This is a genomic window from Coprococcus sp. AF38-1 (genome assembly GCF_003603945.1).
Lineage (GTDB): Bacteria > Bacillota > Clostridia > Lachnospirales > Lachnospiraceae > Coprococcus > Coprococcus aceti.
In genome coordinates, this window is record NZ_QVGO01000009.1 from 1 (window position 1) to 57671 (window position 57671).

A 57671-nucleotide genomic window follows, 5' to 3' on the forward strand; every position below is an offset into this window, starting at 1 on the left:
TGATAGGAGTCTCCAAAACTTTTGGTGGGAGTTCGATTCTCTCATCCCCTGCTAGACAGGCGTCAGAAACCTTGTAAAACCAAGGCTTCTGGCGTTTTTTGTTTGTGGAAAAACGAAATCCGTAATAATTACGGAACGAAAATCAAGGAGCAATATACTTCATGTATGAACTTAAGAGACAGTTTTCTACTGTTGAATACAGGGAGAAAACACATGTGTATCAGACAGGAGGTATATGATATGAAATTTTGGACAGTACAGAGGAGAGAATTGGTTGATAAGGCATTAAGGGAGGGAGAGTACCAGCCGGAATTGGAATTGAGCTATTATGTAGGTATAAAAGAGGAGCTGGGCGAACTGTACGAAACAATAAGAAATGCATTCTGTAATGTGAATGGAGTTGAGGTTCCAGGGCTTGTGTTTGCATTTACCAAGATGAAGGGAGATAAAGTCTCAGAGTTTTCGGACATTGATGATTTCCGTGCTTATATGAAAGAACATAAGGAGTCGATATTGTCGCTGTGGAAGTATTTCAAGACAAAGGACAGGGTGATAGTTGAGCTGGATGTTCCGGAGGATTTTAATCCTATATATGTAGATATAAATGATTTCCAGTTTCTCATGCCACCGTTGGTATTCCCTGCTCCATATACCCCTTGGAGTTATTGGGAGATTCTGGGAAATATCAATGATGGTGTGATAGGGGCTTCAATATACCCAAGTGGATTAGGTCAGGCCCATCTGCCATCCATCAAAAAAGAACATATAGTCGAGGTTTATGAGATGTTCGACATATAAGAAAATATGATGTAGACAGGGTCCGCGGCATATGCCGTGGACTTTATTCTTTATGAGCAAATTTTAACGTAATATGTTAATATAGAAAAAGAATAGAGATGACTGAGGTTGAGGAACTATGAGAATAATACACTGTGCGGATATCCATCTTGATTCAGCCCTGAGTGCACATCTTGGAAGAGAAAGAGCCAGAGGCAGAAGAAATGAGATACTTAACACATTCAGGAAAATATTCGGGTATGCTGCAGAGAATGACGTGCAGGCGGTAATAATAGCGGGGGATCTCTTTGATTCAGAGACAGTGTCTGCCACGACGATAAATGTTGTTCTGGGGGAGATAGCGAAGTATGCTGACATAGATGTGTTCTATCTGAGGGGAAATCATGACCCGGATGAAAGCTTATTTGCGGGGCGGAGACTCCCAGAGAATCTGTATTTATTCGGAGATGAGTGGACGCAGTATCAGCTTAAGGGATCACATATAGTGATCGCGGGCGCTGTGCTGAATGACGAAAACTGCAACAGCATATATGATGAACTCGAATTGGATGAGAACGATATAAATATTGTCACACTCCACGGACAGGAGCAGGAATATGGCAGGGCTCGCAACATGAATGATGTATGCCTGAAGAAACTCAGGGGAAGAGGCATAGATTATCTGGCACTGGGACATGTGCACGGAAGAAAGCTGGAAAGCCTTGATCACAGGGGATTCTACTGCTATCCGGGATGTCTGGAGGGCAGGGGCTTTGACGAGTGTGGTGAGCACGGCTTTATGGTGCTTGATGTGGATGAGAGGAGGCATACGGTTGAGACCGAATTTGTGTCATTTGCCTATAGAAGGCTGTTCGATGTGGAAGTGGACGTGACAGGGGCAGAGTCAAGCTCTGATGCGGCGGACATGATCGCAGACAGACTGTATCAGGAACTGCCGGGGACAATGGAAGATGAGTCCAGGGACATGGTGAGGGTATCCCTCACAGGCGCGGTAAATGTTGAGAGCGAGATAAACACGGATTATCTGACTAAGCAGTTTCAGGATTCGTTCTACTATATGGAGATCTTGGATCACACGGATTTTCAGGTGGATTACACGAGGTATATGAATGATGCGTCCCTCAAGGGCGAATTCGTGAGGAAGGTCATGGGGCAGGATATGAGTGAAAATGACAAGGCATATGTGATCCAGACAGGACTCAGGGCTCTTGCGGGCGAGGAGATATTTTAAGTATGAGATTGATATCTTGTTATATAGATGGATTTGGCAAATTGAATAACATGGAAGTCCAGTTCGAGGATGGGATAAATACATTTGTCCAGGATAATGGCTGGGGTAAGTCGACTCTTGCTGCTTTTATCCGGGTCATGCTGTATGGCTTCGACGGTGAGACGAAGAGAAATGACATTGAGAATGAAAGAAAAAGATATCGCCCGTGGTCGGGGGCTGCCTATGGCGGAGAACTGGTATTTGAGAGCAGGGGCAGAAACTACAGGGTTCAGAGGACATTTGGCGCGAAGAAGAGCGATGACAAATGCGTGATATACGACGAGGCGACTCATGCTGTAACAGGAATGTTCACGGATAAGCTTGGGGAGGAGCTGTTTCATGTGGATTCTGCGTCATTTGTGAGAAGTATGTACATAGGGCAGGATGACTGCCGGACCTGGGCGACGGATGGGATAAGTGCTAAGCTTGGTAATATCGCTGACAGCACGGATGATATAAGCAATTATGAGAATGCCAGACAGATACTGAAGAATGTTATAAACAGGCAGTCGCCAACCAAGCGGACGGGGGAACTGTACAGGAGAAAATATGAGCTTGATGGGATGCGTGAGCAGGTCAGGGAGCTTGATGGAATAGACAGAAGTATAAATGAGCTGAATAAAAATATCCGTGAGATAGAAATGCAGAATCAGAACCGGATGGGACGACAGCGTGACAGTAAATATATCATGACAGGATTTTGTGCGTTGATCGCAGCACTTCTATCTCTGGGAATGTGGAAATTTATGCTTGGAATAGAAGAACCTGACGATATGGCTATGATTATATTTGTTGTATGTGCAGGTATGTTTTGGGTACTCGGAATCTACTACATTATACGCGGGATAAATGAAAAGATCAGGCACAGGAAGAATAAGGTGGAAGAGCCGGGGGATGCCGCTGATGATACCAGATCGGACGGATCAGATGATATATATACAGCCGATGACGAATCCGATATGGATGAGGAGATGTCGGTCTATATGGCAGAAAACATGAGACTTGGCGAGTATGCCAGGGAACTGGCGGAGCTCAAGCTTCGAAGACAGGAGATATCTGCTGTGAAGGCATCGTTGGCGGATAAGAAAAAGGCTTTGGAAGACGATCTGCACAGATACGAGCTCAACGTAAAGGCGTACGAGCTGCTGGGGGAGGCCAGGGATACATTTGCAGTGGGACATTCGGTGCCAGTCATGGAGGCATTTGACAGGTATTATGAGTGCGTTACAGGAGAGCATGCAGGAAATGTACAGGCGGCCCCGGATATGACAATCAGGTACAGAGAGCAGGGAATGTACAGGGATTCTCAGACCTTGAGCTCGGGACTGGCGGATATCCTCGGAGTGTGTGTAAGAGTTGCAATAGTGGACAGCATGTATCAGGATGAAAAGCCGATGCTCATAATGGATGATCCATTTGTCAATCTTGATGACAGAAATATGGCGGGGGCGAAGAAATTTGTGGAGAAGATATCGGAAAAATATCAGATATTGTATTTCACATGCAGCCAAAATCGTGTACTATAGATACATAATAAATACTCAGGAGGAAGTATGTTGAGGACAATAAGGAAGGGATTGTATAAGTCGAATAACGTAAGATTTCTTGCTCTGCTCATCGCTGTGGCATTTGTTCTGCTGACGGAGATGGCGTGTGTGGGGAACATGACGGCCAAAGCGGAGACTGCAGGGGATGTGGCTGCATCTGTATATGCGGATACGGAGGCTCCGGGGGTGGCGACGCCTACCAGCGTGGTGGAGAAAACAGCACTTAAGATGAACAGCAGTACATATGTGTTTACGAACTCCACCGATGGCATGTTCAGACTCAGCTTTGCGGAGGGCGAGAGTTACTTCATTGGTTCAGGTGAGGACAGTGATACACTTATCACATATGCACTGATAAGATATAACTCCAAGTTTTATCTTGTCGCAGCGGATGACAGCGATGCAAATGTGGAGTATAACGGAAGCTACACAGACACCAGCTTTGAGATGCTGAAGTCAGCGAATTATAATTCTTCAAGCAGATATGTCAACATGAGCGTTAAGAGCGGCAATACCATAGAGCTCAAAAAGTTTACATTTGCCAGGGACTATTCTGTAGCTCTGACAGGATATTACAATGGAGTGTATTATAGCGAGGGCAGTCCGGCGACAGGACTGTTCACAAGATCTGGGTACTGTGATTACTTTGTGAGTGGCAAGGCTGTTGTGGGAGATGGCTGGTACAAATATGGCAGCAGTTCACCGGCAGGGGAGCTTGTCGACGCGGATATATCCGGAAGCATGTCTGGAAATGATGTGAAGTATATCCAGCTTTTTGATGGGCATGTTGTGAGCGCTTATCACGGCAATTATTTCTACAGCTATAATGGAACAGTCAGGATCACCGTCAAGAATAAGGCTGTCATGGTAAATAATATAAAAGTCCTGTTTGACAAGAATGGAAATGCGTACAAGGGACTCAGAACAGAAAATTCCAGAGTGTACTACTACGAAGCGGGTATTCCGGTCAAGAACGTGGTGAAGCAGTTTGGAGAAGACTATTATTACTTTGGAAGTGACGGCGCTGCGGTGAGATCGACCTGGATCACATCAGGAAACTGCGTGTATTATTTTGCGGTGGACGGCAAGGCAGTAAGGCGGATGCAGTCGGGAAGACTGTACCAGTATTCGTCGGGGAAATGGACCAGTACGGCAACCGGAGTATACGAGGTAAACAGAAGATATTATTACTTTGTGAACGGTGCGAAGAGCAACGTCACGAAGTGGTATGAGATCTCAAGGGATAAGAAGTATTACATAAGAAACGGAGAGGCAACCTATTTTGTACAGGTGGACGGCATAAGATACAGATGTCAGAAGGTGGCGAGCGAGGGCGGCTGGACGGCTGCGGTGAATGCGTGGATACCTTCATTTGGACATGTTGTGCTCCACACGGACAGCACGGGAATGTCTGATGCGATATATTACAGATCGACACATACTGTATCGGGATATGCAGACACGTACAGAGTATTCTCGAATAACAGATGGATAGTAAAGAAGAATTCTGTGGTGAGACTGCAGGGCAACTGCAGTTACTTTGGTAAAACAGGTAAGGCTGTCAGAACAAAGGGCTGGCAGACGATTAGTGATTACAGTGCGGCTTATGTAGGCGATGAGGGAACTGTAACTGAATATGTGTATTATGACGAGAGTACAGGATATTCCGAGTACAGAAGTGGCAAGCTGCTCAACGACAAGTCTGAGGGTCTTAAGAACGCCAAGATCAACAACAAGAAGGTGTATTATTTCAGCGATGCAAATGGACGCTGCAGTAAACTCACGAAGATAGTAGTGGGTGATGTGGAGTATGAATTTGACAGTTGGGGAAGATGCTTCAAGACAGATTCGATAAGCTGGGATTTTGATGAATGGATGAAGAGGGTTGTCAATGAATATCTGGGCAAGACAGGAATCTACTGCAATGTATTTGTGGCAAATGCGCTTAGATACGCAGGCAGCAGCACTCCGGGAAGTGATATGTCAGTCAAGTACACTGACTTTGCAAATGGCGGATTCGTGATCAGTTCATCAAATATATGCTCAGACTGGGCACTCCGCAAGGTCATCGCCAAGGCGATTCTGGCGCAGAATGGAAGCTGGGGTGAGGCGACGTATTACGAGCTCACAGCGGACAGGGAGGACTTCTCATACGATGCGCTCCTGCCTGGTGATATAGTTGTCTACTATACGAATGGAGAGCCGACCCATGTCGGAATCTATTTTGGAAAGTTCTCTTCAGCGACTGCACTTAAGCAGTATCTGAGAAAGCTTGGAGTTCCGGCTTCGGCATGTGAGGCATATGTGCATGACTGGGGTTCTAACAGCGGAAATATGCCTGAATACTGGATCATTCAGGGTGGAATGGGCAGCAGCGATCAGGTCTATATAAGCAATTCTGCATATGATCTGTCGGGACAGTATGCCATGAAGATAATTCATGTGAGACATTAGAATGTAGAGAGATTGACATAAATTTACAGGGAACTGTGCATGAGACATGTATGAACAATAGATGTACAGGAGACTGTGCATGATAACAAAGAAAACACCATATATGAATACGGTGAGTGGATACCTTATATGGATCCTCTTTGCTGTAGTCGTATATGGTGTTTTTTGTATTTGTTGATATAGTTAAGCCTGCAGGTTTGACATGAGCGATCCCGCCATCAGTCCTCCTCGGACAGTTCCTCCCATTTTGTGTAGAGCTCGTTGAGTTCTGTGTCGGCTTCGTTCCTCTGCTTTGTGAGGTCGTTCAGCAGACCGACATTTGTGGCGTTCTCAGGAAGAAGAAACTGTTCATCGATCTCAGCGATCCTGTTCTCAAGTTCCTCGATGGATGCCTCAAGCTTCTTCAGGTCATTTGCCTTCTTGCGCTGCCTTGCCGCTTCAGCTTTGCTTTCCTGCCATGAGAGCTTGGCCTGTGAGACAGCGGGAGCGGTCTGGGCCGGTGCGTCAGAGACTCCGCTTATTGGAGTGAATGGACTTCCTGAATCTGTGGAATACGTTCTGTGGGTCTCGTAGTAATCGTAATTGCCTATATAGCTTGTGAGCTGTTTGTCCCTTAACTCGATGATCCTTGTGGCCGTCTGGTTGATGAAGTATCTGTCGTGAGATACATACAGGACAGTGCCGGTGTAGTTCCTTATGGCATTCTCCAGGATCTCTTTTGATGTGATATCCAAGTGGTTCGTCGGCTCATCCAGAATAAGAAAGTTGGCGGAAGAGAGCATCAGTTTGGCAAGGGACACACGTCCACGCTCGCCACCTGACAGATCCTGTATCCTCTTGAACACGTCCTCACCTGTGAAGAGGAATGCCGCAAGGACATTACGGATTCTGGTGTTGGACAGATCAGGGTAGGCGTCGCTTATCTCGTCGAATATGGTGTTGGACATCGTGAGTACCTGATGTTCCTGATCGTAGTAACCGATCTTGACGCGTGATCCAAGTATGATAGCTCCGGCATCTTTGGATACAAGCCTGTTGATCATCTTCAGTATGGTTGTCTTTCCGGTTCCATTTCCACCTATCAGGGCGACGTGTTCGCCACGTTTGATATCCATATCTATTCCTGAGAACAGATTATTGTCGCCAAATGATTTGGAGAGTCCTTCGATCGTAAGAACATCCTCGCCGCTTAAGACATTTGGCTCAAGAGTGATCCTCATCTCGGATGCAACCTCGGTTGGCTTGTCGAGACGTTCTATACGTGAGAGCATCTTCTCACGGCTCTCTGCACGTTTGATGGACTTCTCTCGGTTGAACTGCTTGAGCTTCGTGATGACCTCTTCCTGATGCTTGATCTCCTGTTGCTGGTTGAGATATGCCTTCATCATGTTCTCACGGATCTCTGCACGCTTTTGTGCGAAGTAGGTGTAGTTGCCATTGTATACCTGGCTGTGGCCATTGTCGAGCTCGACTATCTTGGTCACGATCTTGTCGAGGAAATAACGGTCGTGGGAGACGATGATGACGCTTCCCTGGTAGGATGACAGGAAGCCCTCAAGCCATGAGATGGATTCCATGTCCAGATGGTTTGTCGGCTCATCGAGGATGATGATATCCGGCTTCACCATGAGGAGTCTGCCGAGTGCAAGTCTTGTCCTCTGGCCACCGGACAGAGAGTCCGTGTGGCGGTCATAATCCTCCTTGGAGAAACCTAGTCCTTTGAGAACTCCATTTGCCTCGCTCTCACAGCTATAGCCGTTCTTATATTCGAATTCGTGGGTGTAGCGGTTGTAGAGCTCCAGAGATCTCTCGAGCTCCTCACCGGACTGCTCAGCCATAGTGTGTTCAAGTTCGCGCATCCTGTCCTGAAGCTCAAGGATAGGCTTGAGTGCATCCATCATGACTCCGCGGACAGTGGTGTTGTAATTGCTCTCCTGATACTGGGACAGATAACCGATTGTCCTGTCCTTTGACACTATGACCTGACCGGAGTCAGCACTTTCCTCACCCATTATTATCTTGAGAAGAGTGGTCTTGCCGGCGCCGTTTATGCCGACTATAGCCATTTTCTCCTTTTCCTCAAGATGAAAAGAAATATTGTCCAATATAACATCTGTGCCAAATGCTTTGCAGATGTTCTGGCAGTCTAAAATCATAATTTAACCTCTCATTTGTGTTCTAGCCTTTTAATTATATATACAAGCCTTTACTTTCGCAAGAAAATGGAGTGGATTTTATACTATAAGGGTGGAATTGCACTGTTTTTTATAAAATGTTCATATTATTTTAAGCAAAATACACAATTATTGTGATATACTAGATAAAGATATGCGTGGATATAGGAAAGACGCCGCAGGGCGGATTGATATATAATTACAGAAAAGGAATGATGGAATGGATTATAGCATCTATGACTATAATAGTGACGAGAAGCTTCTTCAGGAACAGGAGATAGAGGAGATCAACAATGTGAAGATGAGTCTGCTCAACACTCTTGTCACGAAGCTGAACAATGCGGGAATATATTTTAACAGTACATCGAGAATCAAGTCAGAATCGTCACTTCTGCACAAGCTGGAGACTGGTAAATACTCCATGCAGGAAGGTGGAAGAAAGATTCAGGATATCATAGGTATACGAATCAACCTGTTCTATCTGGAGGACATGGATATATGTGAGAAGATACTTGAGGAGACGTTTCTTCTGGACAATTGGTCCAAGACGAAGAATGAGGAGAACAAATTTGAGGCACAGAAATGTAACGGTGTGTTCAGGATACCGAGCAAATATCTGCGAAACATACCTGCAAGTGTGTGGAACAAGCCATTTGACCAGACATTTGAGGTACAGCTCAGGACGGTGCTCTTCGAGGGTTGGCATGAGATAGAGCATGAGATGAGATATAAGTATAAGCTGGGTTCTGATTCCAAGGAGACCGATCTGTGGACTGGACATGAGGATCTGTCCAGAGTCATGAACAGTATCATAGCCAATCTGGAGCTGTGCGACTGGTCTATCATGCAGATTTTCAACAGTATTCACGACTCACAGTACAAGGAGAAGAACTGGGAGAATGCCATAAGAAGCAAATACAGGCTCAGGATCACGCAGGATCCGCTTAAGCCTGAGCTCAGGGAATATCTGGACAACAATCCGGACATCGTGGCGCAGTTCCACACTGTGAGCAAGCGCGAACTGGTTGAGATACTGCTCAACAAGAAGTATCACAAGGAGCTGACTCCTGACAGAGTTATTTATCTGATCAACAAGGAGATAGTCCACAACGAGTATATATCAAGGCTGCTTGACAAGGAGCAGTTCGTTCCAGCGGTCAGACCAGAGGTGAAGACTGAGATAAAGCCTATGGTTCCGAATGTTGTGTACAGCCACAGGGTAGGAATACCTGCGGCGGGTTATGACAAGGCGTGTGAGATCATATACAAATGGGTCAGAGAGCACATCAGTATGGTGTTCCCACAGATGCCCGAGGAACTCACGAGTGTGGATTATTCCACCATAGGATATAAGGTATATATAACATATGAGGCCGGTGAGTTTCATATGGATTTCCAGCACATAAGCAATTCAGAGGCTGGTGCTATATGGCATGTGACAGTGGATATGGTGAGTGCCGGGGATATATATGATGTGAATGTGGAGAACATATGTGAGACCATCAACGTCAAGGAGAGAAGATACAGCAGGCCAAAGTTCATGAAGGATATGTTCAATCAGGTTGGCTTTGTAGACGCCGGGATAGTCATGGAGGAGGGATCAAGCCCTGAGGAGATCAGCTATGACAAGCTGAATGCGATTGTTGAGAGCCCTGATAGATATATGCCGATCATAGTCATAGTGAAGCCGGATGAGATACCAGACTGGGCGATAGACTGTGATGGATATATACTCAGAACGGATATGCTGAAGAAGACCCTCAACGGTTTGTGTCATGTATATCTGTGCAGTGGAGACTGCAAGAAGCGCTACGAGGAGGAGTACGGTAAGGAATCCGTGGATGGTGGAGTTATGATGTGGGAGAAGAACAGTAACTACCCGATATTCTACTCCATGGATATCATCAACCAGAGCTTCTTCGAGGAGGTAAACCACAGCATCAATGAGAATGTGGAGTACGAGAAATCCTTCAGATATTCGCTGAGAGAACAGGTTCACGATGAATATCTGAAATAACACAGAGGTAGGCAGACCATGAAGAAATGGTACAGGATAGCAGCCGTAGTGGTTGTCATGGTGGCTGTGATTGCTATGGTCATCATATCAGGCGTGAGACGGTCAGGTGAAAGTGAATATACAAGGAACACGATCACCATGGGAACGGCTGCGTCATTTACAGTGTATGGAAGCCATGGCAGTGAGAATATAGACGGGATGCTGAAGCTCATAGACAGCCTGGACAAGGATGTGCTGTCATGGCGCTCAGCGGACTCTGAGATATACAGGGTGAACAACACATATAAGCCTGATGAGGATATCACTGTGAGCAGCGAGCTTGCGGGTGTGCTGAAGCAGACGCTTGACATATCGAGGGCTCATGACGATCTGTTGGATATCACCATACGGCCTTTGGCGGATGTGTGGGGGATAGAAGATGGCAGGACAGAGATTCCATCACAGGCGGATATAGACAGTGCACTGAGGCTGGTGGATGTGTCAAAGGTAAGCGTGGATGGCGATACGTTAAGGATATCAAAGCCTGGTATGATGCTTGATCTGGGAGCAGTCGGCAAGGGATATGGCTGCGACATGGCAGCAGAGTATCTCAAGGGTACTGATGCGGCCGGTGCATGTGTGGCCCTGGGCGGAAGTATAGTTGTGTACGGAAGCAAGCCTGATGGTACAGCCTGGAAGGTCGGTGTCAAGGATCCGAGAGCCGGAGAGGGAACGATCATGGGTGTCATAAGCTTTGGCGATGGGGAGACGGCATTTGTATCCACATCGGGAGATTATGAAAAGTATTTTGAGCAGGATGGCAGGAGATACCACCACATACTTGATCCCCGGACAGGATATCCGGCATGGAATGGCACTATAGCGGCCACGGTAGTTTGTGATAACGGACTGACCAGTGACGCCTTGTCCACACTGTGTATGCTGATGGATAAGGATAAGGCTATGAAGACCATTCAGGAGTATGGTGCGGAGGCCGTCATCATAGATGAGGATAAGAATGTGTATGTCAGTGAAGGCCTGAAGGACCGATTCACCATAACGGCAGAAGACTATAAATTGGCAGAGTGATGTGAAGATATGGCAGGATGGTTTAGAAAAAAAGATCTGATATTGTGTGGAGTCCTTTTAGTAGCGGGAATTATATGCTGGCTTGTCATGCGGCTTGTGCTTCCGACGGGCAATACCGCGGATGTGTATATAGATGACAAACTGGTGCAGACCATAGACATGACAGTCGACGATACCTATGAGTTCAACACGGACAGGGGCAGCAACACTGTTGTGGTTAAATCTGGGAAGATCAGTGTCGGTGATGCGGACTGCCCGGATAATGTGTGCGTGAATATGGGCTGGAAGAGCAGGAGAGGAGAGACTATAACCTGTCTTCCGCACAAGCTTGTCATAGAGATACAATGTGGCAGGGAAAGAGATATAGATGTGCAGTAGAGATAAAAATGATCAGAAAAGTTCAGAGACGGCGGTGGATAGAATGCATGGCTGGAGTACAAAAAGGATCACATACACAGGTATGTTCGTGGCCATAGCCATGGTATTTTCCTATCTTGAATCCATGATCCCGGTGAATATAGCTGTTCCGGGAATCAAGCTGGGACTTGCAAATATGGTCACCATAGTTGTCATGTACAGGCTGAGGATATCAGATGCGTGGATAGTGTCACTGGTGAGAGTGGTGCTGTCGTCGCTGTTGTTTGGCAATATGACGGTTATGGTATACAGCATGGCGGGAGCGGTGTTGTCACTTCTGGTCATGACGCTTTGCAGGAAAAAGGATCTGTTTGGTCTCCTTGGAACGAGCATACTAGGCGGAGTGAGCCACAACGCAGGGCAAATAGCAATGGCAGCACTTCTCATGAAGAGTGGCAATATCATGTTGTATATGCCGGTGCTGTGCATATCGGGAACTATAGCCGGTGTGTGCATAGGCCTGGCGGGGGCTGTGCTTGTCAGAAAGCTTCCGTCCATAGAATATTAGAATGATATCCGAATGAATTTATAAATGATCACATGTAAGATACAGAAAAGACATAAGTGTCTATATCTTATATGTGATCGTTTTTTATGCGGATAAGCAGAAGAATTTCCATATTTTAAAATGATAATATATCCCCATTTAGGTTGTTTTTGAGGGCTTAAAGCGTTATTATATAGGGAGATTTTTTTAATAAAAATATATAAGGAAAAGAGGTAGAACATGGGTTTGTTAACATTTCTGGGCGGAATTCATCCATATGAAGGCAAAGAATTGTCAATGGAAAAGCCTGTCAGAGAATACCTTCCAAAAGGTGACTGCGTGTACCCGCTGAGTCAGCATATAGGGGCACCGGCCACACCTATAGTGAAGAAGGGCGACAGAGTCCTGGTTGGTCAGAAGATTGCGGAGACCAGTGGCTTCGTGTCAGCGAATATACATTCATCCATATCGGGAAAGGTCAAGGCGATCGAGCCGAGATATGTGCCTGGTGGATCAAAGGTTGAATCAATAGTTGTAGAGAATGATGGCCTGTTTGAGGAGATCGACTTTGCAGCAAATGTAAAAGATCTGTCCACTCTGTATAGAGAGGATGTGAAGGAGATCATAAAGGAGGCCGGAATAGTAGGAATGGGCGGCGCCGGTTTCCCTGCAAATGTCAAGCTGTCCCCGAAGAACGAGGATGCGATCGACTACATAATAGTAAATGGTGCAGAGTGTGAGCCATATCTTACTTCGGATTACAGAAGGATGATGGAGGAACCGGACAAGCTGATACTGGGACTTGAGATATGTATCAATCTGTTTGATCATGCAAAGGGAATCATCGCCATAGAGGATAATAAGCCTGAGGCAATAGAACTTCTCAGGGATAAGGTAAAGGACAATGACAAGATTGAAGTCCATGTGATGAAGACCAAGTACCCTCAGGGTGCCGAGCGTCAGCTCATATATGCTAACACTGGAAGATATGTCAACTCCAAGATGCTTCCAGCGGATGCTGGATGTATAGTTCACAATGTTGATACCATCGTGTCCATATATGAGGCAGTTATAGAGGGAAGACCACTCTACACAAGGATAGTCACCATAACAGGTGATGCCATAGAGAATCCATGCAATCTTATGGTGAGGATAGGAACAAACTGTCAGGAGCTTATAGAGGCTGCGGGTGGATTTAAGGATGGTGTGGTTCCTGAGAAGGTGATCTCAGGCGGTCCTATGATGGGAAAGGCACTTTTCTCATTGGATGTTCCTGCAACCAAGGGAGTGTCGGCACTGCTGTGTATGACACATGACGAGGTGGCAGACCTTGAACCGAGCAACTGTATCAGATGCGGACGCTGTGTTGATGTGTGTCCGGGACGTATTGTTCCTTCGATGCTTGCTTCACTGGCTGAGCATGGGGATACAGAGGGATTCCTGGCTCACAACGGAATGGAGTGTTGTGAGTGTGGATGCTGTTCGTATGTGTGTCCGGCGAAGAGACATCTGACACAGACCATTGCGGGAACAAGAAAATCCATCATTGCGAATAAAAAGAAGTAGGAGGTGTACACATTGGATAATACATTTAAGATTTCGTCATCTCCACATGTCAGAGATAAACGAAGTACACAGAGCATTATGCTGGATGTGATCATTGCTTTGCTTCCGGCAACCGTATTTGGAATCATCAACTTCGAGCTGAACGCTATGATACTTATACTCACATGCGTGGTCTCATGCGTGCTGTTTGAGTGGCTGTACCAGAAGATGATGAACAGAAAAGTAACCATAAGCGATCTCAGTGCAGTTGTAACAGGACTTCTTCTTGCACTGAACCTCTCACCGGATGTACCGGTGTGGATGGCGATACTCGGAAGTGCATTTGCCATTATAATAGTTAAACAGCTCTTTGGAGGACTGGGATTCAACTTCATGAATCCAGCGCTGGGCGCAAGATGTTTCCTTCTCATATCATTTGCAGGAAGAATGACATCATTCTCGTATGATGGTGTGACAACTGCTACACCTCTTGCAGTGCTCAAGAACACAGGGGATCTGGCAAATGTCAATGTACTCAATATGTTTCTTGGAAATATACCGGGAACCATAGGTGAGACATCAGTTGTATGTTTACTTGTTGGTGCGGCTTATCTTCTGATCAGAAGAGTTATAAAGCCGGTTATTCCATTTACATATATAGGAACATTTGCGGTGCTCATTATGATATATGCGGTTGCATCGGGTAGAGGTTTTGATCTTACATTCCTCGCAGCACACCTGTGCGGTGGTGGTCTGATGCTTGGAGCATTCTTTATGGCAACTGACTATGTTACATCACCAATCACACCTGCGGGTAAGGCCTTGTTCGGTGTGATACTTGGTATACTCACATTCTGTTTCAGAATATACGGAGGATCAGCAGAGGGCGTATCATATGCGATCATATTCTCCAACCTGCTTGTGCCACTCATTGAGAGATGGACACAGCCGAAGAGCTTCGGAGAGGGCGCAGAGCTTGCAGCCCAGGGTGACACAGCCGGAACAAAGTCCAAGATGGATACAAAGTCGATTGTTATAGCAACTATAGCAATCATGATAATCACAGTCATAGCAGGATTTGCACTGGCTTATGTATATAAGATCACAAAGGATCCTATAGCAGTTACAGAGCAGAAAGCAAAGGAAGAGGCATATAAGGCGGTATTCGATGATGCGGATTCGTTTGACAGCTATGCTGACTTTGATGCCGATGCGGCTGCAAAGATCCTGTCAGATGCCGGATATAACGCAGATATAGATGAGATCGTGGAAGCAAAGGGCAGCGATGGTTCAGCACTTGGATATGTTGTGACTGTCACATCACATGAGGCGTATAGTGGAGACCTTCAGCTTGCCATGGGAGTCAGAGCGGATGGAACGACAAATGGAATTTCATTCCTGTCACTCTCAGAGACTGCAGGACTTGGTATGGAGGCTGACACAGACAGCTTCAAGGCACAGTTCGCAGGCAAGAAGGTCGATAAGTTCCAGTACACCAAGTCAGGTGCCACAGTGGACGAGGAGATAGATGCCCTGTCAGGAGCTACCATCACAACAAATGCGGTTACCAATGCGGTGAATGCGGGACTTGAGTATGTGAAGTCCATAAATGGCGATGCTGCTGATTCATCTGCAGCGTCGAACGGAGGTGACAAGTAATGGGAAAATGTACAGAGCGTTTATATAATGGTATTGTGAAAGAGAACCCGACCTTCGTACAGATGCTTGGAATGTGTCCGACACTTGCGGTTACATCATCAGCCATCAATGGCGCAGGAATGGGACTTACGACCACATGTATCCTGGTGCTCAGCAACTTCATGATCTCAGCACTCAGAAAGGTTATACCTGATAAGGTCAGAATACCATCATTTATAGTTATCATAGCTTCGTTTGTTACTATCATACAGTTTCTGCTGCAGGCGTACCTGCCATCACTCAACAGCAGCCTTGGACTGTATATACCACTTATAGTTGTAAACTGTATCATCCTTGGTCGTGCCGAGGCATATGCTTCCAAGAACAAGGTACTTCCATCTATATTTGATGGACTTGGAATGGGCCTTGGATTTACAGTTGGCCTTACACTTATAGGAATGTTCAGAGAGCTTGTCGGAAAGGGCTGTGTATTTGGATTCCAGATACTTGGAGATGGCAACTTACTTCAGAACTCATCGGGAATTATAAAGGGTATAGGCAATGCACTCAGCCTGTACACACCTATAACAATATTCGTACTTGCACCTGGTGCATTCTTTGTGCTTGCATTCATCATAGCATTTATCAACAAGAGAAATGCAAAGAAGGCAGCTGAGGCACTGGCAAATGGAGAGGAGATCCCGGCAGCATGCAGACCGGACTCATGTGCAGGCTGTATCAATGCAGCATGTTGTGGCAAGCTGGTTTCAGAGACTCCGGCTCCTGTAAAGGCAGCAGAGGCTCCGGCGAAACCTTCAGCGGATGCAAAACAGGTTAAGAAGCAGGAAGAGACACCTGCAGCGGCAGATAAGGATGCAGCAAAGAATACAGCGCCAGAGGCTGACAAGCCAGATGAGGCGAAGAAGGATGAGCCAAGACTCAGCCCATATGCACCGACCAGAGAGTCAGTCCTCGCCGACATAAAGCTTGTTCCGAATGCGACAGGAAAGATGCTTAAGGAGCATGCTGAGGAAGTTCAGCAGGAAAAGACGCCAGATGAGGAGCAGCAGACTGTTACAGAGACTCAGTCAGACAGTCAGGACAATCTCCAGAATGAGAAGTCAACAGAGCAGCCAGCAGCAGAACAGGAAGTAGCAGATAAAGTGGCAGCAGAGCAGCCATCAACGGATCAGCCGACGGAAGCAGAGCAGCCAGAACACTCTGCAGAGAACGAGCCAGCAGATTCCGACATAAAGCTCAAGGAGACAATGGCTCATATAAAGAAGAAAAAAGGAAAGGGAGGTAAGAGATAATGAATATTTTATTGTTAGCCATCGGAGCGGCACTTGTAAATAATGTTATCCTCAGCCAGTTCCTCGGGCTGTGTCCTTTCCTTGGAGTGTCCAAGAGTGTCAACACAGCAACCGGAATGGGAGCAGCGGTTGTGTTCGTCATGACCATAGCTTCATTTGTCACCAGCGTTGTGTATTACGGCATACTGAGAAGATTCGGACTTGAGTATCTCAACACCATAGTGTTCATCCTTGTGATCGCAGCACTTGTACAGTTTGTTGAGATGTTCCTCAAGAAGAAGGTCAAGTCATTGTATGAATCACTTGGAGTTTACCTTCCACTGATCACGACCAACTGTGCCGTGCTTGGTATCGCTCTCTCAAATGTACAGAGCGGTTACGGTATACTTGAGAGTACCATCAACGGATGTGGCTCTGCAGTCGGATTTACTATAGCCATAGTGATACTTGCAGGAATCAGAGAGAGACTTGAGCACAGCCCTATACCTGAGGCGTTCAAGGGAACCCCTATAGTTCTCATCACATCAGGTCTTATGGCAATCGCGTTCTTCGGTTTCTCAGGATTGATATAAGGAGGGTGCGGATATGACAGGAATATTGATAGCTGTGGCAGTCGTCGCAGGCGTAGGTATTGTGATAGGTATCCTTCTGGGTGTCGCAGGAGAGAAATTTAAGGTAGAAGTAGATGAGAAAGAAATAGCAGTAAGAGAGCTCCTTCCGGGAAATAACTGCGGTGGATGTGGTTATCCGGGATGTGACGGACTGGCAGCGGCCATCGCCAAAGGTGAGATGCCGCCATCAGCGTGTCCTGTTGGAGGCGAGGCAGTGGCAGCGAAGATCAGTGAGGTCATGGGCGTGGAAAACGCTGAAAATACAAGGTATGTGGCATTTGTCAAGTGTGCAGGAGACTGCGAGAAGGCGAAGGATGTATACGAGTATGTTGGACCAAGGGACTGTAAGCTGGCACAGAACAATCCAAACAGCGGTCCTAAGGCATGTACATATGGATGTACAGGTTATGGCTCATGTAAGGCAGTATGTGAGTTCGGGGCTATTGACATTATAGATGGAATTGCGGTAATTAATAAGGAGAAGTGTAAGGCATGCGGCAAATGTGTCACAGAGTGCCCGAGACACTTGATAGAGCTGGTTCCATATGATGCAGAGAGACTTGTCAGATGTAATTCCCATGACAAGGGTCTTCAGGTCAAGGCAGCCTGCAGCGCAGGATGTATCGGATGTACACTGTGTGCAAGGAACTGTGAGGCTGGAGCCATCACGATAGACAGAAACCTTGCTCACATAGATCCGGAGAAGTGTACAAATTGTGGTGCATGTAAGGCCAAGTGCCCAGTAAAGATAATATCGTAAGAAGGTCCCTCCGAAGGTGGGAGATTTCTTGCGATGACGCGGACGCCGCGCGGAGCGCCTCTAATGCGTCTGCACTATAATATCGTAAGGAGAAAATTATATGAGATGCCCATTTTGCTCAGCAGATGATACAAAGGTTATCGATTCCAGACCAGCGGAGGATGGAAGTGCGATCAGAAGAAGAAGACAGTGTGACGCCTGTGGTAAGAGATTTACCACATATGAGAAGGTGGAGACCATACCTCTCATAGTCATCAAGAAGGACAAGAACAGAGAGACTTATGACCGTTCCAAGATAGAGTCAGGTGTCATAAAGTCATGCCATAAGCGTCCGGTTTCAGCGGAAGCAGTCACAAAGTGCATAGATGACATAGAGAACACCATCTTCAACATGGAAGTGAGAGAGATAGAGAGCACGACCATAGGTGAGATAGTCATGGATAAGATCAAGGATCTTGATCAGGTAGCCTATGTAAGATTTGCATCAGTGTACAGAGAGTTCAAGGATGTGAATACATTTATGGATGAGCTGGGCAAGCTGCTCACCAGCAATTCGGAGAAGCGATGATAGAGACATACAACACGATATTACAGGAGGGGCAGGACGAGATAGTCGAGAAGAAATCACGATTCATCGGCTATGCAGTCCCTGTGTCCTCGGAGGAAGAGGCATATGCCTTTGTCGAGAAGATCAGGAAGCAGCACTATGATGCACGGCACAACTGCTATGCATTTGCCATAGGCAGCGAGAATACATTGCTAAGATTCTCTGATGACGGAGAACCGCAGGGAACGGCTGGAAAACCCATCCTGGAGGTTATCACGGGGAATGCGGTGGTTAATATATGTATAGTGGTCACAAGGTATTTTGGTGGAACACTGCTCGGAACAGGTGGTCTTGTGAGAGCATACACCGAGGCAGCCAAGCTTGCACTGTCTGATGCGGGTATACATAAGATGCAGCTTATGAAGCTGGTGAAGATAACCACGAACTACAACGATTCGGGTAAGGTACAATATCTTCTCAGCAACAGTGATGCACTGATAGACAGTACGGATTACACTGCAGATGTGTGCTTCAATGTGGCGGTGCCGGCTGACAGCTATGGATGTCTGGTAAAGCAGATCACAGAGTCTACATCTGCGAGAGCATTGATAGAAGACTCAGGAGAAGAGTACAGATGATGATGAATGGCAGAGCTATAGTAAATATCTTATAGCGCCTGAATATCACTCTGAATATGAGTGCAGCAGCAAGGCTGATGACTGACACTGCGGCGATATGCAGCAGGACATTGAGACAGCCATTGGTGCCGGAATATATGATCAAGGATATAAAGCTGATAATGGCAGCGGGAATAATTCCCGCTGCTATATTTTTTACACAGAATCCGGCTTTTTTTCTGGAGGAGAGGATAGAGTAAGCCCCACAGTCCAGATCCCGGAGATAGTTCTGAAGTCCCAGGAGAGAACATACGAACAAAGTTATGTAAACCAATATTTCCACAGGAAAATTGTTTGGCGCAATATCTGTTGATGCCGTGTATTTTCCGGTGAGTCCGCTCTCGATGGTGAAAATGTCCTCATTTTCGATATATCCCTTAAATCTATCACTGATGTATTCTGACATCTGGGTCTCGTTGTATGGGACATTTGACAGATAACGATCCTGGAGCATACATACAGACATGTCTGCCGCATATGCATACAGGAGGGCGGCATACACGGATTCTTCGGACACAGACTGGAATGAGCTTCCATCGGTTGTATACACGGTTATGTGGCGCTTCCCGTCAGAGTGGAGCATTGATTCACTGAAACCATCAGGAACCATGTACGCGGAGTCGATCCTGCCGGATGCTACATCATCCTTCATGTCTTTCAGGGATTCATAGTGCCTGAAGGTAAATCCCGTGGATGTCGATGTGAGATACGACAGGAAAGCATCCGTGTGTTCGTCAGAACTTTCAATATACACGCCGGACACGATCTCGGTGCTTTGCTTTCTGGCTGGCAGAAGGCTCACAGCGATCAGCACAGCGGGGATGACCAGCAGAACGACGATCGTGGCGGGACGGCACAGTATTCTTTTTATAAGTAAGTTTATCTGTCTTATATGGTTCATAGATGTATCTCCGTAAATTTATGATAAATATATGCACAGTGTCTGCACAAGCTTATTGAGCAGCGATCCATGGCATATATACTTTGCAAAGTTTGGAAGCATGGCTTCCGGTATGAATAAGCCGCTCACATAGGCCAGTATGACAGTGACCACAGTGAGAAGCAGTGTGCAGCCGTGTATCCCTGCGGGAACCAGACTTATGAGCAGCGTATATACCGCGACACATGTAGCTATGACGATTCCGAACAGTATCCCGCTCATGTGGATATTTACATGCAGTTCATCGATAAACAGTGATGCCAGGGCGAGAGCCATGTATACAGTTATATAAAGGATATACAGCCATATGAACATGGATATGAAATTGCTGACATTGCGTCTGACTTTGCCAATTCCCTGTGACCTGAGCTTTGTTATGTAAGAGGCTGGGAGGTCGAGCAGGAATGGGAAGAAAACAACGCTGCACAGCATCATCATGAGAAGAACCGCCGCACTTGTGTAGAAGTCGGTGGTATTTGCTGCTCTGGTTGCATTTATTTTGTCGACGGTGAAGTTGGCAGTCCTGTCAAGAACCTTAGTCATGAACATGGCATTTACATCGTTGCTGAGCGTGTCCTGAATATCCTCGGGAAGCTCCATGTTCCTTCCTATCGCCTGAACCGAATATATGGCCGCCTGGGATATGCCAAGCATGGAGGAGGTGGAGCGGAAGAGGTCATTCAGCACAAATGTATCGATGGACCGGTTGTCAGAATAGTATACCTCGACAGGTGTGTTCGTTCCGTCCATGATGTCGCTTATGATATTGTCAGGGACGTAGATCACAGCGAACAGGTCTCCGTCAGAGAGCCTTGAAAGGGCTGTATCCTTGTCTGAAAATTCTGTGAATACACATGATGAGCGGTAGCTGTCCATATCAGATATCGTGTTGTATGCCATCTGTGCGAATTTTGAATCTGCACTCATCACGATTCCGATTGAAAGTGGTTCGGAGCGGTCATCAGAGTAGATAAAAGAGTTCGCGTTTAACGCAAGACACAGGAAAACCGTCATCATGACAAATGCTGCGACTACCATGTATATTCCATAATGAGCTATTCTTTTCAAATCAGTTCGTATAAGTCGGTAAAACATAAAACTCCTTTAGATAAAGCTATGATCTGATCAGATTGATGTAGGTTTCAGGTGAGGTGTATCCGGGTGAGATATTTCTGTCTATGGCCAGTTGGATGTGTCCATTTTTCAGTGTGTATATCTTGTTGCATATATCCAGCGCAGATGTCTCATGTGTGGCGATGATGACACTTCCTCCATGTGTTATGTAATTCTGGAGATAGCTCAGTATCCCGTTCTTGCATAGAAGATCAAGCGAGGCCAGAGGTTCATCGAGAAGAAGCAGATCCGGGTCAGATATCATCGTGATGGCAAGGCTTAGCCTCTTCTTCATTCCACCGGAGAGCTTTGAGACACGTTTGTCCAGAAATGAATCCACACCGAGAGACTGACATATGCTCATATTGTGGGAGTTCATGACTGTTTTCCTGCTTCCGGGGTGCCACAGTCTGATGTTGTCAATGGCTGTGAGTTCCGGTATGAGTGGATTGTCCTGTGGGAGCAGAGCAGCATTTGCCTGACAGTCGAAACCGAAGCCCCCTGAGTCTGGCTTTATGTTTCTGGATAGTATTCCCAGCAGGGTGGATTTACCCGATCCGTTGATTCCCAGAAGGGCGATGCATTCACCCGGGGATACGGACAGTGACACATCTGTCAGAACTTTATTTTTGCCGTAGCTTTTGCTCACTGAAGAGACAGAAAACATCTAGTATTCCTCCTCTATTACCTGAAAATCAAGGTAGTCAAAATCTATATCCTCCACAAAGTTATCCGCTGTGAATCTGGTTCTGGCGTGGTGGATAAACTCATCCTTATTCTTCTTAAGCCACACCGGCTTTGCCAGGTCAAACTCGTAGCACATATCCTCAAGGGCCTTGTATACCTTGTGGGTACGCGTCATCTCGTAGTCGGATATGCATATCACGGTATCCTTCATGAGGTGGTTATCTTTTATAAGTTTTCCCCATACTCTAAACATATATTATCCTCCATAAGGGTTATTTGAGATCGTACCTGACTAGTATATAACATTTGTGCACAGAATTAAAACAATAAAGACACAAATATGACACATTTACTGCGTATAGTAACAACTGTAAGAAAGAGAAAGGTACCGATTACAGGAATTAAGATAATAAAGATGCGAAAGGATGATAGAGATGGAACAGGAAAACAAGAACCAGATGAATGGAAATAGTGGTCAGGCACCACAGCAGGATGGTCTGTATCATTACAGCTATATGAACAACAGTGGAGATTCAAGATTTGACAGACCGTCAACAAATGCTTCACAGCAGACACAGAATGTTCAGGGCGCACAGTCAGCGCAGAACAATCAGACAGCCGGTGTACATGGCTCAGCACAGAACAGTCAGACGGCCGGTGCGCAGGGTTCAGCTCAGAACGCTTTATATTCAGGTTTTCAGAGAAATGTAAATGGCATGGAAGCATGGTATGACAGCCAGAGAATGAATCAGGGGTATCAGAATCAGGCAGGCAATCCAATGAACAATATGGGAACAGGAAAGCCTTCAGATAACAATATGAGACAGAAGAAGGCAAAAGATAAGAAGCCAAAGAACAGGAAGAGCGGATTTGGCAAGAAGGCAGCAAGTGTGGTTGCAGCGGCTGTTGTATTCGGACTTGTGGCAGGCGTTGTATTCCAGGGGGTCAGATATGGATCGGATAAGCTTCTCGGCAAAGATTCGCAGACCACAACAGAGCAGAGTGCTGAGGGTTCAACAGAGAACAATGCACCACAGCTCAAGCAGGCATCATCAGACACGACAAGTACAGTGTACGATGTGTCAACGGTTGCCAAGAAGGTTATGCCTTCCATCGTATCGATCACAGGAACATACGTAACAACATATGATTACTGGTTCAATTCATATCAGCAGGAGTCAACAGGAGCCGGTTCAGGTATCATCATCGGCAAGGATGACCAGTACCTGTATCTTGCAACTAATTATCATGTGGTACAGAATGCTAAGTCACTGTCAGTTACATTTGTCGATGATAAGAGTGCAGAGGCAACGGTAAAGGGATACGTTGAGAACAATGATATAGCAGTTGTCACAGTCAAGCTTTCGGACATATCAGATGACACTTTGAATGAGATAAAGGAGATTCAGGTAGGTTCATCGGATGATCTTACAGTAGGTGATCCTTGTGTGGCAATCGGAAATGCACTTGGATATGGACAGTCAGTTACAGTTGGATATATAAGTGCACTTAACAGAGAGATAAGTGCTTCAGATGAGACAGTAAAGGTACTCCAGACAGATGCAGCCATCAACCCTGGTAACAGTGGTGGTGCCCTTGTCAACATGCAGGGCGAGCTGATCGGTATCAACACAGCCAAGTATTCAGATACAAGCGTTGAGGGTATGGGCTATGCACTTCCTATATCAGATGTACAGGATATAATCAATGACCTGATAGCAGGCAAGAATGTGTCAAATGATGGAACAACATCAGGACAGGCTTACCTCGGTATATCTGCCCAGACCATCACAAGCCAGTACGCACAGCTCCTGAACATGCCTGAGGGTGTATATATCTCATCAGTTGAGCAGGGTTCAGCAGCAGAGGAGTGTGGACTCCAGTCAGGAGATATCATTTGCAGCCTTGACGGTGAGGACATAGCAGATATGGAGACATTCCACGACAAGATCGTGGCCTGCAATCCTGGCGATAAGGTAACTATCGTATACTACAGAAACAACAATGGTAACTACGAGAAGCAGACTGCTACAGCTACGCTGAAGGAGAAGCAGTGATAAGTCAGATAATTCAGTGGTGATTTAGCACGGAGCTAACAGAACTGAAAGCCTATAGATTGATATAACGGCACCTGTAAGTGAAATTACAGGTGCCGTTTTGTATGTAAGATATGTGGCTGTCAAAATTGTAATCTGCCTGCATTGTATCGGAAGTCCTCGTATTCATCCGGTATGCGGTCAAGTTCGGCGGTAAATGCCTGTGGATTGTAAATTTGCTTGCAAATATACTTTAAATGGTGCATTATAAAGAGTACGCTAAAGTATAGCGTAAGATTCGGAAGAATGAAAAAGAAAGGTTTACATAACAATGTACAAAATACTTTGTAAGGATGGAAGGGCAAAGAGAGCTGAATTTCAGACTGTTCACGGAACAGTGCAGACACCTCTGTTCATGAATGTTGGAACGGCGGCAGCCATAAAGGGAGCTGTGGCAACAACGGATCTCAAGGACATAGGATGTCAGATCGAGCTGTCAAATACATATCATCTCCATGTGAGACCGGGGGATAAGATAGTCAAGCAGATGGGCGGTTTACATAAGTTTATGTACTGGGACAGACCAATACTCACTGATTCAGGCGGATTCCAGGTATTCTCCCTGGCGGGACTCAGGAAGATCAAGGAGGAGGGCGTAACCTTCAATTCCCATGTCGATGGACGCAAGATATTCATGGGACCTGAGGAGAGCATGCAGATACAGTCGAATCTGGCATCTACAATAGCCATGGCATTTGACGAGTGTGCCCCTGCACTGGCTGACAGACAGTACGTGGAGAATTCTGTTGCGAGAACAGCCAGATGGCTTGTCAGATGTAAGAATGAGATGGAGAGACTTAACAGTCTGCCGGATACGATCAACAAGAATCAGCTATTGTTTGGAATCAATCAGGGTGCCATATACGAGGATATCAGAATAGATCACGCCAAGAGGATCAGCGAGCTTGATCTTCCGGGATATGCCATAGGAGGACTTGCGGTAGGAGAGACTGCAGAGCAGATGTACCACATACTCGATGTGACCGTTCCGTATCTGCCTGAGGACAGACCGACATACCTCATGGGTGTTGGAACCCCTGCAAATATACTTGAGGCGGTCGACAGAGGTGTTGATTTCTTCGATTGTGTATATCCATCCAGAAATGGACGACACGCCCATGTGTACACGAAGCATGGCAAGATGAATCTCAAGAATGCGAGATTTGAGACAGACGACAGACCTATAGAGGAGGGCTGCGGATGCCCTGCATGCCAGCACTATAGCAGAGCGTACATCAGACACCTGCTCAAGGCAAATGAAATGCTCGGTATGAGATTTTGCGTCTTGCATAATTTGTATTTTTATAATAATATGATGAAAGACATCAGAGAGGCTATAGAAGAAGGAAGATATCAGTCATATAAGAAATCGATGCTTGAGAGCCTTGCTGGTGGAGAAGAGTAATCAAAAAGGAGATCAGAGAATGAATTCACTTTCAACAATTTTATCATCGTCAACAGGAACACAGGCCAGTGGCGGTTCATCAGTTATGTTTATTGTTGTATATATTGCCATATTTGCTGCAATCATTTACTTCATGATGATCAGACCACAGAAGAAGCAGAAGGCCAAGACAGACCAGATGCTTTCACAGATGGAGCCTGGTGATAATATCATGACAACCAGTGGTTTCTACGGAACCATCCTTGATGTGGTTGATGATTCAACTATCATCGTAGAGTTTGGTAACAACAAGAACTGTCGTATACCGATGCACAAGAGCGCTGTTGCAGAGCTTGAGAAGCAGGGATCATCAACAGTCACAGATGATGATAAGGATAAGAAGTCAAAGATATAATAAAGGTATCATCAGAGTAAATAAAAAAGCGGTCATTATACAGTGACCGCTTTTTTTATATCCTGAAATACAGCTTCCGTGATCCGAAGACCGCCCCTTCCGGTTCCCACGGATATGTCGGGTTTGGCTGCACCGTGGAAGTCGGAACCTCCTGATATGAGGAGCCCGTGTTTTCTGGCGATCTCCCTAAGCCTTCCGGATTCATAGGCATTGTTGGAGGAGTGGTAGACCTCAAGCCCTGAAAGGCCATATGGCTTCAGTTCTTCAAGCATGTCCTCTATCTGTTTATATCCAAATCCGTATATGAGGGGATGGGCGATGAAGGCAGCCTTGCCGTAGGTTCTTATGAGTCTTATGGCATCGGCGGCCGGTATGTCTGGTGTTGGAATGTAATATTTGCATTTCTTGCCCAGATACTTTTTGAACGCCTGGTTCATGTCCCTGCATACGCCTTCGGCTATGAGAATTCTGGCAAAATGAGCTCTTGTGACGACTGTATCAGGATTGCCATGCTGCAGCTTCTCCATGGTCATGTCTATTCCGTCGGCGCGGAATCTCTCACACATCTGCTCGTTTCGGTCGTATCTGGCCTGTTTGATGGCGGCAAGACGGGAGATGAGCTCAGGGTTCTTGTAGTCCATATAGAAGCCCAGAATGTGGATCTCCACACCGTTGTAGATGGCGGACATCTCTATGCCGGGAACTACCTCGATATGATGGTCACTGCTGTCAGAAAAGCCAGAGCAGTTGGTGGAATCACTGTTCTGGATCGGAGGAAGAGTGCTGTTCCAGTTATCTGCATATGTGATTGCATCTGCTACGCCGTCCACTGTGTCGTGGTCGGTTATGGCGATCGCTGCAAGATTCCTGTCAATGGCAAGCTGGCACACCTCTGATGGGGTGCAGGAGCCGTCGGAAGCGGTGGTGTGAAGGTGCATATCTATAAATCTCATGTTGAAAACCTCCGTTTTTATTTTTTATATCATGTATCTGAGCAGCGCCTGGAGCGGCGCAAGTCTGGGTTGAATGTGCTCTGACAGAAGTATTGTATATCAGATAAATACATATGTTCAAGTGAATATGGTTACGGTCAAATGATATAAGCGGACATATGAACCCTGACAACTGTGCCTTGTTAAAAACTTTCTCAATAAGGCGCGCTGTACTTGATAAAGTACACGCAAATGCGACAAAAATTTTCAATAAGCTATGGACTTCATAACTGTTTTGTGAGAAAATACCACTGATGGTTTGAATTAGAGAATTCGGAACCGCTTTTAAGAATTCATATTTTGAAAGGAGTTTCACAATGATTTACACTAAGGAAGTTGAAAACATGTGCCCTGTAGCAAAGGGTGCAAAGCATGAGCCAGCTCCTATCCCAGAAGAAGGAAAGTGGGTTTACTCAAAGGAAATCAAAGACATCTCTGGTTTTACACATGGTGTAGGCTGGTGTGCACCACAGCAGGGTGCCTGCAAGCTTTCACTTAACGTAAAAGAGGGTGTTATCGAGGAGGCTCTTGTCGAGACTATTGGATGTTCAGGTATGACACATTCAGCAGCTATGGCAGCTGAGATTCTTCAGGGTAAGACAATCCTTGAGGCTCTCAACACTGACCTTGTGTGCGATGCTATCAATACAGCAATGAGAGAGTTATTCCTTCAGATCGTATACGGACGTACACAGAGTGCATTCTCAGATGACGGACTTGCAGTTGGTGCCGGACTTGAGGATCTTGGAAAGGGTCTTCGTTCACAGGTTGGTACAATGTATGCAACAAAGGCTAAGGGTGTTCGTTACCTTGAGATGGCAGAGGGCTATGTAACAGGAATAGCACTTGATGCAGATGACGAAGTTATCGGATATCAGTTCGTTTCTCTTGGAAAGATGACTGACTTTATCAAGAAGGGTGATGACCCTAACACAGCTTGGGAGAAGGCTTCAGGTTCATACGGACGTGTTAAGCCAGAGCAGGGCGCTGTTAAGATCATCGATCCACGTAAAGAGTAGTCGGAAATAGAGGAAAGGAGAACGAGACAATGGCATTATTTGAATCATATGAAAGAAGAATAGACCAGATAAACGCTGTACTTAACAGCTATGGAATCAGCTCAATCGAAGAAGCTGAGAAGATCACAAAGGACGCTGGACTTGACGTTTACAATCAGGTAAAGGGTATTCAGCCAATTTGTTTTGAGAATGCTTGCTGGGCATATACAGTAGGTGCAGCAATCGCAATCAAGAAGGGATGCAGAAAGGCAGCAGACGCAGCAGCAGCTATCGGCGAGGGTCTTCAGGCATTCTGTATACCAGGTTCTGTTGCAGATCATCGTAAGGTTGGTCTTGGACATGGTAACCTTGGTAAGATGTTACTTGAGGAGGAGACAGAGTGCTTCTGTTTCTTAGCAGGTCATGAGTCATTTGCAGCAGCTGAGGGTGCTATCGGTATCGCTGAGAAGGCTAACAAGGTTCGTAAAAAACCTCTTAGAGTTATCCTTAATGGTCTTGGTAAGGATGCAGCTCAGATCATCTCAAGAATCAATGGATTTACATATGTTGAGACAAAGTATGACTACAAGAAGGCTGAGCTCAATGTAGTATACGAGAAGGCATATTCAGATGGTATCCGTGCAACAGTTAAGTGCTACGGCGCTGACGATGTTCAGGAAGGTGTTGCTATCATGCACAAGGAGAACGTTGGTGTATCTATCACAGGTAACTCAACAAACCCTACACGTTTCCAGCATCCAGTTGCAGGTACATACAAGAAGGAGTGTATCGAGCAGGGTAAGAAGTACTTCTCAGTAGCATCAGGCGGTGGTACAGGACGTACACTTCACCCAGATAACATGGCAGCAGGTCCTGCTTCATACGGTATGACAGATACTCTCGGACGTATGCACAGTGATGCACAGTTCGCTGGTTCATCATCAGTTCCTGCACACGTAGAGATGATGGGACTTATCGGAATGGGTAACAACCCTATGGTTGGTGCTACAGTTGCTGTAGCTGTTAGTGTTGAGGAAGCAGCAAACGCTGGTAAATTCTAAATAAAAGGCTTAAAAGCTAGACTTTTTGGGCTATTCAGACTAGGTAATTCGGTCTGGATAGCCCTATTTTTATGTCCATAAGACACGTAAAAGTCGCAAGCAAGTCACAAGCAACAAGTCACACAAGTCACAAACCCTGTAGACTGTGTGAGTTGGGGGGTAGTTCCTGTGTTGTTATGTTCAGTATAAGGTGATTACTCAGTTGATGAATTCTTAATATCGCAAAATTTATTTGCAGTGTCTGAAATGAATAAATGTCTGAGTTGTTTTGGTGAGACATGTAAAAAATGTTAGAAATCAGATAAACAGCAAGGCAGATTGTATTGGATATCGCAAATTTTTTATGCGAAATAATATTAATTATGAATAGGAGGTAATTCATATGAGTTATCGAAGAAAGAACGGCACAGGGGGTATCACCAAAATGTCAGGAAAGAGAAACAATCCTTATAGAGTTAGGATTACGGAAACTTTTGTGGTGGATCCTTTCGATCATTCGATTCGTACACAGGGAGAAAAGGAAGAATTAATTCAACGTAAATTTGTGAGGGTAGGTGAAGTCGTATAACACCAACTTGCATGAGAAGATTGAAATGCAGAAAGCCAAGGAACTTTTTGGAAAAAGTAATTGAGTGATTAATCCTGTCTTGCTATAATTGAGACAGGGTTAGTTTTGAAGAAGATTATAAAATCCTTTCAAAATGGTTAAAATGAATTTGTGACACAATCTTCAAAAGGGCTTAGTGAAGCACTTGGAACGCTAAAGCCCAAAATTGATATAGCTACAGTTGCTGCTAAGGTTGAAACCTAGCAGGAACAGACCAAGAAAGCAAAAAATCACCGTTACGATTATGGATGAAGTTCTTCATAGTAGACGCGTATTTGGACATAATGGCGGTGTAAGCCATGCGGCAAATATAATTAATACGATAAATTCAGGTACATTTGCTCAAACAGAAAAACGCCTTGCTATAGAAGGATTTACTAGGATTGTTCCAGACATTGTATGGAATCTTGGTAATCAATTCTACGCTTGGGCACATTAAAGGAGAGATTATGTTTTTTTGGAAAGACAAAGAAAAAAATAAACCAACTATAATTGAGCATCCTGTATTAGGAACTTTGATTAAAAAAACAGATTGGTACACAAAGAAGAGTTTTATCATTACATTATGGGATAAAACTTTTGACTTGTATCTGTGTATATACTCAAATCAAAAAGATGCTGTAATTTCATTTGAACAAGAAAAAGCAATCAGATATTATCTTGATAATCAGATTCAAATCGAACGAGATATTAAAAAAATGCTGTTGAATTTTTTTCACACTTCAGATTGTTCTTTGATTGAAAAGAGTATACAAATTGAAGGATTGAATTTTACAAGGAATGGAGCTATTAGCATTGGTTTAATAGCTGATTTTTCTGATGAGTTTATTGAAAAACATATTGGAGAAGATGTTATTTTTACAGATTCTTTTGGGATGTCAGTTTATCCGATTAAGGCAGTGCTTCCAAATGAGAAAGTATATTACAACTTCAATAATAAATACGAAGGAGATTAGAATATGCATGGCATTTCTGGCACATATATCTATGAAATGTTATAATAATATTTGGGATTCTGGAGATGTATAAGGTATTGGCAAATGAATAATGAGATGAAACGAGATTTTTGATATTGGAGGTAGTAATATGGCAGAGGAGACACTGTTTTCCGGCGAATCAAAAAATATTGAATATAAGGTTGCAGTACCGGATAAAAGCGAAAAATATATGAAAACTGTTGTAGCTTTTGCCAATGGTAGGGGAGGAAAAATTGTTTTCGGAATAGAGGACAAGACCTTAGAAGTTGTGGGAATGGATGAAGATAGTATCTATAAGACAATGGATGACATTACCAATGCTATTTCAGATTCTTGCGAACCTGTAATCAGGCCGGATGTGGCGATGCAGACAATTAAGGATAAGACAGTGATTGTGATAGAGATATTTCCGGGGGCAGAGCGTCCATACTATATAAAATCACAAGGTGTGTTTGATGGTATTTATGTGCGTGTTGCAGGTACGACTAGGCATGTTGAGGATTACATGTTAAGAGAGTTGATGCTGGAGGGGAAGAACCGTTATTTTGACAGTGAAATATGTCAGAATATGGATATATCAGACAGTGAGATTGAGGAGCTTTGCAAGAGCTTGAAGGAGACAGCTATGCGAAATACATGGCAGGATAGTGAAAAAGCGAAGATTAAGGATGTCACCAGAAATATACTGATTTCATGGGGCGTTCTGAAGGAGGAATGCGGAAAGGTATATCCGACCAATGCATATGCACTTTTGACCGGACGGATGGTGGGGCAGCCGGTTATTCAGTGCGGTGTGTTCAAGGGAACCAATCGGGCGCATTTTGTTGACCGGAGAGAGTTTGAGGGTTCCGTTCAGGAACAAATGGATGCTGCATACCAGTATGTTCTTGAAAAAATTAACATGGGAATGACAATAAAGGGAATGTACAGACAAGATGTATATGAACTTCCTACAGACAGCATAAGAGAGTTGATTGCAAATGCAGTGGCTCATCGTAGTTATCTTGAGCCGGGGAATATACAAGTGGCATTGTATGATGACAGGCTAGAGATTACTTCGCCGGGCATGCTGCTGAATAATGTTACGATCGAAAAAATGATAGAAGGTTACTCAAGACCGAGAAATCCTGCAATCGCAAGAGCCTTTGCGTACATGAAAATTATTGAAAAATGGGGAACCGGAATACCGAGGTTATTCGCAGCCTGTGAGGAGTATGGATTACCTAAGCCGGAGCTGATTGATTTTGATGGTGATTTCAGAGTTAATATGTATCGTAAAAGAGATACTAATACAAAAACAGGTGATCAAACATGCCAACAGGTGAATGATGGGGTGAATGATGAGGTGAACAAACTGCTGAATTATTTAAAACTGCATCCTGATTATACGGTTACTCAATTCGCAGAACATTTTGAGGTAAGCAGAAAAACAATAGCAGCGAGATTGAAAAAACTGAAGGATAAAGGATATATTGAAAGAGTTGGATCTTCGAGAAAAGGTTATTGGAAAGTAAATTGATTTTATCAAATGGACAACTCCGAACAACCCCAATTATTCCATTCGGACAAAAAGGTGAACAATTAAGGTGAACGATCAGGGAAAATGATTAAGGTGTATGATAGGGTGAATAATTAAAGCAACCATTGCGGATTACCGCTTGGCTTTTCTTGTGGAGTGAGCATAGACATTCATTGTGGTACTGACATCTGAGTGCCCTAACAGTTCCTGCACATCCTTTGGTGCTGCTCCGTTTGCCAGAAGGTTACTTGTGTAGGTGTGACGCAACTGGTGAAAGTGAAAGCCTTCAAATCCATCCAGCTTCTGTGCAATCTTCCTGCAAACAATTCCTAATGTACTTGGCAGTTCCAGACTTCCATTCGGTCTTAAGACCATATTTGGAGGTGCTACTTTAGATGATAACAACAGCAAGGCAATTAAAAGATCTGATTCGGAATCTGTCAAAGAAAAAATCTGCTGATGCGCAAATTTTGATGCGGAATTATATGATGGAACGATTTTTGAAACGAATTTCTTTATCAGAGTATAAAGACAAATTTATATTAAAAGATGGAATGCTGGTGGCAGCAATGGTTGGTCTGGATGCCAGAGCTACTATGGATTTGGATGCAACCATAAAAGATGCTAACGTTAGTTTAACAGATGTGGAGACAATTATATCAAATATTATAGCAAGAATAGCAGAGATTTATGAAAAAGAAAAAGATATTAATAGAAGTTTGGAGTGGTGTAGGAAGGCATTCAGAAATTCTGTTAATAACAAAGAGTTACAAGAGGAAATTGAGGAAAAGATAGAGAAGCTAAGTAAATTAGCATAATGAAATTGTTGTATAAGTGACTTGCTTGCATTTGGTCATATTAGATGCTATAGTGGGAAAAATTCATCATTGTAGACTGGATAGTATCACATTTATTATAGAAGGAAAATTGTTTAGCCTTGCTGTAGCTATTGAACGAAAAGCCACACCGAAAGCCACACATGCTTGATTTATCTTGAATTTACTAGGTGCATTGATTCTGTAGAGGAAGCAGCTAACGCTGGCAAGTTCTAAGTAAAATCAAGGCTTTTGGGAATTGTGAGATAATTCAGAATTTTCTAAAAACTTGTTCGCATTCAGTATAAAATGTGTTTTTGTCCACATTTTGTCCACGTAAATATACGTGGGCAGGATGTGGATTTTTTTATGTGAACGATTGGCAAAATACTATGCTTATACGAGAACTGGACGACAGTTGATATGCCAATGGACCGCGCGAAAATGCGCGTATTTAGCGCAAATTCGCTTTATTAGCGCATTTACGAAAATCTATTGACATGCATCCGATTTCGGTCTAAAGTGGGTCTACCGATCGGAAGAAACGCAGGACGAGGAAGGACATGCATATACCAGATACATTTTCCGAATCCTTGTATAATATATCTGAACAATGTATCTGAATCTGTTCCAGATACATATTCTTTGTCAGTAGATCTTGGATTGGATGCGCCGATAATCTATAGAGTTCCGGTCGTAAAACTTATGAATTGTTCAACAGAGGACATAAACAATAGAAAGATGGTCATTTTGGTTCCATTCTTTTTACTTAAACTCAGGGAGAGATTAAGAAACAAAAAATATCGCACTCCAGAAAATATAGCATCGTTGAAAAGCCTTATAAAAACAGATATAATGGGTAGCATAGATAAGAACATTGAACTTGGAAATATAACACTTGAGGATGGACACAGCTTTATGGCAACTCGGAAAGAGGTTGAATTAATATCCCGATTTCAGAGAAAAGGCCTATATCAATGAATTCTGAGAATTATATATAAGACATTTGAAATAAACAAGGAGGGCATGAGATGGGCATTTATTTTAATCCAAGTAATGACAGTTTTACGAAGGACAAGAATAGTGGATTGTATCTTGATAAGACAGGTCTGCTTGAATATCTGAACAGAGTTATATGTACAAATGCTAATTGTATCAGTGTCAGTCATGCCAGACGATTTGGTAAGTCCCATGCGGCATTTGATCTTGCACTTCAGAATTTTATTTTTGACAAACGTCAAAAATATTGTATAATATACTTAACAAGACAGCCGAGCGATAGATACGTCCTATCCGTCCGGCAAAAACCATTTTAAGATGAAACACCTCATAGCTTAGTCGGCTGAGGTGTTTTTCTTATTTTCTATGATTCAGAATTGTCACAATAAGTATCGCAACGGTTAATATAACCATGAATTCCTCATATGTACTCATAAGGCACCACTCCCTTCCAAGACTCGAACGGATATGGTGTAACACCCCTCGGCTGCCCGGTTAAATACATTATTCTATTTTCATACAGAAGTAATTTTGATATATATACATTTTGGAGATTCCTATATAACGTAAAACACCTCGCATTAACGCGAGGTTGGATTTAAAAAGAATTACAAATTGTATGTATAAAATTGTAATTACAGTATAAGTTATATCAAAATTATAGTCAATGTGATTTAAGAACACAATAATATTTTATAACCACATACCACCTTCCGGAATACATTAAACTATATCATGGACAAGGAGGTGAATACGCATGGACAGATTCGCAGTATATCTTGTAGTTGTTGCGGTTCTTTGCACTTTGATATCGGTAATAACGGAATTTACGAAAGAGGTAGGAGTGCTGAAGAAGATCCCCACCTCTTTTCAGGTTCTGATCACCAGTGTCATTGTGTGTGAGGTGGGACTTTTTGTTGGACTATCATTTTATCACATAGCATTTGTGTGGTATTATCCTGTGGCTGCGTTTTTCGGGGCATTTGTCATTGCGATTATATGTACCCGGGGATGGGACTACCTGATATCGATATTCAAGCGGTTTTACAAGGGCGGAGATAAGGAAAAGTGGCATGAATAAAGGCGTCATGACAGTGACACATGTAATACGAGACAGATAAGTATAAGTTCGGAATAATGATCCTAAGATTGTCTCCTGATTCAGTGTATGGAATATTATATACAGACAAAAGAATTCAGGAGACAATTTTATGGCTTCTAATAAGGTTCCATTAAAGGGCTACATGGATGGTATAGATATATCAGCGTGGCAGGATACTATAGATATAACCAAGGTGCCTTGTGATTTTGTGATAGTGAAAGCGACGGAGGGCACGGACTACAAGAACAGATTTTTTGCAAAGCACTGTGACCAGGCGATGAAAGCGGGGAAACTGCTTGGGGCATTCCACTATGCAAATGGTGGTGATCCCCACAGTGAGGCTGAGTATTTCATAGCATACAGTAAGAAATATGTGGGCAAGGCGATACTTGTCCTTGACTGGGAGGGGCAGAATAATCCGCAGTTTGGCAGAAGTGACAGGGCATGGTGCAAAGAGTGGTGTGATCATGTGTACAGTAAGACCGGTGTTAAGCCCCTGATCTATATCCAGAAGAGCGCCATGGACAATGTAAAGGGCCTGGGATACAGGCTGTGGGTTGCACAGTATCCTGATTACGAGCGGACGGGATATCAGGAGCATCCATGGAATGAAGGTCAATACGAATGTGATATCAGACAGTACACATCCGTTGGAAGACTTCCGGGTTACGATGGCAATCTCGATCTTAACAAGTCATATATAGATAAGACGACATGGAAAAAATATGCCGCAAAAAAGACTGGTAGTTCACAGAAGAAATCGATAGATGTGATAGCCAGAGAGGTCATAGCCGGCGACTGGGGAAATGGCGATGACAGAAAGAACAGGCTGAAGAAGGCAGGGTATGATCATGTCAAGGTGCAGAATAAGGTAAATGAGATGCTTGGCAGATAGCTGCAGGTAAATGACATAAGAAAAATGGCAGGAAAACGAAGTATAAAATTAGTTCCGGCAAAAATGAAATTTATATGAAGAATCATCCACACCTGTTGACGAAGCGCAATATATACTATAGGATAGTGGAAAACAAAAGCCCCCGTCAGGGATACATGAAAGGAAAAGGTGATATATATGCCATATTATGGATTTTATTTTGACCCAACATATCTGTTGGTTCTCATAGGCGTGGTGCTCTGCATGATAGCGTCGGCAAGAGTCAAGACCACATACAAGAAGTATGAGAAGGTGGGATCGCGGTCAGGCTACACAGCGGACCAGGTCGCATACATGATACTCAGGAATGCGGGGATAACGGATGTGTCAATACATCACATCTCAGGAGATCTGACTGATAATTACAATCCTAAGGAGCATACGCTCAATCTGTCGGACAGCGTGTATGGTTCCAGATCCATCGCAGCGATAGGCGTGGCAGCCCATGAGTGCGGACATGCCATACAGCATGCAAATGCATATGCACCGCTCACCATAAGGTCAGCCATCATTCCAGCGGCAAATATAGGCTCAGCCATATCATGGCCGCTCATACTTATAGGACTTCTCATTCCGAGGGTTGATTACCTTATAACACTCGGAATCATATTGTTCTCACTGGTTGTTGTCCTACAGTTTGTGACACTTCCGGTGGAGTTCAATGCATCGAGAAGAGCCATGGCGATACTGGAGGGCAGCGGATATCTCTATCCGGATGAACTCAAGGGTGCAAGAAGTGTACTCACAGCGGCAGCTATGACATATGTGGCAGCTATGGTATCAGCATCACTTCAGTTGCTCAGACTTGTATTATTGTTTGGCAACAGGAGAAGATAGCGGAATTATAACAGAAAATATAAAAATGCATAAAAAAGTCTTGTGAATTTGTTGATAGTATTTGCAACTTTGCTATGGTAAAATGGTTAAAGTGGCAAAAATCTACATATTTGCAAGACTTTTTCTGCTATAGTGCACAATTATAGCGGGAATGGTCTGCGAAACAATTAATTAAGGGAGGGTAATTGATGAGAAAGAGAAGGCTACGAGGAGGTATAACGGCCTTGTCGGTGCTTGCTGCTATTGGCATGGCATCGGGAATAACGGCATTTGCGGCGGACGGAACACAGTCTGAAGCTGCGAATACGGGAAAGGGGCTGGAGTATGTATATGAGTCGTCAGGCTCTACACCATCAGGTGTCACGCTCAACGGCAATTCGGTAATCATAAAGCAGTCGCCGAATTCCACTGACAGCGAGCAGTTATTAAATATTTACAATGACAAAGACAGGGATGGAATCCTTGATGAGGGCGAGGAAGCTTTCGCATTGGATGGAAGCACGGACATACAATATGGCAATATATATGGAATCTATCATGGTAATGGCAGTTCGCCGATCTCCATAACCATAGACGGTGCTGAACTGCCTGCTGTATATGGAGCATTTGAGAGTACTGTTGAGACTCCAGAGAACATGACTGCGGTAACTATCAGTGTGAAGGGCGACGCGGCAGTTGAAAGTCTGTATGGACTTTTCAGGACATATTGTACTGGTGGTGTACTGATAGACACGGAGAAGTCAGTTAAGATAAAGACGCTCTATGGTCTCAGCACATCGACCATAGATGGAGACATCACGGAGAATATCAATTATAGCTGTGACGGCAACACATTTGTCACACTGGCTACAGATGGATATTACACAGGAAAGGCATACACTATTAATGGCGATGCAGTGTTCAATATGAAAGGAGCCAGCGCCAATTCAGTGTATCTCGTGCAGAATGGAGCTGTGCTCAGTAAGACACTGACGGCCAAGGTGACTGATTCCAAGGTAGACAGCCTGAACGGAGTTTCCCAGGGGGCAAAGGTTGATGGTGACGTGAGCCTTACATTTGACGGAATATCAGCCATAAAGGATGGAAGAAGTGCCAGTTTATATGGTGCGTCAAGTGCGACTATCCTTGGAAATCTGGACCTTAAGCTGAAAAGCCAGTCTGGATCAGAGATGTCTGTGTATGGCACCAATAATACAAATATAAAGGGAAATGTAAATGTCAGCATTGATGGCTCAGGAGCAAAGTTCAACACCATATATGGAATGTATGGCGGTATGCTGGGCGGAAGGGCTGATATAGATATAAAGAACTGCGCTGCCGGTTACACAACATGTGGCATGAATTCGGTTTCGTTCAGTCAGACTCAGCCGGAGGAAGAAGGAACATATACGTATACTGTGAACATGGGGAATATCACTGGCGCCAGCGGCAGGGTATATGGAATTTCAAATTGTTCCGGTATCACTTCTGCCAGCGTTGTAATGAAGGCTGTGGCAACAACAGATACATTAAATGGCATGTATCTGAGCACAGGTGTAAAAGGTGATATAAAGGCAGAGCTTTACAACTGTAATGCAGCCTATGTAAATGCTCTGAATCTTTCAAACGTGACGGTAAATGGTTCTGTGGATGTCGTTGTTTCAGGCTGCAGCATCACGAGATCTCTGAATGTAGAGCAGGGTGGAAGTATCAGTAAGGATCTTAACATAAGCGTCAGCAACGTTATCAGCAGTTCAGCACAGCTTGTATACGGCGGTAGCTGTCTGGGAAATATGACGGTCAATGTGGATGGCATGAATGATGAATCCATAGTAGACGAAAATGGCAATCCGCTTGTGAACTCGTATGAATACGCGGGCAGCGACATGTTTACCATGATGGGCAACTTTGCACTGGCAGGGGAACTCAAGGCGGATATAGCAAAGATACATTTTGCAAAATGTGGACTCGCCGGAGGCGATTACAGTTGCGGAAATATCGGAACAAAGGTTGACATAACGTTGTCAGACAGCAGTATAAATGGACTGGCGGGAAATAATATTTTCTATCTGGCAAATGAGAGCTATTCCGGTTCAACCGAGAATACAGTTCCTGTTGATATAAAGATCAACAACACAGATTTTACAAATGCAGACGGAATAAGCTTCCAGATGTATATAGGTAATAACAAGGATGCAAAAGTTACATTTGATGACAAGTGCAGTATGCCGGAGAAGTATTATATGGCTCCAAGCATGAATACCACCGGCTCATCTGTCATAACATATGGACAGAATATATATTATGGCGGACAGAATCTTGTGATAGACAAGGATGTAACTGCTGACAATATTTACTTTGGTAACTTCACAGAGAACGGAAGCCAGGGCAATGCCGTGATCGTTATCAACAAGGGGGTAACGGTAACTGCAAATGAGGGTATATATGCAGCAGGCGGTTCAAACATACTCCACAGTGGAATCCTCAAGGGAACATTTAAGGCGACTGATGGGTATCTGCCAAATATATTCTCAAAGGGGGGCGTAATAGAGGACTCGGCTGTAGGGGATGTTGCAAATGTAAATTATTCATTGGATGTTGTGTCCAACGAGAAGGCCGCAACGTACACCATGACAGGCAAGACGTCACAGTATATTGATCCTGATGGTACATATGTCAAGGGCGGCGCAGATGTCAAGATAACACCGACCGTGAACAAGGGATATATTCTTGACAAGGTGACCTTCAGAGGTCAGAGCGACACAGCGGAAAATTCAGCGGTTGAATCAAATGGCGTGTACACGTTCAGCATGCCGAATGAGCCTTGTACAGTGACGGTCGTAACGACAGGAAAGCAGATCGTGGTATCCAAGACAACTGTTGACCCTTCAGCACTGCTTGGAAAAGAATACACGGCAGCTTCACCTCTCTATGACATGGCAGATCTTGTCATATCAAACGACGCAAGAGAGGGCGAGGTCACATACGAGATAGACGAGACAAATGGTCTTCCTGAGGGACTTACATTGACCGATGGCAAGATCGTCGGAACGGCAAGTAAGCTTTATGAAGACGGAAAAAATGTCATAGTCCATGTGACAGGAAGAAACGGTTCAAAGGCACAGCTCTCATTGAACGTGATCGTCTCAAATGAGGAGAAGAAACAGGACAACCAGGATGGCCGAATCGCAGTTGATGAGGATGAGAAGACTATATGTCTCAACGGAACATCAGTGGTCATCCAGGCAAAGGACGACACAGATACAGAGATATACGTGGACGACAATCAGGATGGACAGGCAGATGGCAAGACACCTCTGTACACCGGAGATCTGTCGGAGTACACGATAACAGGTGTCGAGGACAACGCCATAAGACGAAGCATCAGGATCACCATGACGGGGGGGAATGTAAAAGCAATATACGGTGCAAAGGATTCAGAGCTTTCATATAAAGGCGGCGATGCGGTGAGTATAAATATCCGTGGTGGTAAGGCAGCAACTATGTATGTTCTGTCGAATTCAACCGTGGATGGAACCATAGCATATGAGATCGCAGAGAACACTGTAGATAAGGGCGGATTTGCAGCGGATACAACATCAAAATATACCGGTGCATTCATGAGAAACAGCAAGGATATCGTAACTATCAGAGGAACCTACGTTGTGAATAAGAAGCTCACGGCAATGGCTCTGATAATCTATGACAGTGCGGCAGTTGATGTAAATGCTCCTGTTGAGGTAACGGATTATGTGTCACTGAACGAGAGATCATCCGCAGTATTTAACGATACGCTGACCGCTGACAGGCTTGGTTATTCAAAGTATGCCAAGGCAGTTGTGAATGGAGATACGAAGCTTGCGGCTCTCAATATGACACAGTATGACACGACACTCACAATAGGCGAGGATGCGCTGTTTGATGTGGGCAAGGTCAACATGACATCAGGCTGGGCAAGAGTATATCAGAAGGGTACGCTCAAGTGTCCTTCAGACCAGTTCAGCAACACAGGTGTGTGGGTGGCAGCAGGAAAATTTGCAGATGATATAGATGCCAGCGGCTGGACAGGAGTGTATTACAGCTATGCAGGCGGCTCAACAAACATGGACAACACATCAGCAAAATTGGCTGCACAGTCATATGTAGTTGAATATGAGAATGTCAAATATGTTGCCTGCAAACAGGCGATCACAGTTAGCTATACCGATGTGCCGGGTTACACAGCCTATGTGTCGGCAAATGGCGGCGAGCCGGTACAGGGAAGCAACGGAAGTGCAAAGGTGACAGGCCCGGATTCATCTATGTCTATTGTAGTGGATTATGTGGCAGACCAGATAGACATCAGTAAGGAATACGCAGATCCGATTCTGGCGGCGGAGACCAAGTACACAGCGGATTCACCAGCGTACGATCTCACGATCCTCAAGGTTACAGGAGATACCACAAAGAATTATGGAACTGACATGCAGTACAGATTGAAGAGCGGTTCGACACTTCCATCAGGACTTGTGCTTGAGTCGGGTAAGATAACAGGAACAGCCAAGAATGCAGGTGAAAGCACAGTAGTATTTGTCATAACAGGACGAAATGGAACACCGGTTGATTTCCCAGTGGTATTCAAGGTACTGCCGGCAGGCACGGAGATACCTGATATCAACAAGCTTGGTGTATCTGTGAACACAGAGGATAAGACCATTGATCTCGGTGGAAATTCAGCAGTGATAATAGTTGATCCGTCGGATAGCAGCAAGAGCTCAGTATATCTGGATGCTGATCATAATGGAGTGGCAGACGACAACAGACCACTCAGAATAGACCAAGAGGTTACATATGATCTGTCAGGCTACAGCATATCAGGCTATACGGACACAGCAAATAAATACACCGGTGACATATCGGTGACACTCAGAAGCGGAAATGTCGGCAATATATGTGCTGCGGGTTCAACTGACAGCAAGGCAGACCGAGTGACGATAGATGGAAATGTAACCATGACGATCATGAGCGGTTATGTGTCAGGCACTGTAGCTGCGGCAGGAAACGCTGATGTCAAGACAGTGACCTTCGCGGCAGAGGACGGAAGAGCAGGAAGCGTGGTATACGGTGCGTACAATACAAATGCGGAGAAGGTAGACTTCACATTTGCAAAGTCTGCACAGATGTACACACCGAAATCAACCAAGTCTGAGAATATGTATGTTACATCGGGTGGATCAGTATCCGGTGATGTGGATATAAGAGTTGGTATAACTGATCATTACAATACATTTATATACGGTGCGGATTACATGAACAAGCGCTCCTACTTCAACGGAGTGTCGGGAACAGCCGTATCCGGAAATGTGAACTGTGTGGTTGATGGAAGATGGTGCGCTGAGAAGTGCAACAACTTTGTCCAGCAGTCAGATGTGAAGGGAGATCTGTATGCCGAGATAAAGTCAGGAGAACTCAGAAAAAATGACGTCAACAATGAGCATAGCAAGGCATTGGTATTTAACTATGGTCACAGCATTGGAAATATATACGTCAAGGCAGGAACAGAGGGCGCTGTCACAGGTGACTTTGTACTTGCGGCAGGCGGTAAGGTTGGCAAGGTAGAGTATGTAGACGAGAATGCAAAGTCCACAGCTACTGTAAAGGGCACCGCTGACAATTACCAGGTTGAGAGTCTGGGTTCACTGTATATGTCTCTCGCCGGCAAATTAACTATAGGCGGAGACTACACACTTGACAGAGAGGTGGAGGTAAAACAGCTTGAGATCCTCAAGGATTCAAAGCTGACCATCGCCGAGGGCGCAGCTCTTACAAATACATCGACAGCGACAGTTACCGGTGATGTTGAGAACCTTGGCACATGGAATGTGGACGGCGCTCTGACTATGACAGGATCACTGGTCAACAGAGGTGCATGGAATCTGAAAGGAAATGTTCAGGCTTCAGCAACAGTAGATAACTACGGGGATATCACAGCAGCAAATAGTGAGAGGATCACCTTGAATACAAATGCAAAGCTCATCAATAGAGCTGATGCACAGTTTACATTTGGCAACCTCACAAACAGTGCAATGATCGTAAACTATGGTAATATGAAGCAGCTTGCATATACGTCAAGTCTTGGAAGCGGAAGCATACTCACCACAGTGATCCCGGATATGGTGTACGCACTGAAAAATTACAGCGTCATTTTCTACAAGCTTGATGTGGATTATCCTGCATATTGCTTCAAGGATGGCGATGCAAAGATAGAGAAGAGTTCATCGGCAACAAGATGTCAGAAGAAGTCAGGTGTTGACGGTGACGATGCACTCTATATACAGGGTGGCAAGTCGTTCTACATCACAATAGACGGTGAGCCGATAGATGGAATGGCGGTGGATTCAGTTGTATTTGGACCGGATGACACAGCCATGACTACAAGTAACAACCGTCTCTGGAGCGGCGTCATGACATATGAGCCGGCAACAGTTACGGTAAATATGGCAAAGCAGGAGGCCGTAAATATAACTCTTGCAAAGACAGAGGATACAGTTAAGGCGCAGGTTGGAAAGACAACCACAAAGGATGAGCCATTATATGATCTGACAGCCATAGAGATCCAGAATGATGAAGCTGTGGACAACGGATATGTGTTATACTCCCTTGCAAAGGGACAGACACTTCCGGCAGGACTTGTGATATACGATGGAAAGGTATATGGAACGCCGAAGACTGCAAGTGCTGAGGCACAGACAGTCAAGTTCACGGTGAGAGGACAGAATCAGACAGTGGCTGAGTTCACACTGATCATATCCAGCGTGGAGAAGGGAATACCTTCATTTACTGCCGGAAAGGCGGGCGACGCATATGCCGGCAAGACCCTTGCGGATGTGGAGCTTCCAACATCGGCAGCAGGAAAGTACATGTGGGCAGATGGAACACAGCAGGTAGGAAAGGCCGGAACAAGCGAGACCTACGATGCATACTTTGTTCCAGACGACACAGCAAACTATGACTGGAGCAAGATCGATGCAGCAGAGGGAACATATGAGGAACTGGAAGACGGAAGTGTGAGAATTGCAGTGAAGCTTTCAGTGTATGTGAGAAAGCAGGATCCTGTATTTACAGTTCCGGAGAATGTCACAGCTACATACGGAGACACTGTTGGCAAGATACTCCTGCTTGAGACAGCAGGTGGAATGTTCATCTGGGAGAATGCAGATGAATCTGTAGGAGAGGTTGGAACAAAGACTTTCCTTGCAACATTTGTACCTGAAGATGAGGATGTATACGAGAGAGCAGAGCATGTGGAGATAACTGTTCAGATTCTTCCTGCAAATGCAGTATTTACTCAGGCGATAGATTCACTGAGTGCTAAGGAGAATATGACTCTTGCAGACATAGAGCTTCCAGAGCGCGAGGATGGAGTATACACATGGTATACAGACAGAACGACAAAGGTTGAGGATGGCAATACATACAAGCTTTGCTTCAAGCCTGCAGACACAGTAAATTATGACTGGACATCAGTTACAGGATGGAACAGGGCTTACAATGGAGTTGTATTCAATGTAAAGATCACCATCGAGAAAGAGCCGGAGCAGCATGTACACGATTACGGCAATAAGTACAAGAGCGACAGCAGATCTCACTGGTATCAGTGCTCATGTGGAGAGAAGTCAGGCCTGGCAAATCACACATGGGACAAGGGAGCGATAACGACCAAGCCTACAGACACAGCGGCAGGTAAGAAGACATTTACCTGTACCAAGTGTGGGTACAAGCGTTATGAGTCAGTAGCTGCCCTTGGAATAGACATAGGAAATTCCAAGAACAATGTGGTCGTAAGCGGTATAGAAAAGAATGGATATACATACACAGGATCACCTATCACTGTTAAATCGCTTGCGCTGAGGAGAGGCAAAACAACACTGAAGAATGGTGTGGATTACACCGTACAGTACAAGAACAACAAGAATATCGGTACAGCGACAGTAAAGATCACTGGTAAGGGTAATTACAGAGGCTCCGTCAGCAAGACATTTGCTATCAAGGCTGGCAAGGGCAAGATATATAAAGTTGCGCAGAAGGGCGTGCCTGGCTATCTGAAATACAAGGTGACAAATGCCGCTTCAAATGGCAAGGGAACAGTGACACTTGTTGGAAGTACAAGCAAGAAGAGCGACAAGAAGTTCAAGTCACTCACGGTTGCATCCAGTGTCAAGATCGGTGGAGTGAACTTCAATGTTACGGCTGTAGGAGCGAAAGCATTTACAGGACGCAAATATCTCACCACGGTTGTGATCGGAGGAAACGTTAAGACCATAGGCGGTGCAGCATTCAGCAAGTGTGTAAAGCTTGGAAAAGTTACCATAAAGTCTACAAGGATAACGACTATCGGTAAGAATGCTTTCCAGGGTGTCAAGAGCAATGTGAAGATATATCTTCCTAAGAAGAAATATGACGCATATGCAAAGAAGCTCAAGGCGAAGGGAATGAACACTCCTAAGAAAGCGGTATACAAAAAGTCAAAATAAATGAAATGCGTTGATGTGTTGGCAGGACAGTCACAGATGATGTGGCTGTCCTGTTTTTTATGTGAAGATCGTTCTGGTGTAAAACCATGAGTGTAGTGACAGGAAAGATATAACCTGCTATACTGAACATATGTTTGCGAATATATGGAGGACTGTATGGATAATTTTATAGATGAACTGAATGAACAGCAAAAGGAGGCAGTGACCACCACAGAAGGGTATGTGCGCATAATTGCGGGAGCGGGAACTGGCAAGACAAAGGCGCTCACATACAGGTATGCGTATCTGGTGGATGAGCTTGGAATATCCACATCGAATATACTGTGTGTCACATTTACAAATAAAGCGGCGAGAGAGATGAGCAAACGTATCAGACAGATGATCGGGGACAGTGATACGGGATACATCTGCACATTTCACGGCTTCTGTGTGAAGCTTCTGAGGGAGGATATCCATGCCATCAATTATCCTCAGAACTTCGTGGTGATGGACAGCGAGGACACGGAGGAGATACTCAAAACTGTGTACGAGAATGCCCATATACAGTCGAGAACATATACATTTGACATGGCGAGGGATCACATATCGGCGATGAAGAACGAGATGCAGCACATTGCATATCTGGCGGACATAAGCAACGACAGACTGTTGGCGGATTATGAGAACGCCTCAGACATTCCTGAAAAAGTATTTCTGGGATACCTGTACGAACAGAAGAAGGTGTATGGACTTGACTATGATGATCTCATAACCATTGCGCTCCACATCCTCAGAACCGATGCGGAGAAATGCCGCAAATGGCAGGACCGCATGATGTATGTCATGGTGGACGAGTTTCAGGATGTCAGCGGTAACCAGTATGCGCTGGCGGAGATACTCAGCGGCTATCACAGGAATCTGTTCATCGTGGGCGATCCGGATCAGACCATATATACGTGGCGTGGGGCAAGGATAGAGTACATACTGGAATTCGACAAGAACCATGAGAATACACAGACCATATTCCTCGACACGAATTATCGTTCAACTCCTGACATACTGGCGGTGTCCAACTCACTGATCGAGAAGAACAGGAACAGACTGCCCCACAGGCTTGTGGCTGTGAAGCCGTCTGAGGCACGCCCTCTGTACGTACATTCCAGGACCACCGGGGATGAAGCCCAGTGGGTGACGAATGAGATAAAAAGACTGGTTGAGGCGGGCGCAAAGTACAGTGACATAGCTGTCTTGTACAGGTCACATTTCGTGTAGAGAAGCATAGAGGAAGCATTTATCAAGACAAAGATCCCGTATATCCTCTACAGCGGAACGGAGTTCTACAAACGCAAGGAGATAAAGGATGTGCTGGCATATCTCAGGATGGTGGCATACGCGGATGATCTGTCATTTCGCAGGGTGATAAATGAACCAAAGCGGAACTTTGGCAAAAAGAGAATGTCGATGCTGAAGTCGTACTGTGAGACTCACAGATGCTCATTGTACAGCGGTCTTCAGGATCTTCTGGAGGAGAAGGCTGTTAAGTCGACAGGTGCTTCAGCCTTTGTCGATATCATAGAAAATTTCAGGAGGACATACAAGGAGAAAAGTCTGTCAGACCTTGTGACAGAGCTTATGGCCGCCACGGGCTACGAGGCGATGCTCAGACAGGCGGGCGAACAGGAAAGGCTGGACAACCTGGCAGAGCTGAAGCAGTCGATAGACGAATATGAGAAGATCTCCGGTGAGGAGAATACGCTGGAGGAATATCTGCAGAGCATAGCTCTCTACACGAACAATGACAGGGAGAAGGACAAGGATTCTGTGACGATGATGACCATACACACCGCAAAGGGCCTGGAGTTCCCATATGTGTTCGTGTGCGGTGTAAATGAAGGCATATTCCCAAGCAAGCATGTGGATACTGAGGCGATGCTCGAGGAGGAACGTCGCATGGCATACGTGGCATGTACCAGAGCGGAGCGCGGTCTGTACATCAGCGATGCCGAGGGGCTGAACTATGATGATTCATTTAGATATCCTTCTAGATTCATATTCAATATAGACCGGGAAGCCATCGACTACGTGAACGAGCTCCCACAGCGCCTTGTCGACGACACGAAGAGCTACATAGCCGCAAATGAAAGCCGCTATATGCCGCTGGACACCGAGCTAAAGCCCGGCGACCGGGTGAGACATAAGGTGTTCGGCGAGGGCACGATAACCGGTATCAGGGGAGATATAGGGTGCTATGTGGTTAAGTTTGATAGGGTGGCAACGGAGAGGAACTTGAAGATTGGGACGGGACTTGAAAAACTCGGTTAATGAAATAGACATGGGCAGACCACTAGAATGTGGGCTGTCCTTTTCACTTTGTTTGGTGAGGAAAAAACAGTACAGCAAATGGAGTAGAATTGTATAAAAGGGTTTTTAGAAGGCGGTATGGTAAAAGGATGGTTAAGATTGTTAATTATGTGGAAACAATGGCATAAGTAGTCGGAAAAAAGAGGAAGAGCAGTTTTACATATAGAAAGATATATTGTAAAATATAAAAAGGTGTATGCAAAACGAAAGGACATAAAAACTATAACATTTGTAAAACTAAAATATAAACTGTAATAAAAGCTTGTATTTTATATAAATCATAAAGGAGGTAAAAATGTATTATTTGGTTCATACAGTGAGTGTGATAATTAGACAGTTTTTTGTATCAAACCCATTTGAAAATGCAGCCATAGAAGTACCATTTGGTCCAGTTTTTTTCAACATGATAATAGGGGCAGCGCTTGTGCTAATTACATATATGGTTGTAGGGATATTTTATAAAAGAAGAAGTTCACCAGCAGTAGGTAGTATGTTATTTCTCTTGTTTTATTTAGTACATAATGGGTTATTGGTATTGATGTCGAAAGCCGAATTTAATAAAATTCTAATTGGAATTATATTAGTGGCATATATGGCAGTTCTTACTATTTCAAAAAAGGTAGTAACGCGTATAACATGTGATATTTAATATAAAAAGATAAAATGCAGGAGAGATTAGATGATAGACACCAAGAAAGAACAGGAACGAGATGAACTTCATCGCGCCATCTGGGCGATAGCAGATGAATTACGTGGAGCTGTGGACGGATGGGATTTCAAGAATTATGTATTAGGAACGATGTTCTATAGATATATTTCTGAAAACCTTTGTAAGTACATAAATGAGGGCGAGGCAAAGGCTGGTAATGCAGACTTTGATTTTGCTGTGATGCCTGATGAAGATGCAGAAGAGGCTAGAGAAGGTTTGGTAGAAGAAAAGGGATTCTTCATACTTCCAAGTGAGCTGTTCTGCAATGTCAGAGCATGGGCAGCGGAAGACGAAAATCTGAATGAGACACTTGAAAGCGTATTCAGGCATATAGAGGATTCAGCAAAGGGCAGTGAGGCAGAGAATGATTTTGCAGGACTCTTTGATGACTTTGACGTTAATAGTAATAAACTTGGTTCTACAGTTGCCAAGAGAAATGAGAAACTTGTAAAGCTCCTCAATGGAGTGGGAGATATGAATCTGGGAGATGTGAAAGATCATTCTATAGATGCTTTTGGTGATGCGTATGAGTATCTCATGACTATGTATGCGTCAAATGCAGGAAAGTCCGGCGGTGAGTTCTTCACGCCTGCGGATGTGTCTGAACTTCTTACAAGGCTTGGAACAGTAGGCAAGACCGAAATAAATAAGGTATACGATCCTGCCTGCGGATCTGGTTCATTGCTGCTTAAGGCGGAAAAAGTTCTTGGCAGGGATGCCATCAGAAATGGATTTTATGGACAGGAGATAAATATAACTACATATAACCTCTGCCGTATAAATATGTTCCTTCATGATGTTGGATTTGATAAGTTTGATATAGCATGTGAGGATACACTTACCAGTCCACAGCATTGGGATGATGAACCATTTGAGCTTATAGTGTCTAATCCGCCGTATTCAATAAAATGGGCTGGTGACGAGAATCCTCTTCTTATAAATGATCCAAGATTTTCTCCTGCGGGAGTATTGGCTCCTAAGAGCAAGGCGGATATGGCATTTATAATGCATAGTTTGGCATGGCTTGCGTCAAATGGAACTGCAGCGATAGTATGCTTCCCTGGCATTATGTATCGTGGCGGTGCAGAGCAGAAGATTAGGAAATATCTTGTAGATAATAACTATGTGGATTGCATCATACAGTTGCCAAGCAATCTGTTCTTTGGAACTTCAATAGCAACGTGCATTATGGTTATGAAGAAGAATAAGACAGACAATAAGACCCTGTTTATAGATGCAACCAAGGAGTGTGTCAAGGTTACAAACAACAATAAACTGACACCAGAGAATATAGATAGAATTGTAGAAACATTTACAAAACGTGAAGATGTTCAGCATTTTTCACATCTGGCTACATATGAAGAGATATCTTCAAACGATTATAATTTGTCTGTGGCAACATATGTTGAGGCTGAGGATACAAGGGAGAAGATTGATATTGTAAAGCTCAATGCTGAGATTAAAGAGATAGTGGCTCGTGAACAGGTGCTTCGTGATGAAATTGATAAGATTATTGCAGAAATTGAAAATGGTGAAAATGAGTGAAAAACAAATCAAAAAGCAATATTGGAGAGCATGAAAAATATAGATATGAAGAATGTTATGCAAAGATTTTGTTAGAGAGAGTATATCCTGAGATTTATACAGATTTGTCAATTCTTGATAAACCCGATTTACAGAATGAGGTATTACAAGTAGGTGTAGAAGTAACGAGTGCTGTACCAAGTTCTTTAAGAGAGGCTAAGGCATGTTGGATAAAGGCAAACAATACAAATGATATGAAGATAAAAAGTAAATATGTTAAAAGAATGGAACAGATAGGATATAAATACACAGGAGGCATGCAGAACTGGCTTAAAGAGGATATAGATCAATTGTATGAGGAGACTTCTTTGGTGGATTTAGAGATTTCAATAAGAAGTAAGATGGAAAAAAAAGATAGAGGTGGGTACAAAGAATTAAAAAATATGGATTTATATATTGATGCAATGTTTTCGTTTTTTTCAATTAATGATGATGATTTATATGAATTGGTGAAAAATGTTAATGTTGGTAAAAATCATTTTAGAAAGATAATTATAAATGCTATAGAAGATAATGAGATTGTTATGATAGATACGGATGAAGATAATTATAGTGTGACTTCTTATGATAGCAGACAATATGAATATGCACTTGCTGCGTTAGATATGATAAAGAAAGAGGATACAGAATGAGTAAACTGAGTCGACTACTGAATGAACTGTGCCCAGAAGGCGTTGAATATAAAACACTTGGAGAGATAGCGAGTATACGCAGAGGAGGAAATTTTCAAAAAAAGCATTATGTTTCAAATGGAATTCCCTGTATACATTATGGACAGATATATACGAAATATAATTTGTTTGTTAATGAGATAGACAGTTATATAGATCCTGAAGTTGCAAAGAAACAAAAATTTGCGGAATCGGGTGACATTATAATGGCAGTAACCAGTGAGAATGTAGAAGATGTATGTAAGTGTATTGCATGGTTGGGGAATGATAAAATAGCTGTAAGTGGGCACACTGCCATAATACATCATAATCAAAATCCAAAATATTTAGTGTACTATTTGAGTAGCCAAATGTTTCAGAATCAAAAGAGAAAAATGGCTCATGGAACGAAGGTTATAGAAGTATCACCAGCAAAACTGAACGAAGTGAAGATCGCCGTACCTCCGCTGGAGGTACAACGTGAAATAGTCCGTATTTTGGACTATTTCACGTTGCTTACAGCCGAGCTTACAGCCGAGCTTACAGCCGAGCTTACAGCCGAGCTTACAGCCGAGCTTACAACTCGGAAGAAACAGTATGAGTTTTATCGAGACTATTTAATAAAAAAAGAACAAGATGTATCTGAGATGAAAAAACTGGCTGATGTTGCAATCATTTATGATTCGTTACATCAAACACCTTCATATTCTAACAGCGGATATAGTATGGTTCGTGTTCAGGACATAAAGGGGGGATATATAAATGAAGACAAAACTTTAAAAGTGGAAGAAAATGTTTGGAATTTATTTACAAAAAAATATGTCCCTCAATTAAATGACATTGTAGTTTCACGTGTAGGATCATATGGGAATTTTGCATTAATTCCTAATAATAAGTGTTGCTTGGGACAAAATGTTGCAATAATTCATTCTAAAATAAATCCTAAATATTTATATCATGTACTAATGTCTACGATGACAAGGCAATGGATTAATAACAATGTGAAGGGAACAAGCCAAAAATCATTTAGTTTAGCAGATATAAAAAGAGTGCCAGTTCCTGTTCCAAAGGAAAATATTCAGCAACGCATAGCAGAGGTTCTCGATAATTTTGAAGCAATTTGTTCTAATTTGAAAATTGGCTTGCCAGCAGAAATTGATGCACGTCAGAAACAATATGAATATTATAGAGATGTGCTGTTGACATTTGCAGAGACAGGAAAGACAATCTTAACAGACAGACAGACAGACAGACAGACAGACAGACAGACAGACAGACAGACAGACCATAATTAAGCTTTTACAGTACGTGTTTGGATATGCTGTTGTTAAGTTTGGGGATATAGCATCAATAACAAGAGGTGCGTCACCGCGTCCAATCAAAAGGTATATTACATCTAGTGAACAAGGTATTAATTGGATAAAAATTGGAGATGCTGGGATAAATACAAAATATATTACTCAGACAGCAGAAAGAATAACAATAGAAGGTGCAGAAAAGTCAAGAAAAGTAAAAAAAGGAGATTTCATTCTATCAAACTCAATGAGTTTTGGAAGACCATATATTTTACAAATAGACGGATGTATTCATGATGGCTGGTTATCAATTAGTGATTTTGAAGATTATTTTGTACCAGACTATTTATATCATTTATTGAGCTCTGATAGTTTACAGAATGAAATGGGGAAAAAAGCGTCATTTGGAGGCGCTATACAGAATCTTAATGCTGAGATTGTCCGATCATTAGAATTACAAATACCATCAATAGATGAGCAAAGACGGATCATAGATTTGCTTGATAAATTTGAAGTTATCTGTAATGACTTGCAGTCAGGAATCCCAGCAGAAATAGAGAAACGTCAGAAACAATATGAATATTACAGAGACAAGCTTTTATCATTTAAGGAGTTGTGATATATGCCAAATGGTTCTAATAGAACAGAGAAGCAGCATTATGTTCCGCGGGTATATTTGAAAGGCTTTGCACCACAATACTTGGACAAATGTAGTGAAAATAGTAAAAGCTCAAAAATTAAATATTGTGTGTTTTATTATGACTTACAAGAAAGAACACAAAGCAATATAGCGGTACCAATATATTCGGTTTGTTTTGAAAGAAACTTGTATGAGGTTATGGGTAAGAGTGGCGAAATAGTCTATGATAATCGGTTGGAGAATCGTTTTAGTAGATTAGAAAGAAGGTATGCAGAACTTAGGACAAATATTGAAAAGAAAGCATTTGTCAAAGATAACTACAAAATTAAGAGTTTTCTAACATATGATGAGAAGATGCATTTAATGGGATATATGACAATACAACTACTCAGAACTCCGACTTTTTTGAGCTTGGCATTAAAAGTGGCTAAAGAGGTATGGAAGAATGATAAAAGTAAGGAGCAGTTAAAGAATATTGTTCGCATTCAGTGTTTATCCTTTATAGATACTTATTGTAGGAATGATGAGAAGTATTTAGATTACAATAAAAAATTTGTTGGAATAAGCGATAACCAATTTGAAATACTTGGTTCAATTATTAGACCTATGGTTGGCATGTCATTTATGATAGGTGTTGATAATAAGTCAAGATTGATAACATCAGATAATCCAGTATACATAAGGAATTCAAATAAAGAATGTCTGATGAAAGGCGAGGTTGTTCAAAACGATGAGATCATATTTCCAATTACAGCCAGCTTATGTTTGATTATGGTTGGTGGAGAAAATAAGGACAGGTATCCAAAGAATTGTTTATTTGAGATAACAGACGAATGGAGAAAACATATATTTGCGGCAATGTGTTGTACTACAGATAAAAAGATATTTTCAAATCACAAGTTTGATAAAGATGAACTAAAAATCATAGATGAAGTACTTAAAGATGAGGCAAAGGGGGATACGGAGTGTCATATTTTAACATAGTAGCGGAGACATCGGAGAATACAGTTGTTACGGAATATGAACCGGTAAAAAGACGTTCTGATAGTTATCAGAGCGAGGCAGAGTTGGAGCAGGAGTTTATAAGGATGCTCTGCGAGCAGGGGTATGAATATCTGCCATTACATACCGAGCGGGATATGATAAGTAATCTTCGTGAGAGGCTGCAGGAACTCAACAATTATGAGTTCACAGATAAAGAGTGGACATATTTCTTCAATAATGATATTGCAAATCCAAACTTTAGTTTGCAGGATAAGACACGTAATATTCAGGAGGATTACAGAAAGGTTCTTAAGCGGGATGATGGCTCAACCAAGAATATTTCACTTATTGACAAGACCAATATCCACAATAATAGGTTGCAGGTTATAAATCAGTATGTGATGGGACTCCAGGATGGGGCAAAACATGATAACAGATATGATGTGACAGTTCTTGTCAATGGACTGCCACTTGTTCATGTTGAGCTTAAACGAAGGGGCGTTCAGATACGAGAGGCATTCAATCAGATCAATCGATATAAGAGAGATTCTTTCTGGGCAGGTAGTGGGCTTTTTGAGTATGTCCAGATCTTTGTAATTTCAAACGGAACAAATACCAAATATTATTCGAATAGCACGCGTGATAATGCCATAAGGGATGCTAAGGCTGGCAATACAAAACGCGGAAAAACAAGTAATAGCTTTGAATTTACCTGTTTCTGGGCAGATGCAAATAACAGAGTGATCCCGGATCTGGTTGACTTTACAAAGACTTTCTTTGCAAAGCATACGTTGCTTAACATACTTACAAAGTATTGTATATTCACATCTGAAAACATACTCATGGTAATGCGTCCGTATCAGATAACGGCGACAGAGAGAATATTGAATAGAATAGAGATAGCTAATAACTATAAAAAGTATGGAAGTGTAGCAGGTGGAGGGTATATTTGGCATACCACGGGATCAGGAAAAACACTCACATCTTTTAAGACTGCAAGATTGGCGTCACAGCTTTCGTATATAGATAAGGTTTTATTTGTCGTTGACCGTAAGGATCTGGATTATCAGACTATGAAGGAGTATGACAGATTCGAGAAGGGAGCTGCAAATAGTAACAGTTCTACACGTATCCTGAAGAGACAGCTTGAGGATAATAATGCGCATATAATAATCACGACTATTCAGAAACTTGCGACATTTATCAAGAAAAATCCCGGACATGAAGTTTATGAGAAGCATGTGGTTATCATATTTGATGAATGTCATAGAAGCCAGTTCGGCGATATGCATACAGCAATAGTTAAGAATTTCAAGAGATACCACTTGTTTGGGTTTACTGGTACACCGATATTTTCGGTTAATTCAGGAAAAGCAAAGAATCCAGATTTTTTTACAACTGCTCAGACATTTGGAGATCAGTTGCATGCCTACACTATAGTTGATGCCATCAATGACAATAATGTGTTGCCGTTCCGAGTTGATTACATCAAGACAATGGATGTGGATGAAGAAATCACAGATGAGATGGTATGGGATATCAACCGTGAAAAAGCTATGATGGCGCCAAAGAGAATAGAGCTGGTGACGAAGTATATATTAGATCATTTTGATCAGAAGACCTATAGGGGTGACAAGACATACATATACAATACTCTGACGAATATACAGGAGGTTGCGTCTGCTGAGCGAGGTGCAGTTGAAGAAATCAAAAGGTCACAGAGACTTAGTGGGTTTAATTCCATATTTGCAGTAGCCTCTGTTCCTATGGCAAAACTGTATTATCAGGAGTTTAAACGCCAGATGGAACTTGATCCGACAAAGCATTTGCGTATTGCAACTATCTTCAGTTATGCGGCAAATGAAGAGGAAGTGGATGGCCTTCTTGACGAAGAGAATCCAGAGGATACAACGGCACTTGACCAGACTGCGAGGGACTTCTTGGATGGTGCAATAGATGACTATAATAAGATGTTCCACACAAATTATTCAACCGACGGAGATAGATTCCAGAATTATTATAAGGATGTATCGCTCAGAATGAAGAATAAGGAGATAGATTTGTTGATTGTTGTAAATATGTTCCTTACGGGATTTGACGCAACAACACTGAATACCTTATGGGCTGATAAAAATCTGAAGATGCATGGTTTGATCCAAGCATTCAGCAGGACAAATCGTATATTAAACTCTATAAAGACATTTGGAAATATCGTCTGCTTTAGAAATCTTCAGAAGAGAGTGGACAGCGCAATATCACTGTTTGGTGATAAAAATGCAGGTGGAATAGTTCTTCTCCAGAGTTTCAAAGATTATTATTACGGCTATGAGTCGGTTGATGGCGAGCATATGCCAGGATATGTAGATATGGTAGAGGAACTTAAGGAGAAATTCCCACTTATGGATCCACAAATAATAGGTGAGCAGAATCAGAAAGCCTTTATTGCGTTATTTGGTGCATTCCTGAGAATGAGAAATCTTCTGTTGTCATTTGATGAATACAAAGGAAATGAACTTATTTCTGAACGTGATTTGCAGGATTATCTTGGACGTTATCAGGATCTGCGCGATGAATGGAGACGTAAGAGAGAGAACAATGAAAGTGCGGATATAACGGACGACATTGTATTTGAGGTTGAGCTTATAAAGCAAATAGAAATCAACATAGATTATATACTCATGCTTGTAAAAAAATATCATGATACACATTGCGAAGATAAGGAAGTCCTCATAACTATTAAGCGAGCAGTAGAGGCAAGTCCAGAACTCCGCAGTAAGAAAGCATTGATAGAAAGTTTTATTGCAGGAATCAATGATGTAGAGGATGTAATGGCTGAATGGCGGGATTTTGTTGTAGGGCAGCGTGAAAATGATCTTGCTCAGCTCATATCCGAGGAGCGCTTGAATCCAGAGAACACGAGACGCTATATAGAAAATGCATTCCGCGATGGAGAAATCAGAACTGCCGGAACTGACATAGACAAGCTTATGCCGCCAGTTTCAAGATTTGGCGGAAGTGGACGTGACAAGAAGAAACAGGCAGTCATAGAAAAACTGAAACAGTTCTTTGAGAAGTATTATGGTGTCGGTGGAGCTATGAGTATAGGTGGTACGCAGAAGGTTGTGTATGGTGAGAGACGTGGCGAGATTGGTATGGTTGCGGAGGAGAAGAGATAGGAGAATAGATGGTGTGTATGTATAAAATCATTTGGTTAGATGGGGCAAGTGGAGTAGGAAAAACAACAGTAGCAAATTTTTTGACAAATGAATTAATGGAAAATGGATTAAAAGTGGATAATGTGGATTCAGATTATTATTATCAAGAAAAATATTTGTCGAATCCTAAGATTGACCAATCAAAAATAAAATCTCCATGGGCTGATGAATGCTTTTTAAAATATTTTAAAGGACAACTAGTATTGTTTTGTGAAAAAGATGATATTTTAGTGGTTCAAATGGCGTTAACAGATGATAAATGTCGAAAAATATTGTTGGAGTCTTTAGGAGAAAAGGTGGTAATAAAACATATAATACTTAACGCAAGTAAACAAACAATAAAAGATAGAATAAAAGAAAGAGCGGCAAAAGGAGTAGATCAGAGACAGTCGCTAGAGAGATTGAGTTGGAATATGGCATACTTGAATAAATATTACAAAGAAGATACATGGATTAATACTGAAGAAAAGTCGGCTGAAAATGTAGCAGATGAAATTTTTAATATGATAGATAAATCAAGACTGCAGAAATAGACATAGACAAGCTAAAGACACTTGCATTGGTGACAAAATTTGTAGTAAGTGGTATTACAAGAAGAAACATAAATTTGTGCTACATTGTTGAACTAGGGGGATACATGAAAATTACAAATATAATAAAGTTAATAGGGCTAAATATAAAACAGAGTATTGATGAAAATATAAAGAGTATAACAAAAAAGTTCAACAGTTATATAAACGAACTAGAGGAGCGGGTTAATAGTAAATATAGAGTATATGAAGATATGGCGCCACAATCAGATATAGAAAATGCTGATGCGTATTTTGATGCGCTGTCTTGGGCTTTAAAAAATAAAAAAATAAAGAATATAGCATTGACAGGACCATATGGTTCTGGAAAAAGTAGTGTCATTAAGTCTTATTTAAAGATGCATTCTAGAATAAAATCATTAAATATTTCTTT

Annotated in this window: 43 protein-coding genes and 5 pseudogenes (1 of these 48 running past the window's edge); 41 read left to right on the forward strand and 7 right to left on the reverse strand. The window is 43.3% G+C overall.

Annotated elements, in window-relative coordinates; translation table 11 throughout:
* Window positions 1-240: 240 nt before the first annotated feature.
* The 4 genes from DW025_RS13290 (at window position 241) to DW025_RS13305 (ending at window position 6069) form a co-directional block, all read left to right on the forward strand.
* The gene (locus DW025_RS13290) at window positions 241-798 is read left to right on the forward strand and encodes a hypothetical protein (protein ID WP_133302891.1); all 558 of its coding nucleotides are present in this window, start codon (window positions 241-243) and stop codon (window positions 796-798) included.
* Between the two features lie 118 nt (window positions 799-916).
* On the forward strand, window positions 917-2029 hold the full coding sequence (locus DW025_RS13295) for a metallophosphoesterase family protein (RefSeq protein ID WP_118018400.1): 1113 nt from the start codon (window positions 917-919) through the stop codon (window positions 2027-2029).
* A 2-nt stretch (window positions 2030-2031) separates the two neighbouring features.
* The gene (locus DW025_RS13300; RefSeq protein ID WP_120000328.1) at window positions 2032-3594 is read left to right on the forward strand and encodes an ATP-binding protein; all 1563 of its coding nucleotides are present in this window, start codon (window positions 2032-2034) and stop codon (window positions 3592-3594) included.
* Between the two features lie 27 nt (window positions 3595-3621).
* Complete coding sequence (locus tag DW025_RS13305; protein WP_120000330.1) at window positions 3622-6069, forward strand: hypothetical protein; 2448 nt, start codon at window positions 3622-3624, stop codon at window positions 6067-6069.
* 218 nt (window positions 6070-6287) lie between these two features.
* Here the strand turns inward: DW025_RS13305 and DW025_RS13310 are convergent, their stop codons facing one another.
* Window positions 6288-8225, reverse strand: coding sequence for an ABC-F family ATP-binding cassette domain-containing protein (locus tag DW025_RS13310; RefSeq protein WP_120000332.1), 1938 nt, complete (start codon window positions 8223-8225; stop codon window positions 6288-6290).
* Window positions 8226-8463: 238 nt separating this feature from the next.
* Here DW025_RS13310 and DW025_RS13315 point away from each other — a divergent pair, with 238 nt between their 5' ends.
* The 12 genes and pseudogenes from DW025_RS13315 to DW025_RS13365 all read left to right on the forward strand — a co-directional run bounded on the left by DW025_RS13315 (window position 8464) and on the right by DW025_RS13365 (window position 19284).
* Window positions 8464-10260: a hypothetical protein gene (locus tag DW025_RS13315; protein WP_117549138.1), complete on the forward strand. Its 1797-nt coding sequence runs from the start codon at window positions 8464-8466 to the stop codon at window positions 10258-10260.
* Between the two features lie 18 nt (window positions 10261-10278).
* On the forward strand, window positions 10279-11328 hold the full coding sequence (locus DW025_RS13320; RefSeq protein ID WP_120000334.1) for an FAD:protein FMN transferase: 1050 nt from the start codon (window positions 10279-10281) through the stop codon (window positions 11326-11328).
* Window positions 11329-11337: 9 nt separating this feature from the next.
* Entirely contained in the window at window positions 11338-11706 is a 369-nt protein-coding gene (locus DW025_RS13325; RefSeq protein ID WP_120000336.1) for a NusG domain II-containing protein, read from the forward strand.
* Window positions 11696-12253 carry a Gx transporter family protein gene (locus DW025_RS13330; RefSeq protein ID WP_022216220.1) on the forward strand — a complete coding sequence of 186 codons (558 nt, stop codon included), beginning with the start codon at window positions 11696-11698 and terminating at the stop codon, window positions 12251-12253. Before DW025_RS13325 ends, DW025_RS13330 begins: the two co-directional genes overlap by 11 nt.
* A 219-nt stretch (window positions 12254-12472) precedes the next feature.
* Window positions 12473-13798 carry an electron transport complex subunit RsxC gene (gene rsxC / locus DW025_RS13335; RefSeq protein WP_015533097.1) on the forward strand — a complete coding sequence of 442 codons (1326 nt, stop codon included), beginning with the start codon at window positions 12473-12475 and terminating at the stop codon, window positions 13796-13798.
* A 12-nt stretch (window positions 13799-13810) separates the two neighbouring features.
* Window positions 13811-14743: pseudogene (locus DW025_RS15495) on the forward strand (RnfABCDGE type electron transport complex subunit D); the annotation flags it as partial.
* Window positions 14744-14830: 87 nt separating this feature from the next.
* Complete coding sequence (locus DW025_RS15500) at window positions 14831-15436, forward strand: FMN-binding protein (RefSeq protein WP_279221687.1); 606 nt, start codon at window positions 14831-14833, stop codon at window positions 15434-15436.
* A pseudogene (rsxE, locus tag DW025_RS15505) lies at window positions 15436-16077 on the forward strand (electron transport complex subunit RsxE); the annotation flags it as partial. The gene DW025_RS15500 and the pseudogene rsxE, both read left to right, overlap by 1 nt.
* Window positions 16078-16727: 650 nt before the next feature.
* Entirely contained in the window at window positions 16728-17300 is a 573-nt protein-coding gene (locus DW025_RS13350) for an electron transport complex protein RnfA (RefSeq protein ID WP_015533099.1), read from the forward strand.
* A gap of 13 nt (window positions 17301-17313) precedes the next feature.
* Window positions 17314-18099, forward strand: a complete 786-nt coding sequence (locus DW025_RS13355; RefSeq protein WP_015533100.1) for an RnfABCDGE type electron transport complex subunit B — start codon at window positions 17314-17316, stop codon at window positions 18097-18099.
* Window positions 18100-18199: 100 nt separating this feature from the next.
* Window positions 18200-18667, forward strand: coding sequence for a transcriptional regulator NrdR (nrdR, locus tag DW025_RS13360; RefSeq protein ID WP_015533101.1), 468 nt, complete (start codon window positions 18200-18202; stop codon window positions 18665-18667).
* Window positions 18664-19284 (forward strand): YigZ family protein, encoded by a 621-nt coding sequence (locus DW025_RS13365; protein WP_015533102.1) that lies wholly within the window; start codon window positions 18664-18666, stop codon window positions 19282-19284. The genes nrdR and DW025_RS13365 overlap by 4 nt, the downstream gene beginning before the upstream one ends.
* Here the strand turns inward: DW025_RS13365 and DW025_RS13370 are convergent.
* Genes DW025_RS13370 through DW025_RS13385 form a run of 4 tightly spaced genes read right to left on the reverse strand, consistent with a single transcriptional unit; the run spans window position 19235 to window position 22316 of the window.
* Complete coding sequence (locus DW025_RS13370) at window positions 19235-20224, reverse strand: ABC transporter permease (RefSeq protein ID WP_120000340.1); 990 nt, start codon at window positions 20222-20224, stop codon at window positions 19235-19237. The two genes, DW025_RS13365 and DW025_RS13370, sit on opposite strands and share 50 nt — an antisense overlap.
* Window positions 20225-20242: 18 nt before the next feature.
* Window positions 20243-21358, reverse strand: a complete 1116-nt coding sequence (locus DW025_RS13375) for an ABC transporter permease (protein ID WP_120000342.1) — start codon at window positions 21356-21358, stop codon at window positions 20243-20245.
* 19 nt (window positions 21359-21377) lie between these two features.
* On the reverse strand, window positions 21378-22043 hold the full coding sequence (locus tag DW025_RS13380) for an ATP-binding cassette domain-containing protein (RefSeq protein WP_120000344.1): 666 nt from the start codon (window positions 22041-22043) through the stop codon (window positions 21378-21380).
* Window positions 22044-22316: a hypothetical protein gene (locus DW025_RS13385; RefSeq protein ID WP_015533105.1), complete on the reverse strand. Its 273-nt coding sequence runs from the start codon at window positions 22314-22316 to the stop codon at window positions 22044-22046.
* A 181-nt stretch (window positions 22317-22497) separates the two neighbouring features.
* Here DW025_RS13385 and DW025_RS13390 point away from each other — a divergent pair, with 181 nt between their 5' ends.
* The 3 genes from DW025_RS13390 to yajC all read left to right on the forward strand — a co-directional run bounded on the left by DW025_RS13390 (window position 22498) and on the right by yajC (window position 25958).
* Window positions 22498-24120, forward strand: coding sequence for a S1C family serine protease (locus DW025_RS13390; RefSeq protein WP_243104996.1), 1623 nt, complete (start codon window positions 22498-22500; stop codon window positions 24118-24120).
* 310 nt (window positions 24121-24430) lie between these two features.
* The gene (gene tgt / locus DW025_RS13395) at window positions 24431-25564 is read left to right on the forward strand and encodes a tRNA guanosine(34) transglycosylase Tgt (protein WP_015533107.1); all 1134 of its coding nucleotides are present in this window, start codon (window positions 24431-24433) and stop codon (window positions 25562-25564) included.
* A gap of 19 nt (window positions 25565-25583) precedes the next feature.
* On the forward strand, window positions 25584-25958 hold the full coding sequence (gene yajC / locus DW025_RS13400; RefSeq protein WP_015533108.1) for a preprotein translocase subunit YajC: 375 nt from the start codon (window positions 25584-25586) through the stop codon (window positions 25956-25958).
* Window positions 25959-25993: 35 nt separating this feature from the next.
* Here the strand turns inward: yajC and DW025_RS13405 are convergent, their stop codons facing one another.
* Window positions 25994-26911, reverse strand: coding sequence for a PHP domain-containing protein (locus tag DW025_RS13405; RefSeq protein ID WP_022216212.1), 918 nt, complete (start codon window positions 26909-26911; stop codon window positions 25994-25996).
* A gap of 356 nt (window positions 26912-27267) precedes the next feature.
* Between DW025_RS13405 and DW025_RS13410 the strand changes: the two genes are divergently transcribed.
* The 5 genes from DW025_RS13410 (at window position 27268) to DW025_RS13430 (ending at window position 32112) form a co-directional block, all read left to right on the forward strand.
* Complete coding sequence (locus tag DW025_RS13410; RefSeq protein WP_004853825.1) at window positions 27268-27969, forward strand: iron-sulfur cluster assembly scaffold protein; 702 nt, start codon at window positions 27268-27270, stop codon at window positions 27967-27969.
* 29 nt (window positions 27970-27998) lie between these two features.
* The gene (locus tag DW025_RS13415) at window positions 27999-29009 is read left to right on the forward strand and encodes a GGGtGRT protein (RefSeq protein WP_004853826.1); all 1011 of its coding nucleotides are present in this window, start codon (window positions 27999-28001) and stop codon (window positions 29007-29009) included.
* 382 nt (window positions 29010-29391) lie between these two features.
* On the forward strand, window positions 29392-29577 hold the full coding sequence (locus DW025_RS13420; protein ID WP_117822842.1) for a hypothetical protein: 186 nt from the start codon (window positions 29392-29394) through the stop codon (window positions 29575-29577).
* A gap of 488 nt (window positions 29578-30065) precedes the next feature.
* Window positions 30066-30572: a hypothetical protein gene (locus tag DW025_RS13425; RefSeq protein ID WP_117874300.1), complete on the forward strand. Its 507-nt coding sequence runs from the start codon at window positions 30066-30068 to the stop codon at window positions 30570-30572.
* Window positions 30573-30702: 130 nt separating this feature from the next.
* Window positions 30703-32112, forward strand: a complete 1410-nt coding sequence (locus DW025_RS13430; protein WP_120000348.1) for an ATP-binding protein — start codon at window positions 30703-30705, stop codon at window positions 32110-32112.
* A 132-nt stretch (window positions 32113-32244) separates the two neighbouring features.
* Here DW025_RS13430 and DW025_RS13435 read toward each other — a convergent pair.
* A pseudogene (locus DW025_RS13435) lies at window positions 32245-32481 on the reverse strand (tyrosine-type recombinase/integrase); the annotation flags it as partial.
* A gap of 26 nt (window positions 32482-32507) precedes the next feature.
* Here DW025_RS13435 and DW025_RS13440 point away from each other — a divergent pair.
* The 17 genes and pseudogenes from DW025_RS13440 to DW025_RS13520 form a co-directional block, all read left to right on the forward strand.
* Window positions 32508-32810 (forward strand): annotated as a pseudogene (locus DW025_RS13440) (nucleotidyl transferase AbiEii/AbiGii toxin family protein); the annotation flags it as partial.
* An 822-nt stretch (window positions 32811-33632) separates the two neighbouring features.
* Window positions 33633-33908: a hypothetical protein gene (locus DW025_RS13445; protein WP_133302892.1), complete on the forward strand. Its 276-nt coding sequence runs from the start codon at window positions 33633-33635 to the stop codon at window positions 33906-33908.
* Window positions 33909-33958: 50 nt separating this feature from the next.
* A complete protein-coding gene (locus DW025_RS13450) occupies window positions 33959-34243 on the forward strand; it encodes a hypothetical protein (RefSeq protein ID WP_117874298.1) in 285 nt (94 codons plus the stop codon).
* Window positions 34244-34683: 440 nt separating this feature from the next.
* Window positions 34684-35007: a hypothetical protein gene (locus DW025_RS13455; RefSeq protein ID WP_022058677.1), complete on the forward strand. Its 324-nt coding sequence runs from the start codon at window positions 34684-34686 to the stop codon at window positions 35005-35007.
* Window positions 35008-35137: 130 nt separating this feature from the next.
* The gene (locus tag DW025_RS13460) at window positions 35138-35923 is read left to right on the forward strand and encodes a GH25 family lysozyme (protein ID WP_120000352.1); all 786 of its coding nucleotides are present in this window, start codon (window positions 35138-35140) and stop codon (window positions 35921-35923) included.
* A gap of 177 nt (window positions 35924-36100) precedes the next feature.
* Window positions 36101-36799, forward strand: a complete 699-nt coding sequence (locus DW025_RS13465) for a zinc metallopeptidase (RefSeq protein WP_015533113.1) — start codon at window positions 36101-36103, stop codon at window positions 36797-36799.
* 188 nt (window positions 36800-36987) lie between these two features.
* A complete protein-coding gene (locus DW025_RS13470) occupies window positions 36988-45291 on the forward strand; it encodes a leucine-rich repeat protein (protein WP_133302893.1) in 8304 nt (2767 codons plus the stop codon).
* A gap of 156 nt (window positions 45292-45447) precedes the next feature.
* Window positions 45448-47592, forward strand: a pseudogene (locus tag DW025_RS13475) (ATP-dependent helicase).
* Window positions 47593-47926: 334 nt separating this feature from the next.
* The gene (locus tag DW025_RS13480; RefSeq protein WP_055224198.1) at window positions 47927-48280 is read left to right on the forward strand and encodes a hypothetical protein; all 354 of its coding nucleotides are present in this window, start codon (window positions 47927-47929) and stop codon (window positions 48278-48280) included.
* A gap of 30 nt (window positions 48281-48310) precedes the next feature.
* The gene (locus DW025_RS13485; protein ID WP_120000356.1) at window positions 48311-49885 is read left to right on the forward strand and encodes a type I restriction-modification system subunit M; all 1575 of its coding nucleotides are present in this window, start codon (window positions 48311-48313) and stop codon (window positions 49883-49885) included.
* Window positions 49882-50556 carry a hypothetical protein gene (locus DW025_RS13490; protein WP_120000357.1) on the forward strand — a complete coding sequence of 225 codons (675 nt, stop codon included), beginning with the start codon at window positions 49882-49884 and terminating at the stop codon, window positions 50554-50556. Before DW025_RS13485 ends, DW025_RS13490 begins: the two co-directional genes overlap by 4 nt.
* Window positions 50553-51869, forward strand: coding sequence for a restriction endonuclease subunit S (locus tag DW025_RS13495; protein WP_120000359.1), 1317 nt, complete (start codon window positions 50553-50555; stop codon window positions 51867-51869). Before DW025_RS13490 ends, DW025_RS13495 begins: the two co-directional genes overlap by 4 nt.
* A gap of 13 nt (window positions 51870-51882) precedes the next feature.
* Window positions 51883-52488 (forward strand): restriction endonuclease subunit S, encoded by a 606-nt coding sequence (locus DW025_RS13500; protein WP_120000361.1) that lies wholly within the window; start codon window positions 51883-51885, stop codon window positions 52486-52488.
* A 3-nt stretch (window positions 52489-52491) separates the two neighbouring features.
* Window positions 52492-53493, forward strand: a complete 1002-nt coding sequence (locus tag DW025_RS13505) for a DUF4238 domain-containing protein (RefSeq protein WP_120000363.1) — start codon at window positions 52492-52494, stop codon at window positions 53491-53493.
* The gene (locus tag DW025_RS13510; protein WP_120000365.1) at window positions 53475-56669 is read left to right on the forward strand and encodes a type I restriction endonuclease subunit R; all 3195 of its coding nucleotides are present in this window, start codon (window positions 53475-53477) and stop codon (window positions 56667-56669) included. The genes DW025_RS13505 and DW025_RS13510 overlap by 19 nt, the downstream gene beginning before the upstream one ends.
* A gap of 17 nt (window positions 56670-56686) precedes the next feature.
* Window positions 56687-57241 (forward strand): AAA family ATPase, encoded by a 555-nt coding sequence (locus tag DW025_RS13515; protein WP_165854796.1) that lies wholly within the window; start codon window positions 56687-56689, stop codon window positions 57239-57241.
* Window positions 57242-57345: 104 nt separating this feature from the next.
* A protein-coding gene (locus DW025_RS13520) for a YobI family P-loop NTPase (RefSeq protein ID WP_120000369.1) crosses the window boundary here: on the forward strand, window positions 57346-57671 show its 5' end (the start). The gene runs 3460 nt beyond the window's last position; 326 of the gene's 3786 nt are visible here — the first part of the coding sequence; the start codon lies at window positions 57346-57348; its stop codon lies beyond the right edge, outside the window.

Excerpts from the sequence above, each read along its gene's own strand:
- DW025_RS13290 (WP_133302891.1), top strand. The coding sequence starts at position 241 with ATGAAATTTTGGACAGTACAGAGGAGAGAATTGGTTGATAAGGCATTA.
- DW025_RS13295 (WP_118018400.1), top strand. The coding sequence starts at position 917 with ATGAGAATAATACACTGTGCGGATATCCATCTTGATTCAGCCCTGAGT.
- DW025_RS13300 (WP_120000328.1), top strand. The coding sequence starts at position 2,032 with ATGAGATTGATATCTTGTTATATAGATGGATTTGGCAAATTGAATAAC.
- DW025_RS13305 (WP_120000330.1), top strand. The coding sequence starts at position 3,622 with ATGTTGAGGACAATAAGGAAGGGATTGTATAAGTCGAATAACGTAAGA.
- DW025_RS13310 (WP_120000332.1), bottom strand. The coding sequence starts at position 8,225 with ATGATTTTAGACTGCCAGAACATCTGCAAAGCATTTGGCACAGATGTT.
- DW025_RS13315 (WP_117549138.1), top strand. The coding sequence starts at position 8,464 with ATGGATTATAGCATCTATGACTATAATAGTGACGAGAAGCTTCTTCAG.
- DW025_RS13320 (WP_120000334.1), top strand. The coding sequence starts at position 10,279 with ATGAAGAAATGGTACAGGATAGCAGCCGTAGTGGTTGTCATGGTGGCT.
- DW025_RS13325 (WP_120000336.1), top strand. The coding sequence starts at position 11,338 with ATGGCAGGATGGTTTAGAAAAAAAGATCTGATATTGTGTGGAGTCCTT.
- DW025_RS13330 (WP_022216220.1), top strand. The coding sequence starts at position 11,696 with ATGTGCAGTAGAGATAAAAATGATCAGAAAAGTTCAGAGACGGCGGTG.
- rsxC (WP_015533097.1), top strand. The coding sequence starts at position 12,473 with ATGGGTTTGTTAACATTTCTGGGCGGAATTCATCCATATGAAGGCAAA.
- DW025_RS15500 (WP_279221687.1), top strand. The coding sequence starts at position 14,831 with ATGATAATCACAGTCATAGCAGGATTTGCACTGGCTTATGTATATAAG.
- DW025_RS13350 (WP_015533099.1), top strand. The coding sequence starts at position 16,728 with ATGAATATTTTATTGTTAGCCATCGGAGCGGCACTTGTAAATAATGTT.
- DW025_RS13355 (WP_015533100.1), top strand. The coding sequence starts at position 17,314 with ATGACAGGAATATTGATAGCTGTGGCAGTCGTCGCAGGCGTAGGTATT.
- nrdR (WP_015533101.1), top strand. The coding sequence starts at position 18,200 with ATGAGATGCCCATTTTGCTCAGCAGATGATACAAAGGTTATCGATTCC.
- DW025_RS13365 (WP_015533102.1), top strand. The coding sequence starts at position 18,664 with ATGATAGAGACATACAACACGATATTACAGGAGGGGCAGGACGAGATA.
- DW025_RS13370 (WP_120000340.1), bottom strand. The coding sequence starts at position 20,224 with ATGAACCATATAAGACAGATAAACTTACTTATAAAAAGAATACTGTGC.
- DW025_RS13375 (WP_120000342.1), bottom strand. The coding sequence starts at position 21,358 with ATGTTTTACCGACTTATACGAACTGATTTGAAAAGAATAGCTCATTAT.
- DW025_RS13380 (WP_120000344.1), bottom strand. The coding sequence starts at position 22,043 with ATGTTTTCTGTCTCTTCAGTGAGCAAAAGCTACGGCAAAAATAAAGTT.
- DW025_RS13385 (WP_015533105.1), bottom strand. The coding sequence starts at position 22,316 with ATGTTTAGAGTATGGGGAAAACTTATAAAAGATAACCACCTCATGAAG.
- DW025_RS13390 (WP_243104996.1), top strand. The coding sequence starts at position 22,498 with ATGGAACAGGAAAACAAGAACCAGATGAATGGAAATAGTGGTCAGGCA.
- tgt (WP_015533107.1), top strand. The coding sequence starts at position 24,431 with ATGTACAAAATACTTTGTAAGGATGGAAGGGCAAAGAGAGCTGAATTT.
- yajC (WP_015533108.1), top strand. The coding sequence starts at position 25,584 with ATGAATTCACTTTCAACAATTTTATCATCGTCAACAGGAACACAGGCC.
- DW025_RS13405 (WP_022216212.1), bottom strand. The coding sequence starts at position 26,911 with ATGAGATTTATAGATATGCACCTTCACACCACCGCTTCCGACGGCTCC.
- DW025_RS13410 (WP_004853825.1), top strand. The coding sequence starts at position 27,268 with ATGATTTACACTAAGGAAGTTGAAAACATGTGCCCTGTAGCAAAGGGT.
- DW025_RS13415 (WP_004853826.1), top strand. The coding sequence starts at position 27,999 with ATGGCATTATTTGAATCATATGAAAGAAGAATAGACCAGATAAACGCT.
- DW025_RS13420 (WP_117822842.1), top strand. The coding sequence starts at position 29,392 with ATGAGTTATCGAAGAAAGAACGGCACAGGGGGTATCACCAAAATGTCA.
- DW025_RS13425 (WP_117874300.1), top strand. The coding sequence starts at position 30,066 with ATGTTTTTTTGGAAAGACAAAGAAAAAAATAAACCAACTATAATTGAG.
- DW025_RS13430 (WP_120000348.1), top strand. The coding sequence starts at position 30,703 with ATGGCAGAGGAGACACTGTTTTCCGGCGAATCAAAAAATATTGAATAT.
- DW025_RS13445 (WP_133302892.1), top strand. The coding sequence starts at position 33,633 with ATGAATTGTTCAACAGAGGACATAAACAATAGAAAGATGGTCATTTTG.
- DW025_RS13450 (WP_117874298.1), top strand. The coding sequence starts at position 33,959 with ATGGGCATTTATTTTAATCCAAGTAATGACAGTTTTACGAAGGACAAG.
- DW025_RS13455 (WP_022058677.1), top strand. The coding sequence starts at position 34,684 with ATGGACAGATTCGCAGTATATCTTGTAGTTGTTGCGGTTCTTTGCACT.
- DW025_RS13460 (WP_120000352.1), top strand. The coding sequence starts at position 35,138 with ATGGCTTCTAATAAGGTTCCATTAAAGGGCTACATGGATGGTATAGAT.
- DW025_RS13465 (WP_015533113.1), top strand. The coding sequence starts at position 36,101 with ATGCCATATTATGGATTTTATTTTGACCCAACATATCTGTTGGTTCTC.
- DW025_RS13470 (WP_133302893.1), top strand. The coding sequence starts at position 36,988 with ATGAGAAAGAGAAGGCTACGAGGAGGTATAACGGCCTTGTCGGTGCTT.
- DW025_RS13480 (WP_055224198.1), top strand. The coding sequence starts at position 47,927 with ATGTATTATTTGGTTCATACAGTGAGTGTGATAATTAGACAGTTTTTT.
- DW025_RS13485 (WP_120000356.1), top strand. The coding sequence starts at position 48,311 with ATGATAGACACCAAGAAAGAACAGGAACGAGATGAACTTCATCGCGCC.
- DW025_RS13495 (WP_120000359.1), top strand. The coding sequence starts at position 50,553 with ATGAGTAAACTGAGTCGACTACTGAATGAACTGTGCCCAGAAGGCGTT.
- DW025_RS13505 (WP_120000363.1), top strand. The coding sequence starts at position 52,492 with ATGCCAAATGGTTCTAATAGAACAGAGAAGCAGCATTATGTTCCGCGG.
- DW025_RS13515 (WP_165854796.1), top strand. The coding sequence starts at position 56,687 with ATGTATAAAATCATTTGGTTAGATGGGGCAAGTGGAGTAGGAAAAACA.